Below are 57,671 nucleotides of genomic sequence, written 5' to 3'. Positions count from 1 at the left end.
TCCACCGCCTCGGCCAGCAGCTCGCGCAGGCGCGGCTCGTCACGCGGGACCGCGACGGACAGCCCCGGGACGACCTGAAGGATCGACAGGTCCCACATGCCGTTGTGGCTGGCGCCGTCGTCACCGGTGACGCCCGCCCGGTCGAGCACGACCGTGACCGGCAGCCTGTGCAGGGCGACGTCCATGAGGAGCTGGTCAAAGGCCCGGTTCAGGAAGGTCGCGTAGACCGCCACCACGGGGTGGAGCCCACCGAGCGCCAGACCCGCGGCGCTCGTCAGCGCGTGCTGCTCGGCGATGCCGACGTCGTAGAGACGGTCGGGGTAGGCCTCGGAGAACGGGATCAGACCGGTCGGGCCGAGCATCGCGGCGGTGATCGCCACGATGTCCTGCCGTTCGGCGCCCAGCCGTACGATCTCCTGGCTGAAGACGTTGGTCCAGCCGTGCGGCTTGGGCTTCTCCTCACCGGTCAGCGGGTCGAAGACGCCCGGCGAGTGGAAGCAGTCCTCGTCGTGGTTCTCGGCGAAGGAGTAGCCGAAGCCCTTCTTCGTGAGCACGTGCACGATGACCGGGCGGCGGAAGCCGCGGGCCTTGCGCAGCGCGGCCTCCACCGCCTGCTCATCGTGGCCGTCGACCAGCCCGATGTACTTCAGGCCGAGGTCCTCGAACATGACCTGCGGCGCCAGGACGTCCTTGAGGCCCTTCTTCACGCCGTGCAGCGCGTCGTAGACCGGGGGACCCACCAGCGGCACCCTCGTCAGGTTGTCCTTGACGAACTCCAGGACGTCCTCGTAGCGCTGGGTGGCGCGCAGCGAGGCCAGGTGCGAGGCGAGGCCGCCGATGGTCGGCGAGTAGGAGCGGCCGTTGTCGTTGACCACGATGATCAGCGGCAGGTCCTTGTGCGCGGCGATGTTGTTGAGCGCCTCCCAGGCCATGCCGCCGGTGAGCGCTCCGTCGCCGATCACCGCGACGACCGTGCGATCGGTCTCGCGGCGCAGCTTGTAGGCCTTGGCCAGGCCGTCGGCGTAGGACAGGGCGGTCGAGGCGTGGGAGTTCTCGATGATGTCGTGCTCGGACTCGGCCTGGCTCGGGTAGCCCGACAGGCCGCCCTCCTGGCGGAGCGTCTCGAACTGCCCGGCGCGGCCGGTGAGCATCTTGTGGACGTAGGCCTGGTGACCGGTGTCCCAGAGGATGCGGTCCTGTGGCGAGTCGAAGACCCGGTGCAGAGCGATCGTCAGCTCGACCACCCCGAGATTGGGCCCCAGGTGACCTCCGATGCGGGCCGTGGAACTGATCAGCAGGTCCCGGATCTCAGCGGCGAGCCGGGGTAGATCGTCCGCTCCCAGCAGTTTGAGATCCCGTGGTCCCTTGACCGTCTCCAGAAGACTTCCAAGCCGTCCGGTCCGCTCGCTCACGGAATCATCCCCTCTGGTCCAGTCAGCATCAGGCCGAGTCTAGTTCGCATAGCGGGCGCCGCCCTCCAAGGACGGGGATTCTGCACGGTTTATTCTCACTTGCAATATTCTTTACCCCACCATGAGCACTCTCCCCTTTAGGCAACTATCGTCACTCATCGTCGCTTCCCTGGCTTTTACCCTGGTCACAGGCATGGGGGTCGCGAATGCCGCCGCTCCGTCGACCGCCAAGGCCTCCGTCGTGAAGGAGCAGGCCCCGCCGCTCGGCCGTGCCGCCGCGACGACCAGCCCCCTCTACCGGACCGGCACCCTGCCTGCCGTGCGGTGCACGACCGGACAGATCCGCGCGGGGAGCGCGGCCTCCTACAGAGCCTTCATGACCCGCGTCAACCACTGCCTGAACCTGGCGTGGAAGACCCAGTTCAACAAGGTCAAGCTGCCCTTCTCCCAGCCGGTGCTCCGCTTCACCACCTCCAAGGTCACCAGCCCGTGCGGCCGCTGGCCCGGCGGCGCGGGCGGCTACTACTGCTCCAGTAACCGCACCATCTACATCGGCGTCTTCCGGGATGTACTGAAAAGCCCGTACGCTCCCAACCACGCCCAGTTCATGGCACACGAGTACGCACACCACGTGCAGCATCTCGCCGGCATCATGAACTACTACAGCCAGAGCATCTGGCGGGCCAAGCCCTCCACCAAGCTCGCCTACTCCCGCCGTCTCGAACTGCAGGCCGACTGTCTCGGCTCCGCCTTCCTGCGGCAGATCTCCGGCGACCTGCCGGTCGAACAGGAACAGTGGGACGCGATGATCGATTGGGTCGTCGAGAACGGCCACAAGACCTGGGCGACCAACGACCACGGTAGGGGCCCCAGCCAGGCCTACTGGATGAAGCGTGGTTTCAACGCCGGCTCCCCGTCCGCGTGCAACACCTGGACCGCCCCCTCCCGCACCGTCGCCTGATCCTTTCCCTCCGATCGTTTTCATCGAAAATGCGGCCGTGTTCTCCTCACACGGCCGCATTTCGCTTTACCCGTACTTTAAGCTCCATTAGTGTTCGGGATCATGCGTACCCCCCTTATCGCCATGCTGTCCGGCGTACTCGCGAGCCTGCTGTTCGCCGGTACGGCGAGCGCGGGCATCGTGGAACGATCCGGACCGGCGCCCACCGGCAGGACGGCCCAGACCGGCAACCCGATCTACAAGACCGGGAAACTCGAACTCAAGGAGTGCAAGGAGCAGCGGGTCCTCCCGAACGACCTCGACTCCTCGCGGGTCTACCTCGAGTTCCTGATGGACTGCCTCAACGAGAGCTGGGGGTACCAGTTCGCCAAGGCGAAGCTGCCCTTCTCCAAGCCCAGGTTCGAGACGATCTCCCGCGCCGGCCGGCCGACCGCCTGCGGCAGGTTTCCCAAGGGCGCCCAGGCGCTCTACTGCCCGCTCGACAAGAAGATCACCTTCTTGCTCAACCCGGGCATCCTCTCCGCGTCGACCGAGATCTTCCTGCTCCAGGTGATGGCCCATGAGTACGGCCACCACGTGCAGCAGCTCTCGGGGATCATGGGTATCGTCTACAACAGGAAGTACAGGAGCGAGAAGGCCTTCCTCGCCGACATTCGCAAGGTCGAACTCCAGGCGGAGTGCCTCAGCGGCGCCTTCATCGGCAGCGTCTGGCAGTCCCTGGGCCGCCCCCAGTCCGACTTCACCTACGTCCTGGGCGCCGCCCGCAGCACCGCCTCCCACGGCAGGGCCGTCAACATCGCCTACTGGCTGAAGCGCGGCTTCGACCAGGAGGGCCCCGGCGCCTGCGACACCTTCTCCGCGCCGGCGTCCAAGGTCTCCTGACAGCGCCCTCCCGGCAAAGGTTCAGGAGCCGGCCCGGACGAGGACGTCGAGGGGGTCGGCGAGGACCTGGGCGAAGGCGAGTTCGGCGGCGCCGACGAGGGTGGCGTCATCGCCGAGGGCCGAGGTGCGCAGCCGGAGGGCTCCGCGCGACGGGGGGAGGGCGTCGACGGCGACGCGGCTGCGGACCTGGGCGGCGGAGCCGAGGTAGACCTCGCGGAGCATTCCGCCGAAGATGACCATCTCGGGGTTGAAGATGTTGACGAGGTTGGCGACGCCCAGGCCGAGCCAGTCGCCGACCCGGCTCAGCGCCGCCTGCGCGACGACGTCGCCGCGGTCGGCGGCGTCGACCACGGCACGGACGGCGTCACGGCCCATCTCGGGACCGAGACGGCCTGCGGTCTCCAGCACGGCCCGCTCCCCCGCCTCGGCCTCCAGGCAGCCGAGCGAACCGCACCCGCAGGGACGGCCCCTGGGGTTGACGACCATGTGCCCGACCTCGCCGCCGAAACCCTGGTGGCCGCCGAGCAGCTGGCCGTTGACGATCACGCCGCCGCCGATGCCGACGTCGCCGTGGAGGTATATGAGGTCGCGGCAGCCGACGCCGACGCCCCGGGTGTGCTCGGCGAGGGCGGCGAGGTTGGCGTCGTTCCCCACCTTCACCGGCAGGCCCAGCGCCAGCCTGCGGGTCATCTCCTCGGCGAACGGCACGTCCGTCGAACCCATGTTGGGCCCGAACCTGATGATCCCGTCGCCTCGGCCCACCCCACCCGAGAAGGCCGCGGCCACTCCGACGCACACCGTGTCAGGCCTGGTCCTGCGGTGCATCTGCCGGGCGAACCCGGCGAGCGGCCCGACGATCTCGTCCAGGGAGAAGGGGCCGCGCGGCCGTACCGTCTCGCGCCGGTCGAGGATCGTGCCGCCCAGCCCGACGCGGGCGGCGACCAGCCGGTCGACGCCCACGTCGAGGGCGAACACGTAGACCCTCGCCGACTCCGGGCGGACCACGAGAGACGGGCGCCCGGCCCTGCCCGTCTCCCTGGGGAGTTCCTCCCGGACCAGGCCTGCGGCCGTCAGGTCGGCGGTGAGGGCCATGATGGTGCTGCGGTTGAGCCCCATCCGGCTGGTGAGCTCCGCGCGGGAGGTCGGGCCGCCGAGGTGCACATGCCGGAGCAGGGCGCCGAGGTTGTGGCGCCTGATCTCCTCCTGGGAGGGGCCAGCCCGCATCGCTTGGGTTTCCTTCGGAGGGTGAGGGTCGCTGATCACCTTAAACCAGTGGCGGCCGCCCGCTTGCGGGACAGTGCGTCCACTCCGGCCGCCAGCAGCAGGACCGAACCGGTGACCATGTACTTCACGCCGGCGCTGTAGCCCATCAGGCCCATGCCGTTCTCGATGACCGCGACCACAGTACCGCCGAGGATCGCGTCCAGCACCCGCCCCTTGCCGCCGAACAGGCTGGTACCGCCGATGACGGCGGCGCCCACCGCGTACAGCAGCACGTTGCTGCCGCCGGTGTTGGGGTCGACCGAGCTGGCCCGGGAGGCCGCGATGATGCCGCCGACGGCGGCCATGGAGGAGCAGATCACGAAAGCGCTGATCTTCATCCGGTCGACGTTGATCCCCGCCCGGCGCGCGGCCTCGGCGTTGCCGCCGACGGCGTAGAGGTGGCGTCCGAACGCGGTACGGCGGAGCACGAACGTCCAGATCAGCAGGAGCACCACGATGACCGGCACCACGATCGGCACACCTACGAGAGAGACGATCGCCACGTTACGGCTGCGTTCCACGTTGAGGAAGTAGACGGCGAGCCCGCCGAGCAGCGCGAGGGCGCCCACCCGGACCGCGATCAGCGAGATCGGGTCGGCGGTAAGACCGCGGACGCCCCGCTTGCGCGCCCTCAGCAGCTGCAGCGCGGCGTAGGCGACGACTCCGGCGACCAGCAGCCCCCAGCCCAGCGCGGGCGGAAGGTTCTTGTTGGCGATCGCGAGGATCGTCTCGTCGCGGATGGAGATGTTGGTGCCGCCCTTGACCAGCAGCAGGACGAGCCCCTGGAAGGCCAGGAAGGCGGCCAGGGTCACCACGAAGGACGGGATGCCCAGCTTGGCGACGATGGAGCCGAGCGTGGCGCCGATCGCCATGCCGGTCAGGATGGCCGCCCCCGCCGCGACGTACCAGGGAAGGCCCTGGTTGGTGAGCAGAATCGCGAGCACGGCCGCGCAGACACCGCTGGCGAAGCCCGCCGACAGGTCGATCTCGCCGAGGAGCAGCACGAAGACCAGGCCCATGGCGATCACCGTGACCGCGGCGCCCTGGGTGAGCAGGTTGGCGAAGTTGCCCGCGGTGAGGAAGGAGGGACGCAGGACGGCGAAGACCGTGCAGAGCACGGCGAGGCCGAAGACGGCGGGCAGCGCACCCATGTCACCGCCGCGCACCCGCTCGGCGTAGCCGCGGACGTTGGTGCTGATGGAGGGTGCCTCGGGCACGCGTTCCGGGGAAACCGTGGCGGTCATACCGTGACTCCGTTGGTGAGGCCGAGGTCCCCGCTCCGGCCAGAGGTGATCAGTTCGACGATCTGCGCGTGGGTGACGTCGGAGGACTTCACCTGGGCCGCCATCCGGCCGAGGTAGAGCGCGGCGATCCGGTCGGACACGGCGAACACGTCGTTCATGTTGTGCGAGATCAGCACGACGGCCAGGCCCTGGTCGGCGAGGCGGCGGACCAGCTCCAGCACCTGCGCCGTCTGGGCGACGCCGAGCGCGGCGGTCGGCTCGTCGAGGATGACGACCTTGCTGTTCCAGAGCACGGCCTTGGCGATGGCCACGGTCTGCCGCTGGCCGCCGGAGAGGCTGGCGACGTGCTGGCGGATGGACTTGACGGTCCTGACCGACAGGCTCTCCAGGGTCCTGGCCGCCATCTCCTCCATCGTGTCCTCGTCGAGCACGATGCCTCGCCTGTGCTCGCGACCCAGGAACATGTTCTGGACGATGTCGAGGTTGTCGCACAGGGCGAGGTCCTGGTAGACGATCTCGATGCCCAGCTCGCCCGCGTCACGCGGGCTGTTGACCTGGACGGGCCTGCCGTCGAAGAGGTACTCACCCGAGTCGATCGCGTGGATGCCGCCGACACACTTGACGAGGGTGGACTTGCCGGCGCCGTTGTCACCGACCAGGGCGGTCACCTCTCCGGGATAGACGGAGAGGTCGACGTCGTGCAGGACCTGTACGGGACCGAAGCTCTTGTCGATCCCACGGAGTTCCAGAACAGGGGACATGCGGGGCTCCTCGGATACGGGGGCACGGCCGGCGGAGGACCGCCGGCCGTGCCCCCGGCGCGTTACTGGATTCCGGCCTCGGTGCACTTGGCGGCGAACTCGCCGACGCACAGCTCGTCCTTGGTCACGAACCCGTCGGCCACGACCTCCTTGACGTTGTCCAGGAAGATGGCCTGCGGGTCGAGCAGGACCGCGGGTACATCCGCCCCGCTCTCGGTGTCCTTCACCGAGCCGGTCGCCGCGGGCTTCTCCCCCTTGGCCAGCGCGATGGCGAGCGCGGCGGCCGCGTCGGCCTCCTTCTTGATCGCCTTGTAGACCGTCATGCACTGGTCACCGGCGAGGATGTTCTGCAGGCCCTGCACGGTGGCGTCCTGGCCGGTGACCGGGACCTTGCCGTTGAGGCTGTTCTTCTTCAGCACGGCGATGGCGGCGTTGCCCAGGCCGTCGTTGGCGGCCAGGACACCGGCGATCTTCGGCTGCTCGGTGAGCATCTGCTCGAAGAGCGTGCCCGCCTGGGCGTTGTCCCAGTCCGGCACCGACTGGTCCGGGCCCTTGACGTACTCCTTGGCGTCGTACTTGGGCGTGAGCACGCTGTCGTAGCCGTTCTTGAACAGCGTGGCGTTGTTGTCGGTGGGCGAGCCGTTGAGCTCGGCCACGATCGGGTTGTCGGCCTTCTTGTCGGTCAGGCACTTCACCAGGCCCTCCCCCTGCAGGGTGCCGACCTTGGTGTTGTCGAAGCTGACGTAGTAGGCGGCGCCGCCGTTCAGGGTCAGCCGGTCGTAGTCGATCGTGGCCACGCCCTGGGACTTGGCCTTGTCGAGTACGGCCTTGCCGGTTCCGCTGTCCAGGTTGACGATCATCAACACGGTCGCGCCGTTGGTCATCATCTGGTCGGCGATGGTCTGGAACTGGGTCTTGTCACCCTGGGCGTTCTGGATGTCGTAGGCGATGCCCGCGGCCTTGAACGCCTCCTCCAGGTACTTGCGGTCGGCGGTCTCCCATCGGGCGGAGGACTTGCTGTCCGGCAGAATGACGCCGACCTTGCCGGCGGCCTGGCTCTCGGCGGGAGCGGCACCGTCCTGGGCGGTGGTGGTGTCGCTCTCACCCCCGCAGGCCGTGAGACCGAGGGTCATGGCCGCGGCGGCGGCGGTCAGGCTGAGGATCCCCTTGCGCATGGTGCACGGGTCCTTTCTTCGGAGAGTGGGGGGTGGACGTGGGGGGGTGGGCTCCGGAGGGGGGCATGCCAAGATCGCGGGTACAGCCGTCCGGTTTCCGGCTCACCGTTCCGTTGAATGTTGTTTGCCGCAACGTATTCCGCCGTTGGCCAGGAACGCCAGATCTTGAACGGGTAAAGTTTGTTGTGGCCGGTAACAATCCAGAAACACGGACTCAGCCGAGCGTGCTCTGCGCGATCAAGGAAGCGGCCGACACCGCGGCCAGCGCGAGGACAGCGGCCCTGGCCCTGCCGCCGTCCAGGAAACGGCGGAGCGGACCGGACACCAGAAAGCCGGCGACCAGGAACGGGACCAGCGTCGCCCCGAAGGTCAGCGCCTGGGCCGGAAGCCTGTCAAGGACCGTCAGAACGATCAGCGACTGGGTGGCGCTGAGAAGGAAGAACATCGCGAGGGTGGCTCTGATCTGAGGCCCCTTGGCGTTCTGGTAGACCAGGGCCATCGGCGGACCGCCGATGCCGGTCGCGGTGCCGGTGACGCCCGACAGGAAACCCGCCCCCGTGATGGTCGCCCCGTTGCGGGGCACGGACACCGCCCAGGTGGTGAGAGCCACCGCGGCCAGCACCATCGTCCCGACGAGGAATCCCAGGGCCTGGGTGGAGATCTGGACGACGACCAGGCCCCCCAGAAGGCTTCCCGGCAACCTGCCAAGGACCGCGAACCCCAGCCCGCGCCAGTCCACCCTGCGCCACTCGGCCGCCAGGGTGAACAGCGGCAACGTCGCGTTCACCACCTGGATGGCACCGGGCATCAGTGAGGGATCGAGCATCGTGATCACCGGTGCGGCCACCAGTCCCAGCCCGAAGCCGATCGCCCCCTGTACGACCGCCCCGGCGAAAACCGCCGTCCCCGCCAGGACAAGAAGAAACGCCTCATCACTCATGGGCAGACCGTAGAGCCCGCCCCTCCCTGCCGGGCAAGCGGATATCCGCCGGCCGGCGCCCACCGGGCAGGCGTGTGCCGCCTCCCGTGCGGACGGGCCGCCGCGCGGTGACACGCCGACGGAACGGGACGTCGCCCCGCTCCCGGGCCGCCGGGGGACGGCCGTCTTGTGGCGGGACATGGAACCGCCCGGCGGGATGATGTCCCGCCGGGCGGCTCTCGTTCGGGGCGTTCCCCCTCTGCGGGCGGGGCTTACGTGCCGCCCCGCCCCCCTGACTCAGCTCTTGGCGAGCAGGGAGCGCAGGACGTACTGCATGATGCCGCCGTGGCGGTAGTAGTCCGCCTCTCCGGGGGTGTCGATGCGCACGACCGCCTGGAATTCCTTGTCACCGGCCCTGACCGTCACGGTCTGCGGGACGCCGCCCTCGTTGAGCGCCTCGACCCCGGCGATGTCGAAGGTCTCCTCACCGGTCAGGCCCAGCGACTCCGCCGTCTCGCCCTCGGGGAACTGCAGCGGCAGCACGCCCATGCCGATCAGGTTGGAGCGGTGGATGCGCTCGTAGGACTCGGCGATCACCGCGCGGACGCCGAGCAGCGCGGTGCCCTTGGCCGCCCAGTCGCGCGAGGAGCCGGAGCCGTACTCCTTGCCCGCCAGGACGACGAGCGGGATGCCCGCGGCCTGGTAGTTGGCGGAGGCGTCGTAGATGAAGGACTGCGGGCCGCCCTCAAGGGTGAAGTCGCGGGTGTAGCCGCCCTCCACACCGTCGAGCAGCAGGTTCCTCAGCCTGATGTTGGCGAAGGTGCCGCGGATCATGACCTCGTGGTTGCCCCGGCGGGAGCCGTAGGAGTTGAAGTCCTTGACCGCGACGCCGTTCTCGCGCAGGTACTCCGCGGCCGGGGTGCCGACCTTGATGGCACCCGCCGGGGAGATGTGGTCGGTGGTGACCGAGTCACCCAGCTTGGCCAGAACCCGCGCGCCGGAGATGTCCGTCACCGGCTCCGGAGAGGCCGGCATGCCGTCGAAGTAGGGGGCCTTGCGGACGTAGGTCGAGGCCGGGTCCCACTCGAAGGTGTCGCCGGTCGGGATCGGCAGCGAGCGCCAGGTCTCGTCGCCCTTGAAGACGTCGGCGTAGTCCTTGAGGAACATGTCCTGGTCGATGGAGGAGGCGACGACCGCCGAGATCTCCTCCGGCGAGGGCCAGATGTCGGCGAGGAAGACCGGCTCGCCGTCCGAGCCGACACCCAGCGGCTCGGTGTTGAGGTCGATGTCCATGGTGCCCGCGAGGGCGTAGGCGACGACCAGCGGCGGCGAGGCCAGGTAGTTCATCTTGACGTCGGGGTTGATCCGGCCCTCGAAGTTGCGGTTGCCGGACAGCACGGCGGTGACCGCGAGGTCGTTGGCCTGGATCGCGGCGGAGATCTCCTCCTGCAGCGGGCCGGAGTTGCCGATGCAGGTGGTGCAGCCGTACCCGACCAGGTTGAAGCCGATCTTGTCGAGGTAGGGCTGGAGGCCGGAGCGCTCGAAGTAGCCGGTGACGACCTGCGAGCCCGGGGCCAGGGAGGTCTTGACCCACGGCTTGCGGGTCAGGCCCTTGTCCACCGCGTTCCTGGCGAGCAGCGCGGCGCCCATCATGACGTACGGGTTGGAGGTGTTGGTGCAGCTGGTGATGGCCGCGATGGTCACCACGCCGTGGTCGATCTCAAAGCTCGTGCCGTCGGCCAGGGTGACCTGGACCGGCTTGCGCGGGCGGTCGCCATTGAGGTGGGCGGGGTGGGGCCCGTCGCCGATGCCGCCGTGAGAGATCGCCGGGGAGTCGGAGGCCGGGAAGGACTCGTCGGAGGACTCGTCGACCGGGCCCAGGACGGTCGGGGCGTAGTCCTTGACGGCCGCGCGCCAAGCGCTCTTGGCCTCCGACAGCGCGATGCGGTCCTGCGGGCGCTTGGGGCCGGCGATGGACGGGACGACCGTGGCCAGGTCCAGCTCGATGTACTCGGAGAAGACCGGCTCCTCGGCCGACGGGTCCAGCCACAGGCCCTGGGCCTTGGCGTAGGCCTCGACCAGCGCGACCTGCTCGGCGGAGCGGCCGGTCAGCGTGAGGTAGTCGATCGTCTGGCCGTCGATCGGGAAGATCGCGCAGGTGGAGCCGAACTCGGGGCTCATGTTGCCGATCGTGGCCCGGTTGGCCAGCGGCACGCTGGAGACGCCCTCGCCGTAGAACTCGACGAACTTGCCGACGACGCCGTGCTTGCGCAGCATCTCGGTGATCGTGAGCACCAGGTCGGTCGCGGTGGCGCCGGCGGGGAGCTTGCCGGTCAGCTTGAAGCCGACCACGCGCGGGATCAGCATGGAGATCGGCTGGCCGAGCATCGCGGCCTCGGCCTCGATGCCACCTACGCCCCAGCCGAGAACGCCGATGCCGTTCTCCATGGTGGTGTGGGAGTCGGTGCCGACGCAGGTGTCGGGGTATGCCTTGCCGTCGCGGATCATGACGACGCGGGCCAGGTGCTCGATGTTGACCTGGTGCACGATGCCGGTGCCCGGCGGGACGACCTTGAACTCGTCGAAGGCGGTCTGGCCCCAGCGCAGGAACTGGTAGCGCTCGCGGTTGCGCTCGTACTCCCGCTCGACGTTGCGCTGGAAGGAGTCCTGGCCGCCGAAGAAGTCGACGATGACGGAGTGGTCGATGACCATCTCGGCCGGCGCGAGCGGGTTGATCCTGGCGGGGTCGCCGCCGAGGTCGCGGACGGCCTCACGCATGGTGGCCAGGTCCACGACGCAGGGGACGCCGGTGAAGTCCTGCATGATCACACGGGCCGGAGTGAACTGGATCTCCACACTCGGCGCGGCGGTGGGATCCCACTGGGCGAGCGCACGGATGTGGTCGGCGGTGATGTTCGCGCCGTCCTCAGTGCGGAGCAGGTTCTCCAGAAGGATCTTCAGGCTGTACGGGAGGCGTCCCGCCCCCTCGACGGCGTCCAGCCGGTAGATCTCGTATCCCGCGTCACCGACGCGGAGCGTGTCACGGCTGCCGAAGCTGTTCGCGGACACGATCTGCCTCCCTCATCAACCAGTTGTCTGGCGCGCCCACCATAAAAAAGGCGCATCTGAATCCTGCCGCACCGTCGAAGTGCCCATGTCAGTCAGGTATGCCTAACCAGGTTCTCACGGCCGCGACAGATGTCTCGACATCAAGATATCCCCAGAGATATCTCGACATCAAGTTACCTGCTAGTACATTCAGATGGGGGCGAGCCGGAGGTACAGCAGCCCGAGGACGACGACGGAGAGGACCGGGGCGAGGAACTTCTGCTCGAAGGCACGGCCCGTCTTGATCCCGATCTTCCACGGCAGCACCCAGCGCTGCCTCAGCGGCCACAGCACCGGACAGCCCTTCTCCGTGCAGCAGTCCCCTATGACGTGCGTCAGGCACCCGACCGCGACCGCCAGCCCCAGCCAGGCGTAGCCCACATGGTCACTGCGGAACACCGCGAACAGCCCGACCGTCAGGCCGATGTTGACCATCGCGGAGGCGAACTTCTTGCCCGGGATGCCGATCCCGATGGCCCGCAGCGCCAGGCCGATGAGCAGCACGACCATGATGTCGCGGCCGATCGGATAGGTGTTGGCCAGGTAGTGGGCGCCGAATCCGGCGCCGGCCGCGAAGAGCAGCGAGTGGGTGGCGTGACGGTGACCGCCGCTCAGCCACGCGACGGCCTTGCTCAGGCCCCAGGTGACCGGGCCGAAGGTATGGGCGATCGTCGCACCGGGGTGATCCAGATCCGGCAGCATGGCGGCTCCGGAACAGATCAGCGCCCCGGCGACGAACTCGGCCGGGGTGAGCGCGTTCACCATGACGCCGGTCTCGATGAACCGGGAGGACTCGGTGAGGATCGGCAGGGCGGCCAGCGTCGGCGCGATCCCCAGCCAGGCTATCGCCCCTGTCAGCGCGTGCGTATGCCCCATCATCCGCCGAACACCCCCATCAAGATCACCTCAGGAGACTGTACGGCAAAGTCCGCGTCAAGCGGAGGACCGTGCCACTTTGCGTCATCGGCGCGCCGAGGCGGTGAGATCAATCCGGGAAGAGGTGACTTCCGGACCGCGGGGCGGGGTCCGCGTCGCCGGATGGCCGCGAGGTCCCCAGTGGGCGCCGCCCCTCCTGCGCACAGGGAACGGACGGGGAAGGCGATGGGTGCCGTCGAGCGGAGAACGTCGCGGGACACAGGCGATCCGCCGGGAAAACTTCCCGGCGGATCGCCCGCATGTCCCGGAAACGACAGACGGGACCGTTCCGCACCGAAAGCACCCCCCAGCCCTTCCGGCACGGAACGAATCCCGTCTACGTCCTTTGTAACGTGCAGGTCTCAGTGCTTGTTCCAAAATCAGCTGAGAATTGCGTGATCTATCTCACTTTTTCGTTCCGCGATCATGATCTCACGTTCGGTCACCGCCATCAGGAACGGCACGACGGGCAGGACGGCCAGCACGGCGAAGACCGCGAACGCCCCCGTCAGCCCGACCGCCTCGGCCAGCAGCCCGGCCAGGCCCGCGCCGACCGGAAGAGTTCCCCAGCTCAGCAGCCGGGCGGCCGCACCGTAGCGGCCGAGGAGCCGGTCCGGGACGACCAACTGGGCCAGGGTGCGGCTGTTCACCGTCCAGAGAGTGCCGCCCACCCCTCCGAGGAACGCGGCCACGCCGACCGCCCAGGCCTGGGGGAACACCGCCGGGACGACCATCATGACGATGGTGCAGACGAGATCGGCGAAGAGCACCCAGCGCACGCCCAGCAGGCGGTTGGCCGCGGTGACGAGCACGGCGCCGAGCAGCCCTCCCACGCCGATCGAGCTGAGCAGCAGGCCGTACCCGGCCGGGTCGAGGTGGAGCACCTGGACGGCGTAGGAGGGCAGGAGCGCCAGCCACGCGCTCCAGCAGGCCACCAGCACCGCGATGGTCAGGGACATGGTGCGGAGCAGCCGGTGGCGCCAGAGGAAGGCCAGCCCTTCGACCATCTCCACCCTGAGCCGTCCCGGCTCGCCTCCAGCTCCGGGGCCGCGCTCCGGCGGAGCGGCCGCGCGGAACCGGCCGCCGAGAAACAGGAGCAGCACCGCTCCGAAAGCGAAGGCCGCAGCCGACGAGCCCAGGGCCAGCGCGGCGCCGACGCCGACCAGCAGGCCGCCGACGGCCGGGCCGGCGAACTCGTTGGCGACGGTCTCGGCACCGGCGATCCAGGCGTTGACCCGGCTGAGCCGCTCCCTCGGCACGGCCGCCGGGACCAGGGCGCCGACTGCGGAGTTCGCCACCACCTCGGCCAGGCCGATGGACACGCCCGCCAGATAGAGCAGCGGCAGCGAGAGCGCCCCGGCGGCGACGGTCGCCAGCAGGCCCAGCGCGACCACGAGCCTGACCAGGTTGGCCGCGGCGGCCAGCCGCCTGCGGTCGTTGCGGTCGACGAACACCCCCACGTGGAGCGAGGCCAGCAGCCAGGGCAGCGTCAAGGTGAGACCGACCCCGGCGACCAAGCCGGGTGAGTCGGTGAGCCCGACCGCGAGCAGGGGAAGTGTGATCTTGGCGACCCCGTCGGCGAGGTTGGTCGCCACGGTGAACCCGACCAGCACCGTCTCGTTCCGCCGCACTGTTCCCTCACCCGTTCCGCATAGACGACCATGGTGTAACCACCTATAAGCCTTAGATGGTTACACCATAATCGCTCAACCGACCCGGCGGAAGGCGGGAACGACCTTCTCCCCGCACCCCGCAAGGACTGAGTCACCCAAAGACCCCATATCGCCCATAGGCTTGTCGTTAGAATGTTCTCGATATATCTTTGAAGCATCGAGAACGATCGAAAGACGATCGCGATCCGAGGAGGAATCATGACGTCCGCACATGCGATGGGCGGCCGGTGGGCGGGTGTCATTCCCGCCGAGATCCGGCACGAGATGAAGCGCGCCGCCAGGGAGACCTGGCGGACCATGGCCGCCGGCTGGCAGCAGGGTGGCCCCCACCACGGCGAGCCCGGCCCGCACGGGTGGGGCCCTCACGAGCACCGGCAGCGGGGGCACCGCGGCCCCTTCCCCGGCGGTGCCTTCCCGTGGGACTTCGGCAGGGGCGGCCCACGGCACGGCGGCCCGTTCGGCGGGCGGCCACCGTTCGGCCGGGGGCGTAAGGCGAAGCGGGGTGACGTCCGCGCCGCCATCCTCGCGCTGCTCTCCGAGGAGCCGCGTAACGGCTACCAGATCATCCAGGAGATCGACCGGCGCAGCGAGGGAGGCTGGAAGCCCAGTCCCGGCGCGGTCTACCCGGCGCTGCAGCAGCTCACCGACGAGGGCCTGGTCCTGTCGGAGGAGAGCGACGGTCGCAAGTCCTTCCGGCTCACCGAGGCGGGCCGGGACTACGTGGCCGAGCACACCGACGAGGTCCGCGCCCCGTGGGAGGAGATGACGCCCGACGTCGACGACAGCACCTGGGAGCTGATGAACCTGGCCCGCCAGTCTGGATTCGCCATGCTGCAGATCCTGCAGACCGGCAGCGACGCGCAGGTCCGTCAGGCCAGGCAGATCCTGGTCGAGACGCGCCGCAAGCTCTACCAGGTCCTGGCGGACGGCGACGACCCCGGTGAGGAGTGAGACCTCTGTGACGTCCCGGGACGATCTCCGTATCGGAGACGCCGAGCGCGATGCGGCCATGACGGCCCTGCGCGAGCACTACGCGCAGGGCCGTCTGACCCATCAGGAGCTCGACGAACGCCTCGAACTGACCCTGTCCGCGCGCACCGGTCGCGACCTGGCCCTGGTCTCCGCCGACCTACCCGAGCTGCCCGGTTCCCGTCCCAAGGGTGACGGCGCCGCACACGGCCAGGGCTGGACGCCCCCTCACCCCGCGGCCTGGCACCGCCACGGGATGGGCCGCCGGGGCGGCCCGCCGATCATCCTGCTGGTCTTCCTGGCCGTGGCCGCCGCGGCTGCGATCACCGGGTTCGGAATGCTCAAGTTCGTCTTCCTCGCCTGGCTGGTGGTGGGGATGATGGGCATGCTCCACCGCAGGCGGTGGCACCACCGCGGTCAGTGGCACCATCGCAGGTACAGGCGCTAGAAAAAGGCACCGCCGGCCTGGAGACCAGGGCGTGAACCTAGCCCATGTCCTCCAGCTTGCGTCCCTCGGCCTCCCTGATCTTCCACCACACGGAGACGGAGGACAGCGCGGCGAAGAAGGCGTACCCGACATAGGCACCGGCCAGACTCCACGCCGCCAGGGACGGAGAGGAGACGGTGATCAGCCAGTTGGCCACCCACTGGGCGGAGGCGGCCACTTCCCTACCAGCGCAGGATCGCGGCTACCCCGTCGAGATCGGCGAGGACCTCGGAGGCCTGCTGGTCCAGCACGATCACCTCGGCGTCGATGTCCAGAGCCCGCTCGATCATGCGCTCCCCCATCCGGGGCTCCCGGACGTGTGTCTGCGCCGGCTCCCCCTGCGGGATCTGGTCAGGCGGGCAGAGCCGCCCGTCGGCCGTACGGCTGCCGCTCCACTCGCGGGACTCGGCCAGCAACAGCTGCGCCACCCGGCTCTCGTTCAGCGCGTTGAGCGTGTCCGCCAGGCCGACGGCGCCGCGCCCACCGGACAGGGCGGCGTCCCTGGCCCGGCCGGCCAGCGCGGTGGCGAACCGGGTGCGGGCGGCCAGCAACTGCGGTTCCGCGTACTCGGCGATCTTCGCCGGGGGCAGCGCGTCCACCACCGCGTCGATCTGGATGACGTCGCCGGTCAGCTCCGCCGCCACGATCTCGGTCAGCTGGACATCACCGATCAGCACGACCGCCGTCCAGCCCCGGCTCGCGGCCTGCTCGGTGATGCCCGGCCCGGTGGCGCGCAGCAGCCTGGCGAGGTTCTCCTCGGCCCGGCGTTCGAACTTGTCCCGTGGCGTCACGATCTGCTGGGCCGGCTCCGAGGAGGCGGCGCCACGCGTCTGCCGCCGTTCCTCGGTACCGGCCTCGAAGGATGTCCTGCCGACCTCCTCGGCCAGGCCGTACCGGTAGTCGATCATGCGCAGCCCATCCCGGGAGACGAGCGCGATCCCGGCGGGCGGTGCGGTCTCGACCGTGTTGACCAGCGGCCGCACGTAGGCCGTCGACTCCAGCACGATCTGGTCGGCGACCGGTAGCTGGAAGGAGAAGATCCACGCCTTGTCACTGCTGACCGGGGCGAACAGCACCCGCCCCAGCCCGGACTCGTTCGGGTTGAGCAGCAGCCCGAGCTCCGTTTCCAGCCCCTCCAACCGCTTGAGGACGGCCATCCGCCGCGACCGGTCCCCATCGGCGGTGACCTCCTTCCGCAGTTCGGCGAGCCGGTTACCGAAACGGATCCGCCATGCGGGCCGGGCCGCCGCCTCCTCCCGGGGGTCGGCGGTCACATAGAACGACAGCACCCCCTGGTCGTCGTGGATGGCGACGACCTCACGCAGAGCCGCACGATCGAACTTCACGACGATCCTCCCTGATGGCCCGGCCTCCAACGATATGGACCCGTATACGGGGAGCCACCGTCCCTCTCGGGGAAATGCCGCCCTTCTTCACTTGTCTTTACCCGGAGATCACAAACGCGGGTCCACCGGCTCGGACTCCAGCGCCAGAACGGCGAAGACCGCCTCGTGCACGCGCCACAGCGGCTCGCCCTCGGCCAGCCTGGACCGTTGGGGAGGTGCCTGCTCATATATGCTCCCAAGGCGGTTGGTTCTCCCGATGCCGTCCTGGTGCCGGGAGTCGTAAGAGGGAACCCGGTGTGAATCCGGGACTGCCCCGCAGCGGTGAGTGGGAACGAAAGCCGTCACACGCACTGGACGACATATTTCTCGTCTGGGAAGCGACGGCCGGTAGGAGAGAGTAAGGCGCCCATGAGTCCGAAGACCTGCCTGCCGCCCGCGCGCCGCCCGGCGCGTGGTGGTCCATGGTCTCGCGGGAGGACCTGGGATGCGTCCTTCGCATGCCTTCCGCACGGCCGTGGACCGACATGGCATGAGCCGAGGGAAGGACGCCATGAGCCAGGTCACCACGACCATCCAGGGTTACCCCCGCATCGGAGCCCACCGCGAGCTGAAGCGGGCGACCGAGGACTACTGGGCGGGACGGATCGACTCCGATCGCCTGCGAGAGACCGCCGCCGAACTGCGGAGCCAGACGTGGCGGGAGCTGTCGGCCGCCGGGCTGGACGCCATCCCGTCCAACACCTTCTCCCTGTACGACCACGTGCTGGACACAGTCATGCTGGTCGGCGCGGTGCCCGAGCGGTTCACCGGCACCGCCGACCCGTATTTCGCGATGGCCCGCGGCGCCGAAGGGGTCGCGCCGCTGGAGATGACCAAGTGGTTCGACACCAACTACCACTATCTGGTCCCCGAGCTCGGCCCGGACACCCGGTTCCGGCTGGACTGGAGCAAACCGCTGGCCGAGTACACCGAAGCACGGAAGCTGGGCGTCCAGACCCGGCCCGTTCTGGTGGGGCCGCTGTCATTCCTGCTGCTGGCCAAATCCACCGTTTCCGGCTTCGCGCCGCTGGGGTTGCTGGACGCCCTGGCGGAGGTCTACACCGAGCTGCTGGAGCGGCTGGCCGCCGCCGGGGTGGCCGAGGTGCAGCTGGATGAGCCGACACTGGCCGCCGACCGCACCGATGAGGAGCTGGCCGCGCTGCGCCGCGTCTACCAGCGGCTGGGCTCGCTGAGCTCCCGCCCTCGGTTGCTGGTGGCGACCTACTTCGGCGAGATCGGGCCCGCGCTGGAGATCCTGGCCGCGACCAGGGTGGAGTCGATCGGCCTGGACTTCGTCGCCGGGCCTGGCAACCTTGAGGCACTGGGCGCCATCGGCGGGCTGCCCGGCAAGACTCTGGTCGCCGGAGTCGTGGACGGCCGCAACGTGTGGCGGACCGACCCGGCACGCGCGCTGGCGACCTGCGCCACGCTGCTGGGCCTGACCGACCGGCTGGTGGTGAGTACCTCCTGCTCGCTGCTGCACGTCCCGCTCGACCTCTCGGCCGAGACCTCGCTGGATCCCCGGCTGCGCGAGCGGCTGGCGTTTGCCAGGCAGAAGGTGACCGAGGTCGTGCGGATCGGCCAGGCGCTGAACGGCGAGGTCGTCATCCCCGAGGAGATCGGAGTCGACAGGTTCCTCGATGCCCGTGTACGGGCCAGGCTGGAAGCCCTGGGCGAGGGAACCCCGCGCGCGCCGCACGCCGAACGGCTCGCCCTGCAGAACGCCGGCCTGGGCCTGCCACCGCTGGCCACCACCACCATCGGCTCCTTCCCGCAGACCGAGCAGGTACGCCAGGCCCGCGCCGCGCTCCGAGCAGGCCACATCGACCAGGCCGAATACGACAGGCGGATGAAGGCCGAGATCGACCGGGTCATCGCGCTGCAGGAGGACCTGGGGCTGGATGTGCTGGTGCACGGCGAGCCCGAGCGCAACGACATGGTGCAGTACTTCGCCGAACTGCTGGAGGGGTATGCCGCCACCGAGCACGGCTGGGTGCAGTCTTACGGCACCCGCTGCGTCCGGCCGCCGATCCTGTTCGGCGACGTCTCCCGTCCCCAGCCGATGACGGTGCGGTGGGCCACCTACGCTCAGTCCCAGACAGCCAAGCCGGTCAAGGGCATGCTGACCGGGCCTGTCACCATGCTGGCCTGGTCTTTCGTCCGCGACGACCAGCCACCTGGCGAAACCGCGCGACAGGTGGCACTGGCGCTGCGCGACGAGATCCATGACCTGGAGGCCGCGGGCATCCGCATCATCCAGGTAGATGAGCCCGCGCTGCGCGAGCTGCTGCCGCTGCGACGGGCGGACCGCGAGGGATACCTGGGGTGGGCGGTCGCCGCGTTCCGGCTGGCCACCGGCGGAGTGGCCGACACCACACAGATCCACACCCACATGTGCTATTCGGAGTTCGGCGAGATCATCGGCGCCATCGGCGACCTGGACGCCGACGTGACCAGCGTCGAGGCGGCCCGCTCGAAAATGGAATTGCTGGACGACCTGCGTACCGCCGGCTACCGGCGCGGCATCGGACCTGGCGTGTGGGACATCCACTCACCCAGCGCGCCCTCGACCGAGGAGATACAGACCGCCCTGCGCAGAGCTGTGGCCTCGGTGGACCCGGCCCTGCTCTGGGTCAACCCCGACTGCGGCCTGAAGACCCGCGACTATCGCGAAACCGAGGTCGGCCTCGGCAACATGGTCCAGGCGGCCCTGCGCGTCCGCGCCGAAACCGTCTGACCCATGATGACGTGGGAGGTTCCAGCTCTTCCGGATAAACCGCCCGAAAGAGCGGAAATAGCCTGAAAGAGGTAGCTAGTGGCACGAGGCCCTCAGCGCAGGTTCAGCCAGGAGTTCACGGACGGAGCCGTCCGCATGGTCCTGGACGGCCCCTCCAGGGCCGCGCTGATGGGCCCGCTACGGCGACTGACCCGCGAGCACGCCCTCGCCGCCGACGGCCTCCACCGGGCGCCGCTGGAACGGGCCCTGGCTCGGCAGGGGTGGAAGACCGTGGCCGAAGGATCCGCCGACCTGGCCGTGGAGTGGACCGGCGACGGCTACCACGCCGCGTTCGACGGCGCGGAACACTGGTTCGCCTCCCTTCCCGAGCTCACCACCTGGGCCCGCCGCGTAACCGCAAAGCTCACCCCGGACAGGCCCAGGCCGGGCCTGCTGCCCGCCGAACCCCGCCTGGCCACCGGGGCCCTGGCCGAGATGTCCGCCATCAGCGCCTACTTCGAAATCGCCACAGACCCGGCCGAGCACGCCGAGCCGGCATGGCGGCCGCTCACCGACCTGTTCACCGACCGGAAAGCACTGTCGGCCATGATCGCCGACGTCGGGCATCGCCTGGGCACGAGCGAGACCCGGGTCGCCGCCTCCATCCTGTTCCAAGGCCTGACCGCACGGCTGTGGTCACCGGTCGTCGGCGCGATCCTCATCCACGACCTGCTCGTCGACCTGGCTCCGATCCGCGTGCACTGGCGGCCCGCGCCGACCGGGCCGCTCCCGCTGTGGGCCCCACGCCCGGTGGCCTGGGAGATCACAGACCCCCGCCGGGTCGCCGAACCGCTGTACCGCAACGTGGTCTCCGAGCTCATGGAACCACTGGCCCGAGCCGTACAGGAGATCACGGAGATCGCACCGGGACTGCTGTGGGGCAACGCCGCCTCCGCCCTGGCTGGGACGCTCTGGACGGTCACCCGGCAGCGGCCCGAACTGGCGGCCCGTGCGATCCCGCTGGGCCATGAGCTGCTCTCCCGCGGAGTGCTGCGGGGCAGGGGCGAGCTGGCCGAGCCCGCCCCCGGGCACCTCTTCTTCATCCGGCACAGCTGCTGCCTCTACTACCGCCTGCCCGGCGGCGGCAAATGCGGTGACTGCGCCCTGTTGAACCCCCGAACCCGCCACGAGCAGTGGGCGCACGCCGTACAGAACAGCCAAGGAGCGTCATGACCGGCCACACCGTGGCCGAGGAACACGGAAACGGCGCCCTGCGCGTATGGGCGCCTCCCACCGACGGACAGACCCTTCCCGCCCTGATCTCCGGTATCTTCGCGCACGGCTGAGCGGTCGGGCCGTTCCCCGGTCCGGACCACCCCCTCGCCCCGGAGTCACCTCCTGCAATCGATGGTTACCCGGACGTGGTGGCACGGACCGGGGCGGAGGGCCTACACGTGGGTCAGCACCTCGGCGGCGATGAGCTCCAGGTGATCCAGATCCGACAGGTCCATCACCTGGAGGTAGATCCGGTCGGCGCCCAGCCCGGCGAACTTGCCGATCTTGTCGACCACCTCGGCGGGGGTGCCCGCCAGGCCGGTCGCGCGGAGCGTGGCCAGATCGTGCCCGGCGGCCTCGGCCCGGCGCGCGATCTCGGCGCCGTCGGCGCCGACGGCGACGGTCTGGACTACCGAGAGCACGATCTGCGAACGCCCCTCCGCCTCGCACGCCTTGCGGACCCGGTCGAAGGCGAGCTCGGTGTCGTCCAGCGTACGGAACCCCAGGTTGTACTCGTCGGCGAACCGCGCGGCCAGCCGAGGGGTCCGCTTGGCGCCGGCCCCGCCGATGATGATGGGCGGCCTGGGGCGCTGCGCGGGCTTGGGCAGCGCGGGCGAGTCCGCCAGCCGGTAGTAGGCGCCCTCGAACGAGAACGTCTCCCCCTCGGGCGTGGTCCAGAGCCCGGTGAGGATCTCCAGCTGCTCCTCGAACCGGCCGAAGCGCTCCCCGACCGGTGGGAACGGGATCCCGTACGCGGTGTGCTCGGCGTCGAACCAGCCGGTGCCCAGCCCCAGCTCGACCCGGCCCCCGCTCATCTGGTCCACCTGGGCCACGCTGATCGCCAGCGGGCCCGGCAGCCGGAAGGTCGCCGGGGTGACCAGGGTGCCGAGCCTGATCGTGGAGGTCTCCCTGGCCAGACCCGCGAGGGTCACCCAGGCGTCGGTGGAACCGGGGCCGGGGTCGCCCGCCCCGATCCGCATGTAGTGATCGGAACGGAAGAAGGCGTCGAAACCCAGACGCTCGGCGATCCGCGCGACCGCCAGCAGCTCGTCGTAGGTGGCGCCCTGCTGTGGCTCAGTGAAGATCCTCAACTTCATGAACCCCATTATCCGGGCACACCGGACGTCATCCATAGAAAGACCACGCGGTGAAGGGGACGCTTGCTAGCGTTCTGGCTTCCGGTCCGTTCGGTAACGGATTGAAGACTCAGCGCGACCGCCCGATGTCGTCCAGAAGGTGAATCTTATGTCGGTGGCGACAGACCGCTCCGCCGCTCGCCGGCCTCGCGAGCCGGGCACCCCGCCCCGGTCCCTGGTCGTGCTCGCGTCAGCCGCGCTCGTCACCGGGACCGGTTTCGCGATCTGGCTCCTGCCTGCCGAGACCGACGGCTGGGCGGGAGCGGCCCGTGCACCCCGCGCCGGGGTCGAGCCGCCTCGCCTGACCACCCGGACCGCGGCCGCCCAGAGGCCCGAGCCGGTCCTTCCCCCGCCCGTCACCGTCCGCCCCTCGGGTTTCGTGCCGTTCGTGGACCCCGGCCACGACCCGCACTTCAACCTGCCCAGGGCCGCCCGGGAGAACCATGTCCGGTGGTTCACCCTCGGCCATCTCACCGCAGGGCAGAACGGCTGCACCCCCGTGTGGGCCGGCCGGCGGGAGCAGGACGACAGTCCGATCCCCTCCGGTCTGGGCCGTCTGCGCGCGGCCGGTGGCGACGCCGGCCTGGCCTTCGGCGGCCGGGCCGGCAGCGAGCTAGCTGTCGCCTGCGCCGATGTCGGCCATCTCACCGCCGCCTACCGTCAGGCGGTCGGCGCCTTCGGTGTCACCTACATCGACTTCGAGGTGCGGGAGCCGGACGACGACGGGACCGTCCTGCGCCGCGCGGGCGCGATCACGGCACTCCAGCGTGAGGCCGCCGCGAAGGGACGTCCGCTCACCGTGAGCTTCACCCTGCCGGTGACCGGTGCCGGCCTGACCCTCCGCGACCAGGCGATGCTCCGATCCACCCGGGAGGCGGGTGTCGAGATCGCCGCCGTCAACCTCCTCGCCCCGATCCGGCGCACCCTCACCGGCCGGGCGGACCTGCACGCCGTCGCCGTGGCCGTCCGCGCCGCCCAGCCGCAGATCGCCCGTTCCCTGGGCGAGGCCGCCTCCTGGCACCGGATCGCCCTCACCCCCGTCCTGTCCGGGCCTCAGGACCTCACCGCGGCCGACGCCCGCAAGCTCACCGCCTTCACCACCCGCAACGGGCTGGCGTGGCTCTCCACCCGGGGCGCGGCGCCCTCCCCCGAGGTGGCCCGGCTCCTCACCGCTCTTTCCCGCTAGACAGGCGCCTCTCGTGGGGCGCGGTCCTGGCTCCGGTCAGCCGGCGGTCAGCAGGGCCACGCACTCCACGTGGTGGGTCATCGGGAAGGCGTCGAAGGCGCGCAGGTCGGCCAGGCGGTAGCCGCGCTCGCCGAACAGCGCGATGTCACGGGCGAGGGTGGCCGGGTCGCAGGAGACGTAGACGATCCGGGTGGCCTGGAGGGTGGCGACGCGGTCGACGACCTCACGGCCCAGGCCGGCCCGGGGCGGGTCGACGACCACCAGATCCGCGCGTTCGATGGCGAAACGGTCGAGGGCGTTCTCCACGCGGCCCCGGGCGAAGCGGGCCTGGGGCAGGTCCCGGAGGTTGCGTTCGGCGTCGCGCACGGCCACGGACTCGGATTCGACGCCGAACACGGCGCCTTCGGGGCCGACGGCCTCGGCCAGGCCGACGGCGAACAGGCCGACGCCGCAGTAGAGGTCGAGGGCCCACTCCCCCGGCTGCGGGTCGGCGAACTCCAGGACCGTGGCGAGCAGCGTGGCGGCGGCACCGGGGTGGACCTGCCAGAAGCCGCTCCCGGTGACCTGGAAGTCACGGTCACCGACGCGCTCGGTCAGGTGGTTGCGGCCGTGGACCACGCGGGTACGGCCCTTGCCCTCGTCCACGAACACGGCCACGCTCGCGTCAAGATCGGGGATGGCCACCGTACGGCGGGGCTTGGGGGCGACCACGACGGCCTGGTCTCCCCGGTTGGAGGCGATGACCTCGACCGAGGAGGCGTTGCGCCAGTTCATGACCTCGGCGCCGACGTTCTCCACCTCGGGGTGGGCGATCAGGCAGGCGTCCACCGGCTCGATGTCGTGGGAGCGGTGGCGGCGCAGGCCCACGACGCCGTCGCGGTCGACGGCGAACTGGACACGGGTGCGCCAGCCGAGGCCGTCGGGGGCACCGGGCACCTCCTCGACGATGCCCTTCCAGTCGATGCCCGCCAGCCGCTTGAGCTGCTCGGCGACCACCTCGGTCTTCAGCAGGCGCTGGGCGTCGAGGGAGGCGTGCTGCCAGTCGCAGCCCCCGCAGCGGCCGGGGCCGGCGAACGGGCACGGCGGAGTCACCCGGTCGGCGGAGGGCTCCAGGATCTCGACCGCGTCGGCCCGCAGGAACCGGCTGGTCTCCTCGGTGACCTCCGCGAGGACGCGCTCGCCGGGGAGCGCGTGCCGCACGAAGACCACCCGGCCGTCATGGCGGGCGACGCACCAGCCGCCGTGCGCGACCGGTCCGATCGTCAGTTCAATCGCCACGTCATGCCTCCAGAGTCCTTCGTGCTCAATCCTCCCTACGTCAGGAGTACATACAGAAGGTTATGCCTTGCCGTCCTCGCCTCGGGCCACCTCGTCATCGGCCACCACGTTCCGGACGGCGGCGTCGTGGCGCTCCTGGTTGCCGACCGTCTCGCGCCGCCGGCTGCGGACGGCGGTGGGAGCGTAGCGCTCAGGACGGCCTCTGAGGCGGTCGGAGGAGTGAAGCTGCCAGGGCACACTGGTGACCATCACGCCGGGCTGGAAGAGCAGGCGGCCCTTGAGCCGCAGCGCGCTCTGGTTGTGCAGGAGATGCTCCCACCAGTGGCCGACGACGTACTCCGGGATGTAGACGGTCACCACGTCGCGGGGCGAGCGGCGGCGCAGCGACTTGACGTACTCCAGGATCGGCCGGGTGATCTCGCGGTAGGGCGAGTCGAGCGTCTTCAGCGGCACCGGGATGCCCCGCTGTTCCCACTCCTCCTGCAGTGCCCGGGCCTCCGCACCCTCCACCCCCACGCTGATCGCCTCCAGCGTGGAGGGCCGGGTGGCGCGGGCGTAGGCGAGGGCGCGCAGGGTCGGCTTGTGAATCTTGGAGACCAGGACGATCGCGTGGTTGCGCGCGGGCAGTATCGACTCGTCCATCGGAGAGTCCTCGGGCAGGGCTAGTTCCTCTGCCACGTTCTCGTAGTGGCGGCGGATGGCCTTCATCACCAGGAACAGCACCGGCATGGCCACGCAGACGATCCACGCGCCGTGGATGAACTTGGTGAGCAGCACGACCACCAGCACCACGCCGGTCATGACGCCGCCGAAGAAGTTGATGACCCGCGAACGCTGCATCTGCGCCCGGACCGCAGGGGCGCTCTCGGTTCTCAGATGCCGGGTCCAGTGCCGGACCATACCGATCTGGCTCAGCGTGAACGACACGAAGACGCCCACGATGTAGAGGTTGAGCAGGCGGCTGACATCGGCCTGGAAGCCCCACAGCAGCAGGCAGGCGGCGGCGGCCAGGATGACGATGCCGTTGGAGAAGGCCAGCCGGTCGCCCCGGGTGTGCAGCTGGCGGGGCAGGAAACGGTCCTGGGCCAGGATGGAGCCGAGCACCGGGAAACCGTTGAAGGCGGTGTTGGCCGCGAGGAACAGGATCAGCGCGGTGACCGCGGCGATGACGAGGAAGAACAGGGACCCGTTGCCGAAGACCGCTTCGGAGATCTGGGCGATGATCGGCGGCTGGTAGTAGCCGGGCCCGGCCGGGTGGCCGTTGATGAGCACGTCGCGGGCGGCGAGGGCGGGATCGGCGAGCTTGACGCCGGAGGCCAGGCCGAGCGTGATGATGCCGGCGAACATCGTCACCGAGATCAGGCCCATCATCAGCAGCGTGTTAGCGGCGTTCTTGCTCTTGGGCTTGCGGAAGGCGGGCACGCCGTTACTGATCGCCTCGACGCCGGTGAGCGCGGCGCAGCCGGAGGAGAACGCCCGCAGGATCAGGAAGGCCGCCGCGAAGGACGCCAGGTTGGTCTGCTCGGTGACGATCTCGTAGCCGGCGGTGGGCGCGCGCAGTTCGTCGCCCAGCACGAGCAGCCGGAAGCCGCCCCACAGGATCATGCCGATGACCGCGAACATGAACGCGTAGGTGGGGATCGCGAAGGCCGCGCCGGATTCGCGGATGCCCCGGAGGTTGACCAGCATCAGCAGCACGACGATGGTGATCGCGACCAGCGGCTTGTGCTGGGCGACATAGGGGATCGTGGCGCCCACGTAGTCGACACCGTTGGCCACCGACACCGCGACGGTGAGGACGTAGTCGACCATGAGGGCGCTGGCGACGGTGAGACCGGCGCTCTGGCCCAGGTTGACCGTGGCCACCTCGTAGTCGCCGCCGCCGCTGGGATAGGCGTGCACGTTCTGCCGGTAGGACGCCACGACTGTGAGCATCACCACGATGACGCCGACCGCGACCCACGGCGCGAAGCCGTAGAACGAGACCCCGGCTATGGAGAGAATGACGAGGATCTCCTGCGGCGCGTAGGCCACCGAGGAGAGCGCGTCGCTCGCGAAGACGGGCAGGGCGATCCGCTTGGAGAGCAGTTGTTCGTGCAACTGCGTACTGCGCAGCGCACGCCCGATGAACAGGCGCTTGACGAGGTCCGTCACCTTTGACACGTCTGCCGATGCTAGTCCCCTCGACGCATCCCGCTGACATGGCACTCCCAGTGCGGGCCATACTGGCTAAGTACGTAGAGAACAAGATCCGCCTCAACGCGACCGGCGGGGGAGCATGCATATCGTGATCATGGGGTGTGGCCGGGTTGGTTCGACCCTGGCGCACATCCTGGAGGACAGCGGCCACTCGGTCGCGATCATCGACCGGGATCCGCAGGCGTTCCGCCGTCTGCGGGCCGGTTTCCGAGGTCGCCGGGTGACCGGGGTCGGCTTCGATCGGGACGTCCTAGAGGAGGCCGGCATCGAGTCGGCCAGCGCCTACGTGGCGGTGAGCAGCGGCGACAATTCCAACATCATCTCCGCCCGGGTCGCCCGCGAGACGTTCGGCGTCGACAACGTGGTGGCCCGCATCTACGACTCCCGGCGCGCCGAGGTCTACCAGAGACTGGGCATCCCCACCGTGGCCACGGTCCGCTGGACCGCCGACCAGATTCTGCGCCGGGTGCTGCCCGAGGGCACCGAGCCGCTGTGGCGCGACCCGACGGGATCCGTCGTGCTGGCCGAGGTGGCCTACCACGCCCGATGGATCGGCACCAGGATCAAGGACCTGGAGGAGGCCGCGGGCACGCGCGTGGCGTTCGTCAACCGTCTGGGCGAGACCCTGCTGCCCAAGAACGACTCCGTGGTGCAGGAAGGCGACGTCCTGCATGTCATGGCGGTCGAAAGTGACATGGACCGCATCAACAAGGTGCTGTCCGGTGCGCCGGAGGAGGGTCACTGATGCGCGTCACCATCGCGGGGGCCGGAGCGGTCGGCCGGTCCATCGCCGCCGAACTCCTGGAGAACGGCCACGAGGTCCTGCTCGTCGACATCGACCCCAGAGCCATCAAGATTGACACGGTGCCCCGGGCGGAGTGGCTGCTCGCCGACGCCTGCGAGATCTCCTCCCTGGACGAGGCGGGCCTGGCCGACTGCCACGTGGTCGTCGCCGCCAGCGGCGACGACAAGGTCAACCTCGTCGTGTCACTGCTGGCCAAGACGGAGTACGGCGTGCCGCGTGTGGTCGCCAGGATCAACCACCCCAAGAACGAGTGGCTGTTCAACGAGTCGTGGGGCGTGGACGTGGCCGTCTCGACCCCCCGTCTGCTGAGCGCCCTGGTCGAGGAGGCGGTGAGCGTCGGCGACCTGGTCCGGCTGATGACCTTCCGTCAGGGGCAGGCCAACCTGGTCGAGCTCACCCTGCCCGAGGACGCTCCGGTCGTCGGGCAGCGCGCCGGGTCGGTGCCGTGGCCGACCGACACCGCCCTGGTCGCGATCCTCCGCGAGGGGCGGGTGCTGGTGCCCACCGCGGACGATCCGCTGGAGGCCGGGGACGAGCTGATGTTCGTGGCCAGCCAGGAGGTCGAGGAGGAGCTGGCGCAGCTCCTGTCCGCGCACCGCTCCATCAGCTGACGGCGTGGCGGTCCCGTACGGCCTGCCTTACGAGACCGCCACGCCGTCAGACCCCCTGTGGTCTCAGGGCAGGGCGGCCGGCCGGATCGGGGTCCGCCCCCTGGCCAGCAGCCACACCATGGCGGCGAGGGCCGCGACCTGCAGCGGCCAGCCCATCACGATCTTGAGAATGCCCAGCTCGGCGACCGCGTCGTTACCGCCGATCAGATAGACGGGCAGCTGTACGGCCACCCGGACCACGCACGGGATCATCAGCATCCAGGTGAGCCGGGAACAGAGTCTCACCACCGCGGGGTCCGTGCGCCAGCCCGTCGGGTCACCGGTGACGGAACCGATCAGGAAGCCCACCACCGGCCACCGGGTGACGATCGACAGCAGCATCGCCGCCGAGTAGCCGGCGTTGTAGAGGATGCCGGGCAGGTAGACGTCCCGGGCATCGCCGGTACGGGAGGCGAAGAACGCGCCGATGCCGATGCCGATCAGGCTGTTGATGACGAACTGTGGCGTCGAGCGCTGCAGCAGCCGCACGGCCAGCAGCAGCACGGCGGCCGAGATGCTGACGATCAGGGACGTCTTCAGGTCTGAGGTGACGATCCACATCGCGGTGAAGACGATCGTGGGCACGGCGGCCTCAATGATGCCGCGCACCCCTCCGAAGGCCTTGGCGAGCTGGACGCGCATCGCCGCCTCCACCGTGTCGTGCGCGGCGGTCTCATCGGTGGTGGTCATGTTCTCGCTCACCGCTCTGTGGTCGTCCATCACTCACGCACCGCCCGCCGGCCGGAGTTCGTACCGGGGATTGAACATCACCTTGCGCCCGTCCTGCACGCTGACGAGGCCCTCGGCGAGCACCATCCGGCCCGGCTCGATTCCAGCGATCTTGCGGCGGCCCAGCCAGATCAGCTCGATCACATCCGAACCGTCGTAGAGCTCCGCTTCGAGCGCGGGGGCACCCCCGCGAGGCCTCAAGGTCACGGTCCGTAGCGTACCGGTAACACAGAACCGGCGGCGCCCGGCGCACGAGACGATGGGAGTGGCGCCGTGACGATCGAGGTCCTGCTGGAGTTCGGTGGCCTCCATCTCGGCCCGACTCGTCGTCAGCCGCTGGAAGAAGCCCCGAAATCCGCCCTGTTTATGCGGTTCCTGAGAACCCACGACCTCTCCTTCACATACGTGTCGAATCAGCGTACGCGATCCATCACGTCAGCGAATCTCCGCTATCTCCGGACCGCGCTGGAACGGGTTGAGGTCGGGCACGTCGCCTTCGGGCGCCTGCTGTTCCATCGCCTGTCTGGCCTCCGGCGGGAGCCGCAGTTCGATCGCCTCCTTGGGCGCCATCGGCTCGTCCCCTCGGACCACGACGATGTCACGGATGACGCTCTCCAGGGTCGCGGCGGCCCCGGCGTCCCGTGCGGCACGCCCGCTGATCACCGCACGGAGGAACCAGCGCGGGCCGTCGACACCGATGTAACGGACGGGCTGGGCAACGCCGTCGGCCGGGACCTCGGCGGCCAGCTCGACACCGAACGGCCCCTCCCGCTCCTCTGCGGTACCACCTGCGCTCTTGACCCCTTCGGCGAGCTCGTCGCGCACCTCGGCCCAGATGCCGTTGCGCTTGGGCGCCGCGAACGCGTGCACCTGAAGTGCGCTCTCGTCCGCCATGACCACCGCACCGACGATCTGGTCACCGGCCAGGTTGAGCTGCACCTCGAAACCGGGGTCGACCGGCAGGCGCATGCCACCGAGGTCGACCCGCTCCCGCTCGGAATACGGTTCGCCGGAGTCCCAGGGGCCGGACTCGCGTGCCGGGACCCGCTCGGCCTGCCCGGCCTGCTCGATCTCCTCGGCCTGCTCGATCTCCTCGGCTCTTGCCGGGGACTCCTCGCGACGGCGACGTCCGAACATTTTCCTCACGCTCCTTGAATTTTCGCTGGTCACTCACCGCTCCTGTCAACGGCCGGTGGAGCCGAACCCGCCGGCGCCTCGCGCCGATCCGGGCAACCGGTCCACCTCGTAGAACGCGGCTCTCTCCACCCGCTGGATCACGAGCTGCGCGATGCGATCCCCTCTGCGCAGCCGTAGCGCGTCCTTGGTGTCGGTGTTGAGCAGCGTCACTCTGATCTCGCCCCGGTAGCCCGCGTCAACGGTGCCGGGCGCGTTCACGATCGTCACCCCGTGCTTGGTGGCCAGACCAGAACGCGGGTGGACGAACGCGGCATACCCATCGGGCAGGGCGATCGCCACACCGGTGCCCACCATGACCCGCTCCCCGGGGAGCAGTTCGACGTCCTCGGCGGCGTAGAGGTCCGCGCCCGCGTCCCCCGGGTGGGCGTAGGACGGTAGCGGCAGCTCGGCGTCGAGCCGGTGGATCAGCACCTCAACGGGGTTGGTCACGGGTTCACCTCGTACTCGTGATGTTCGTCGATGATGGCCTGGGCATCCCCGTGCTTGGCGAAGTGCTCCATGCCTACCTCGATGAAGAGGGCGGCGGCCCGCACGGCGACCGGGCCGTCCGGGGAGCCGATCCGCCCCTCAGCCTCAAGGTACGCCTTCCGGCCGGATACTCCGGTACACCAGGCCCGCAGGTGAAGGGCCGTGCCGACCGGAACAGGCGCGAGATAGTCGGTCTCCAGCCGCCCGGTGACGTAGGGGCGCTGGAAAAGCCAGATGGACATGCCGATGACCTCGTCCATCGCCGCGGCCAGCACACCGCCGTGCGCGAGGCCCGGTGCGCCCTGGTGCGCCTCCCCCACGGTGAACTCGGCGGCCACTGTGATCCCGTCGGGGGTGGTGGCCTTCAGGTGCAGGCCGGTCAGGTGCTGGTCCCCGCAGCCGAAGCAGCGGCTGTAGTGAGAGCCGAGCGGGGTGCCGGGGGCGGGCGCACCGGGAAGCGGCTGCGGCCGGACCGCTCCCGGCGGAGGGGTTGTCACAGTGGAACGGGTCACGGAGCAGAACGTTACCCCGTGGGCTGCGATGATCCCTCATCCACCGGCTCATCGGGCTCGGGCCGCCCGGGCCGTTCGGACCCAGGCCTGGGCACCGGTCCGGACTGTTCGGACCCAGGCTCGGGCACCGGTCCGGACTGTTCGGACCCAGGCTCGGGCACCGGTCCGGGCCGTTCGGGCACCGGGAGAAGGGCGGGCCGGTCGCCTCTGAGCTCGGGCAGCGCCCGGTAGATCACGGCGGCCACCGGCACCGCCACCGCGGCCCCGGCGATGCCGGCCAGGATGCCTCCCACGGCCAGCACCAGAATGATCGCCAGCGGGTGGAAATTCAGCGCCCGGCCGACGATCATCGGCTGGAGCACGTGGTTCTCCAACTGCTGCTCCACCACCAGGATGCCGAGGAAGATCAGCGCGTAGATCGGGCCCTTGGCGCCGAGGGTGACCAGGGTGGCGACCGCGCCGGCGAAGAAGATGCCGACGAGGGGGATGAAGCTCGCCATGAAGATCAACACCGCCAGCGGCGCCCAGAGTGGCACCCCCATCCCGGCAAGCACGATGCCCATGATCACGCCGTGCACGGCGGCCACCGCCACGGTGCCCTGCACGTAGTGCGAGAGCGTCACCCAGGCGGCCCGCCCGGCCCGGTCGACGCGGGGCGCGGCCCCCCCGAATGCCTGCAGGAACCACGACCAGATCCGGTCACCATCCTTGAGCAGGAAGAACGTGATGAAGAACAGCAGCACGATCGAGGCCAGCACCTCCAGCGCCACCGTGGCGCCGGTGAGAACGGTCTGGGTGATCTGGTTACGCTGCGCGGTGACCTGCTTGGTGACCTCGTCGACCCACGCGGTGATCTGGTTCGGCTGCAGGTGCAGCGGCCCGGTGTAGAGCCAGTTCTCGATGGTCTTCGCGGTCGTCCGCACCTGCTCGACCAGCCGGGGGAACTCGTCGTTGGCCCGCAGCCCGATGAAGGAGCCGATACCCCCCAGCACTGCGAGCGCGATCAGCATGGTGGCCCAGGTGGCGTAGATCGGCCGCATGCCCCGGCTCCGCAGCCACCTCGTGACCGGGAACAGCAGCGCGGTCAGCAGCAGCGCGACGGCCACCGGCAGGACCACGATGTGGAGCATGGCGATGAACTGCGCGAAGTAGAAGACGGCCCAGCCGATGATGATCAGGCACAGGCTCCACGCGGCCACGCGGAGCAATGTGCGAGGGACCAGATGCGTCAGACGTTCCCGATCAGAGAGCACATTGTCAAGACTGTCACGCCGCGCCTGGGAGTGCGCATGGTTATCGGCCGGATGCCAGAAGGAGGGGTCCTGCCGGACCCCTCCTCCGGTGCTTCACGCGGTCCGGATCAGCGCTCCTGCGGCGGCCGGGAGATCACCCTGTCGTCGAGGTAGCAGCTGCAGCTACCGCAGCCTGGAGTCATGCCCTGTCCTCCCCTCACCTGTCGTGTTCCGACCGTACGGCAGGATCGCCCGACCGGGAGGACAGACTTATGTGCGGGTTGGCTTCCCCCACGACTGAAGCCGGGGGGCTCCGATCAGGCGAGGGCGACCTCCACCAGCAAGTCGCCCTCGCCGGGCTGGAGCACGAACTCCTCGATGACGCCCGCCCCGCACAGGTCGTCCTGCGCCTGCCGTACGAGATCGGCCTGGGCGCCGATGACGGTCAGCCGGGAGACCTCGCCGCGCATCGAGAGCCTGGCGTCGGACTTGGCCTTGCGCACCCGGCCGAGGACCGTGGCCACCACCGGGAGCAGCTCCGCCTCCCCGTCACGCCCGGAGGCCGTGGGCCAGGGCACCCGGTGCACCGAACCCTCGCGCCACCAGGACCAGACCTCTTCGGTGACGAACGGCAGAAACGGGGCGAACAGCCGGAGCATGACGTCCAGAGCCTCACGCAGCGCCGCGTGGGCCGAGCGCGCGGCCGCGCCGTCGCCGTAGGCCCTGGCCTTGACCAGCTCCAGGTAGTCGTCGCAGAACTCCCAGAAGAAACGCTCGGTCCGCTCCAGCGCGCGGGTGTAGTCGTAGGCCTCGAACGCCTCGGTGGCCTCGCGGACCACCTGCGACAGCCGGGCCAGCATCGACAGGTCGATCGGCTCGGTGACCTCACCGCCCTCCTCGCCCAGGCCCAGGACGAACCGGGAGGCGTTCAAGATCTTGATCGCCAGGCGGCGGCCGACCTTGATCTGGCCGGTGTCGAACGCGGTGTCGGTGCCCGGGCGGCCGTTGGCCGCCCAGTAGCGGACCGCGTCCGAGCCGTACTGTTCCAGCAGGCCGAGCGGGGTGACCACGTTCCCCACGGACTTGGACATCTTCTTGCGGTCCGGGTCGAGGATCCACCCGGAGATGGCGGCGTTGCGCCAGGGCAGGGTGCCCCGCTCCAGGTGCGCCCGTACCACGGTCGAGAACAGCCAGGTCCGGATGATCTCGTGGGCCTGCGGGCGCAGGTCCATCGGGAAGACCCGCTCGAACAGGTCCTCGTCCTGCTCCCAGCCTCCCGCGATCTGCGGGCTCAGCGAGGAGGTGGCCCAGGTGTCCATGACGTCCGGGTCGCCGGCGAAGCCTCCCGGCTTGCCACGCTGGTCCTCGGTGTAGCCGGGCGGCACGTCGGTGGAGGGGTCCATGGGCAGTGTCGACTCGTCCGGCAGGATCGGCGAGGAGCGGTCGGGCTCGCCCGCGCCGTCCAGCGGATACCACACCGGGATCGGCACGCCGAAGAACCGTTGCCGGGAGATCAGCCAGTCGCCCGCCAGGCCCTCCACCCAGTTGTCGTAGCGGACCTTCATGTGGGGCGGGTGCCAGGACAGCTCCTCACCGCGTGCCAGGAGCGCGTCCCTGAGCCGGCGGTCCCGTCCGCCGTTGCGGATGTACCACTGGCGGGTGGTGACGATCTCCAGGGGCCGATCGCCCTTCTCGTAGAACTTCACCGCGCGCTTCACCGGCCGCGGATCGCCTTCCAGGTCACCGGAACCGCGCAGCAGCTCCACGATCCGCTCACGGGCACCGTGCACGGTCCTGCCCGCCAGCTCGGCGTACGGCTCCGCGGGGACGCCCGCGGGCGCCTCGGGGAGCATCCGGCCGTCCCGGCCGATGACCGCCCGGGTGGGCAGGTCCAGTTCGCGCCACCAGGTGACGTCGGTGATGTCGCCGAAGGTACAGATCATCGCGATGCCGGAGCCCTTGTCCGGCTCCGCCAGGTGGTGGGCCAGCACCGGCACCTCGACACCGAACAGCGGCGTCCTGACCGTGGTGCCGAACAGCGGCTGGTAGCGCTCGTCGTCGGGGTGGGCGACCAGCGCCACGCAGGCGGGCACCAGTTCGGGACGGGTCGTCTCGATCCAGACTCGGTCGCCGAATCCCCTGGCCCGCTGCTCGGCCGAGAGCGTGAATCCGAGCCGGTGGAAGACGCCGGGCCATTCCCGGTCCTCCAGCTCGGCCTGGGCGACGGCCGTACGGAAGGTGACGTCCCACAGCGTGGGCGCCTCCGACACGTAGGCCTCGCCACGGGCCAGGTTGCGCAGGAACGCGCGCTGGGAGGCGGCGCGCGCGCCGCCGTCGATGGTGGCGTAGGTCAGCGACCAGTCCACCGACAGGCCCAGGCGGCGCCACAGCTCCTCGAACGCCTTCTCGTCCTCGATGGTGAGCCGCTCGCACAGCTCGATGAAGTTACGGCGGGAGATCGGTACCTGCCGCGGATCACCCCCGCGACCGCGGGGACGATGCTGTGCGGGCGGCTCGAATTGTGGATCGTAGGGGATGGAGGGATCGCAGCGCACGCCGAAGTGGTTCTGCACCCGGCGCTCGGTGGGCAGGCCGTTGTCGTCCCAGCCCATGGGGTAGAAGACCTCGCGTCCGCGCATGCGCTGGAACCGGGCGATCGTGTCGGTGTGGGTGTAGGAGAAGACATGGCCGACGTGCAGGGATCCGGAGACGGTCGGCGGCGGGGTGTCTATCGAGTAGATCTCGTCCCGTGTGCGCGACCTGTCGAAACGGTAGGTGCCCTCGGCCTCCCAGCGGGCTACCCATACGGCTTCCAGCCCGTCGAGAGTCGGTTTCTCGGGCAGGGGCGCATGGCGCGGTCGCTGTTGTGTCATGCCTCCCTATGGTATGGCTTCACGCGATGTCACGCTGGAGAGGACTAGTGTTCTGGTGCGGAGTAAAAAAGGGAGGACCCATATGGCCCACAAGACCGAGAAACAGGACATGGCCTGGCGGGCCATCGGGGGCATGGCGGGACTGGTCACGGCCTGGGCCACCAAGAAGGTCATCGGGTTCGCCTGGGAGAAGACGACCGGCAGGAAGCCGCCGGAGGACAACGAGTCGCTGGAAATCAGCCTCGGTGAGGCGATCGGCTACGCCGTGGTGATGGGAGTGGGCATGCAGGTCGCGCAGATCGTGGTTGCCCGCACCGCCCGGAAGCGTTACAACGCCTGGAAGGCCCTGAAGAGCTCTGCCGGGGACGCTCCTTCCTGACGGTGGGGCGTGGCCGTGCCGCCGGGAGTCAGGCCTCAAGAGCAGCGAGGAAGCCCTTCGCCCAGCGGTCCACGTCGTAGGTCGCCACCCGCCGGCGCAACGAGCGCATCCGGCGGGACAGATCGTGCGGCGTGGCCCGCATCGCGGTCAGCATCATCCGTTTGAGCCCGTCGATGTCGTAGGGGTTCACCATGAACGCCTGGCGCAGCTCGTCGGCCGCCCCGGCGAACTCGCTGAGCACCAGCGCGCCACGCAGGTCGTTGTGGCAGGCGATGTACTCCTTGGCGACCAGGTTCATCCCGTCGCGCAGCGGGGTCACCACCATCACGTCCGCGGCCAGGTAGAGCGAGGCCAGCTCTTCCCTGCCGTAGGACTGGTGCATGTACTGCACCGGCTGCAGGCCGAATTCGCCCTGCTCGCCGTTTATCCGGCCGACCTGCCGGTCGATCGAGTCGCGCAGCCGCCCGTATTCCTCGACCCGCTCCCGGCTCGGCGGCGCGATCTGCACGAACGCCGCCTCCCCTGCCTTGATCGAGCCTTCGCAGAGCAGTTCCTCGAACGCCTTCAGCCGCTGGGCGATGCCCTTGGTGTAGTCGAGGCGGTCCACGCCGAGCAGCATGCACTCGGGGTCGCCCAGCTCCGCGCGGATCTCCTTGGCCCGCTCGATGATGTGCGGCTCGCGGACCAGGGAGTCCAGCTCGCCGAAGTCCACCGAGATGGGGAACGCCCCGGCCCGGACGACCCGGCCATCCAAGTGGATCTCGTGCTTCTGATGCTGCAGGCCCAGTAGGAGGCGGCAGAGCCGGACGAAGTTGGACGCGCCGCCGGGGCGCTGGAACCCGACGAGGTCGGCGCCCAGGAGGCCCTCCACGATCTCCCTGCGCCAGGGGAGCTGCGAGAACAGCTCCACGGGCGGGAAGGGGATGTGCAGGAAGAAGCCGATCCGCAGGTCGGGGCGGAGTTTGCGCAGCATGGCCGGGACCAGCTGAAGCTGGTAGTCCTGGATCCACACGACCGCGTTCTCCGCGGCCGACTCGGCGGTGGCGCGGGCGAAGCGTTCGTTGACCGTCCGATAGGCCTCCCAGGTGACCCGCGAGTAGACGGGTGGGGCGACCACGTCATGGTAAAGGGGCCAGAGCGTGGCGTTGGAGAAGCCCTCGTAGTAAAGCTCCACCTCCGAGTCCGACAACGGCACGGGAATGAGGTGCATGCCGTCGTGGTCGAAGGGTTCGAGCCGCTCGTCGGGGGCGCCGTGCCAGCCGATCCAGGCGCCTTCCCTGCGCTGGAGGACGGGGGCGATCGCCGTGACCAGGCCTCCGGGGCTACGCCGCCAGGTGCCCTCCTCCGCCCGGTCGACGGGAAGGCGGTTAGCCACGATCAGAAACGGACTGCGGCCCTGCACAGATTCCTCCAGATAGTCGTCTTACCCGTAACGACTACCCAATCTGGGTGTTTCTATGACTTTCCAGGTGGAAGTGCCCTGTTAATCCTCAGGTCTGCCCGGATGAGGCCGGCGAGCTTCCGGGTGGCGATCCGGTTGAGCACCCCACCGGCCACAGCGCCGGTGAGGAAGGGACCGAGCGTGGTCATATTGCGCCCGAGAGTGCGCATCAGCCGGTTGCGCAGCGCGGTCTTGGTGGCGGTGCCCAGGGCGACGGTGACCGTGGCGGGGGACATGGGGTCGACCCCACGCTGCTTGGACCAGGCGGAGACGAAGGCCACGGCGCGCTGGGAGCCGGTGCCGGGCACCGGTATGCCGTAGACCTCGTGAAGCTCGGCGATGAGCTTGACCTCGATCGCGGCGACCACGATGGTCTCGGCCACGAGCTGGGCCGGGGCGGACAGCAGGAGGGGCGGGGCGGCGAACTCGGCCGCCGCGAGTGCTCCGCCGATGGCACCGACCGTCATGGTCGCCTTGGACGCGGTGCGCACCAGGTCGTCGGCCAGCGCCTCGGAGGTGAGATCGTTATGGTGGGCGGAGATGGTGGCGAGGTCCCGGATGGGGATTCGGGGAGCCACGGCCATGAACATGTCGGCCAGCCACCGGCCCCGGCCGATCCTGGAGTCCCTGGCCTTTCTGGCCCCGGCGGCCAGCTCCGTCGTCAGGCGGCCGAGCAGCCGTCGCCGCTCGGCGCCATCCATGTCCTCAGGCTCAGCGAGCCTGCCAACGATCTCAGCCATTTCCTGCTCCGGTGTGCCGGCCGCCCCCTTGGCCATGGAGCCGTCCGGCTGGACACCGGTCTTCTCGTTCTCTGACGGCATTGTCTCGGAACCTCCTCAAGGCTTGTCCTCGGGGCCCTACCCTTCCATCGGAGGGCACACCTCGGACAGGCCATCGGAACGATCGTCAGGCCGCGCACTCCCGACAGATCTGCTGGCCGTTCCTTTCAACGGCGAGCTGACTGCGGTGATGCACCAAGAAGCAACGCGCGCAGGTGAACTCGTCGGCCTGACGAGGAATCACCCGGAGCGAGAGCTCCTCGTTGGACAGGTCCGCACCCGGCAGTTCGAGCGACTCGGCGAGATCCGTCTCGTCGATGTCGATGCTGCCCGAGGACTTGTCGGTACGGCGGGCCTGCAGTTCCTGAAGACTGTCCTCGTTGAGGTCGTCATCGGTCTTGCGTGGGCTGTCGTAATCGGTAGCCATCGGTCTGCTCCATCCCCCTCATCTATCTGTCTGCGCCGGCTCGCGCGTGTGTAACGTCCGAGAGGCCCAACTTGTGCCCAATCCGACAGAGAGATTCCTGCTTCGGTACCCTGCCGGAATGGTTGCTGAACCTCCCCACACGTGAGGGACCCGCCGCCAATAGGCATGGTTAGCCAAATATGGCGTAAACCACAGCATTGGCGACATGAACCACCGTGTTCGACGGCACATCCAACCACATGTACGGCGTGAACGAGACGCCCCCCGCCGGATCAACGTGATCGGAGTCTCACCGTCACCACGAGACCTCCGCCGTCCCTGGGGATGGCGGACACATTGCCCCCGTGAGCGCGCACGACCGCACGGACGATGGACAGCCCGAGACCCGCCCCCTTGGCCGATTCGACCCGGTCGGCGTTGAGCCGCCGAAACGGCTCGAACAGGCTGTTCACCTCGTACGCGGGCACGTGCGGCCCCGTGTTGGCCACCTGAACAACCAAGGCCCCCTCCACCATTCCCGTGCGCACCCACAGACGTCCGGATTCGGGGAGGTTGTGCTTTATCGCGTTCTCCACGAGGTTGGCCACGCAGCGCTCCAGCAGGACGGGATCGCCTTCTGTTTCGGCACTCTGGAGTTCGGTGATCATGGTGACCCCGGCCTCCTCGGCACGCGAGGCGAGCTGGTCGACAGCGGTCTCGGCGACGTCCTTCATGTCCACCGGTTTGCGCACACTCAGCTCGCGCTCGCTGCGGGCGAGCAGCAGCAGACCCTCGATAAGCTGCTCGTTACGGGCGTTGACCTCCAGGAGGGTACGGCCCAGCGCCTTGAGATCCGCCGACGCCTCGGGGTCTCCCAGGGCGATCTCCAGGACCGTCCGATTGATCGTCAAAGGGGTCCGGAGCTCGTGTGAGGCGTTGGCCACGAATCTTCGCTGTGTGTCGAACGCCACATTGAGCCTGGTCAACATGGCGTCGAAGGTGTCGGCCAGCTCTTTGAGCTCGTCGTTGGGCCCCTTGAGGTCGATCCGCTCGTGGGCGAGCGTGGTACCGGAGAGCTTGCGGGCCGTCGTGGTCATCTGCTGGATCGGCTTGAGCGCCCGGTCGGCGACGAGGTAGCCGATGATTATCGCCAGGATGCCCACACCCGCCAGCGCCAGCAGCGAGCGGCTGAGCAGGGCGTTACGCGCCCCGTCTATCGCGAGATGCCGGAACCAGATCCACTCCTCCTGGAACTTCTGCTGGTAGGCGATCGGCGCGTCCGTCAGCGTGACAGACGGCCATGCCCCGTTGATGGCCGAATCGATGATCATGTAGATCACGAACAGGAGCAGCATTCCGGCGATGAAGAACAGCACGCCGTAGGTGATGGTGAGCCGCCACCGGATGCTGACCCGGTCGAGGGTCGCCTTCACCCGGTCGAGGACCGTGAACTGCACCGGAGGGGCGACCATCGGAGGTGGGCCATCCCATACCGGCGGCCCGGTCGGCGGAGGCTGGGCCGCCCCCGGCGGGGAGGCGAAAACGGGCCTCTCGCCCTTCCTGGCCTCCCTGTCGGAGCGCGGGCTGGTCATGGGGTGGGTGGGCACGGACCCGCGCGACTCACCCGCCGGAACGGCGCCGCGCCGTTCCTCTCCCCCGTTCTCTGGAACACTCACAACTTGTATCCGACCCCGGGCACTGTCTCGATCACCTGAGGCTCGCCCAGCTTCTTCCTCAGGGTCATCATGGTGACGCGCACCACGTTGGTGAACGGGTCGATGTTCTCGTCCCATGCCTTGTCCAGCAGGTCCTCCTGGCTGACGACGGCGCCCTCGGCCCGCATCAGCTCCTCAAGGACCGCGAACTCCTTCTTGGTGAGCGCGATCTCCTGGCCGTCCCTGGTGACCAGCCGCTTGCCCGGGTCGAGGCGGACCCCGGCCCGCTCCAGCACCGGCGGCAGCGCCGGGGCCGAGCGGCGCCCGAGCGCCCGTACCCTCGCGACAAGCTCGATGAACACGAAGGGCTTGGCCAGGTAGTCGTCGGCACCCAGCCCCAGCCCCTCCACCTTGTCGTCGACGTCACCGGACGCGGTCAACATCAGGATCCGCGACGCGGTCCGGTCGGCCACCAGGCGGCGGCAGACCTCGTCCCCGTGGACCTTGGGCAGGTCACGGTCCAGGACGATCACGTCGTAGTCGATGTAGCCGGTCCGTTCCAGCGCGCTGGCACCGTCGTAGGCCACGTCCACAGCCATGGCCTCACGCCGGAGCCCGGTCGCGATCGCATCGGCGAGCACCCGCTCGTCCTCAACCACAAGCACCCGCACGGCCTCTGATACCTCCTGTGGAATATGGAAAGATCCGCTGAACGGCTAATCATTGTCGGCACACTCCCCGTAAGCCGGCGGTAAGGCCGGTGTCACGATCGCCACAGTCCGTGATGTGCGACACATACAGGTTTAGCCGATAGGCGTTCCTGGGTACAGCCGGTCCCAGCCCCAGTCAGCCATACCTTCAGTCCCCGTTAGAAAGAAGGTGAGATGGGCGAGTTCACCACCACGATCGAACACCGCCTCGACCAGGCATACAAGAACCTGCAGGAGGCCAGGTCCAGCGGCGATGACTACCTCGCCGACACCTTCACCGCCGAGATCGAGGATCTCCGCCGTCTGGCCACAGACAACGGCGTCCCCATCTAGCGTCGATGTGAAAGAGCCCCCCGGTGACCCACCGGGGGGCTTTTCATGTGTCAGGCGTGATGACGCCCCAGGCCCGCGATGCGGGCGTGCCACTCTTCAGCTGTCGCGCCTCAGCTCTTCAGCTGCTGCGCCTCAGGCGTCGCGCTCCGGGTTCAACGGCACCAGAAGCTCGTGCAACTCCTCGAACAGGCCCGGCGCCGCGCAGAGCGTGAACTCCGGGTTGGGCGGCCTGCCGTTCAGGCCGCCGATCCTGGCCCCGGCCTCGGTGGCGACGAGACCACCTGCCGCGTAGTCCCAGGGCTGCGGGCCCCGCTCGTAGTAGCCGTCCACCCGGCCGGCCGCCACCGAACACAGGTCCGCCGCCGCCGAACCGGCCCGGCGGATGTCACGCACGCGCGGCACCACGTGGGTGAGCACCTCCGCCTGGACCTTCCGCCGCCCGACCTCGTAGCCGAACCCGGTGGCGATCAGTGCCCGGTTCAGCGGCACGCCGGTGTTGCAGCGCAGCCGCTCCCCGGCCAGCCACGCGCCCTCGCCCCTGGCCGCGGTGAAGACCTCGCCGCGGGGCACCACGTTGACCACGCCCGCGACCACCTCGCCGTCGACTTCGACCGCGATGCTGACCGCCCAGTCGGGCAGGCCGTACAGGAAGTTGACCGTCCCGTCGATCGGGTCCACGATCCAGCGGATCCGGCCGCCGCCGGTCGAGCCACCCTCCTCACCGAGGATCGCGTCGTCCGGTCTGACCGCCTTGATCCTGGCGCGGATCAGCTCCTCCGACGCCTTGTCCAGCGCGGTCACCACGTCGGTGGGGCTGGACTTGGTGGCCAGCACCTCGGGCCGGGCCGGCCGTTTGGCCAGGAGCATCTCCCCGGCCTCCCGGGCGATCTCCTCAGCCAGCCGGGCGAAGGTCCCCGCACTCTCCGCTGTCACGGTCCCCCTTCCCTTTCTCATCGTTTCACAGGTCGCTCCGGTGGCCCTGCCGGGTTCACTGGAAAGGTGTCCGGCCCGGCTCAGGAGAGCGACTCCGGCCGCTTCCACTCCCGCCCGAGAACGTGCTGGGCCAGGAAGGCCAGAACCGTCTCGTACCAGACGACGACGTTGCCCGGCTTGAGCACCCAGTGGTTCTCGTCCGGGAAGTACAGGAACTTCGACTCCACGCCCGAACGCTGCAGGTCCCACCAGAGACGCAGCCCCTCGCCGATCGGCACCCGGTAGTCCTTGTCCCCGTGGATGACCAGCATCGGCGTGGAGATCTCCGACAGTGACAGGTGCGGGGAGAGCGTGCTGTACAGCTCGCCGCCGACCGGGCCGAACTCGCGCTGCCAGTACATCGGCGCGTCGGTGGTGCCGGCGAACTGGTCCATGTGCCAGAGCGAGGCGTGGGTGACGATCGCCTTGAACCGGTCGGTGTGCCCGGCGATCCAGTTGGCCATGTAGCCGCCGAACGAGCCGCCCATGGCCGCGGTCCTGGTGGCGTCGACCTCGGGCAGCTCCAGCGCGGCATCGGTGATCGACATCAGGTCGGCGTGGGTGCGCGGGCCCCAGTCGGCCCATCCCCGCCGGATCATCTCTGGCCCGTAACCGGTGGACAGGCACGGGTCGGGCATCAGTACGGCGTAGCCCTGCTGGGCCATGATCCACGGGTTCCACCGCCAGGACCAGTCGTTCCAGCTCGACAGCGGGCCGCCGTGGATCCAGAGCAGGAACGGCGCCGGGTTCTCCGCCGAGGCCCCCTCGGGCAGCACCAGCCAGCCCCGGACCGTCACGCCGTCGTCGGTGGTCGCGGTGACCTCGGTCAGGGTGCCGGGCAGCTCCAGCTCGGGCGCCGGAGAGGCCAGCGCCTCGACCGTGCCATCGCCGGTGACTCGGACCGGTCCCGCGGGGCTGTCGACGGCGCTGCGCAGCGCGTAGACGGTGCCGCCGGGCGCGACGTTGAGCGAGAGGTAGGCGGCGTCGTCGGGGGTGAGCCGTACCGGCTCGGAGCCGTCAGCCGGGACCTGGAAGATCGGACGGCGTCCGTGGTGGTCGGCGACCACGTACAGCGACCGCGAGTCGGGCGCCCAGGCGATGTCCGCCGGCCACAGCTCGCCGCCGGCGGCGTGCCCCTCGCCGGTGGTCAGGTCCACGATCCACAGGGTGGGCTCGGGGATGCTGTCGACGGTGGCCTGGTTGCCGCGCACGCACGCGACCAGGCGCCCGTCGGGAGAGATCTTCACCGGGCCGTCGAAGTCGTAGCCGTCCTGCTCGGCCAGGACCCGCTGGGCTCCGGCATCGGCCGTCTCGATCGCCACCAGCCGGTAGCGGAGGTCACCGGCCGGCAACGGCACCGCCCAGGTCGTCACGACCGTCCCCCCGTCGGGGGTCACGTCGTAGGAGGCCTCGGTCAGCGCCTTGCCCGGCTGCGGGGTGAGGTCCCTGACCTCGGTCAGCCGGTCGTCGCCGAGGGTCCCGGCGAACAGCCGGGGCTCACCGGGGCCGAGGTCGTGGTCCCAGTAGCGCACCAGGGAGCTCTCGTGCAGGATCGCGCTGATCCCGCCCTCCTTGCGGGCCTTGCGCCGCTCGTTCTCGGTGGCCTCGTCACCGGGCAGGACGTCGGAGCCGAAGACCACGCTCCGGCCGCCGGTCGCGAACCCCGCCACGCCACCCGGCCTGGAGGCGATCTGCCTGGCCTCGCCGCCGGCCGCGGGCAGCAGCCAGAGCGCCGGGACCTCCTCGTCGGCGTCCTTGACGGTCGGATCAGGCCGTCGCGAGCCGAAGAGCAGGTCGCCCTCGGCGGTGAACTCCGCCCCGGCCTCACCCTTGACGGAGCGGGTCAGCCGGTACGGCCGGCCTCCGTCGAGAGGGATCTCCCACAGGGAGGTTCCGTAGGACTTGCCGTCGGGGTTCAGCGCCTGCACCACGCTGACCAGACGGGTTCCGTCAGGGGAGAGACGCAGGGACGCCACTCGCGGCAGGCCGACATAGTCACGAATGTCGTTGAAAGGGGTCATGATCCGAACCTACATCGGACATCGTCGCCAGTCTCATGTCCAATCGGAAGCCTCCAGCGAAAATCATCTGTGCCTTGCTCGGAGACGTCCCGGCATGCGGTTTGATGAATGCCATGGGGACTTACGACGCGTTGCTCGTCGTCTCGTTCGGGGGGCCGGAGAAGCCTGACGACGTGATGCCGTTTCTGGAGAACGTCGTGCGGGGCCGGGAGATCCCGCGTGAGCGGCTGCTGGAGGTCGAGGCGCACTACCAGCGCTTCGGCGGGATGAGCCCGATCAACCAGCAGTGCCGTGACCTGATCGCGGCGGTCCGGCCGACCGTCGACCTGCCGGTCTACTGGGGGAACCGCAACTGGCACCCCTACCTGGAGGACACGCTCCGCCAGATGGCCGCCGACGGAGTGCGCAGAGCGGCGGCCTTCGTCACCGCCGCCTACAGCTCCTACTCGGCCTGCCGGCAGTACATCGACGACATCGTGCTGGCCAGAGTCGCGGTGGAGGGTGCCCCGGAGGTCGTCAAACTCCGGCACTACTTCGACCACCCCGGCTTCGTCGCGGCCATGGTGGACCACACCCGCCAGGCCCTGGCGGAACTACCGGCCGAGCACAGGGACGCCGCGCGCCTGGTCTTCACCGCGCACAGCATCCCGGTCTCGATGGCCGACACCGCCGGGCCGCGCGGCGGAGCGTACGAGGCGCAGCTGCGCCGGGCGGCCTCGCTGGTCACCGCCGAGCTGGGCGGCGACCGGCGGTGGGACCTGGTCTGGCAGAGCCGCAGCGGCGCCCCGCACATCCCCTGGCTGGAGCCCGACGTCTGCGACCACCTGCGGGAGATCGACGCCTCCGCGGTGGTGCTGGTGCCGATCGGATTCGTCTCCGACCACATGGAGGTCGTCTACGACCTCGACGTGGAGGCCGCGGAGGTGGCCAGGGAGATCGGCCTGCCGCTGGCCAGGGCCGCCACCGCGGGCACCCACCCCCGGTTCGTCTCGATGATCGGCGAGTTGCTGGCCGAACCGGAGCCGGTCGCCTGCGAGGCCACCTGCTGCCCCGCCCCTCCCCGCCGCCCGGCCCGGCCGTCAGGGGCGAGCCGTCACGGGTAGGCCCGGGCGTAGGCCTGGGCGATGGACATGACCTTGCTGACATACGACCAGGAGTGGTTGTAGAACCAGATGGCCTTCTCCAGCTTCTTGCCGCCCTGCCCCGCACCGTTGGCGCACAGGTAGGTGGCCGCCGAGGGGACGGCGTCGTACGGGCTCCAGATGTCAGCGACGCCATCACCGTCTCCGTCCACGCCATAGGCCTTCCAGGTGGCGGGCATGAACTGCATCGGCCCCTGGGCGCCCGCCGAGGACGGCCCGTTGTTCCGCCCGTGCGAGCTCTCCACCTGGCCGATCGCGGCCAGCACCGTCCAGGACAGGCCCGGGCAGGCCACCGCGGACCTGCGGTACAGCTCCAGGTAGCTGCCGGGCCGCCCGACCGCCACCTGCCGAACCGCACGCGTCTCCTTACCGGTGACGGTCCCGTCGGTGGCCGGATTCCCGGTGGCGGCCTCGTTGACGGTCGGCTTCTTCACGGCGGCGCCAGCCGTACGGCCCGCGCCCACCGTGACCACCTGGGCGCCCGAGCTCAGCAGCTTGCGTACCCGGGCGTTCAGGGCCGCCACGGCCTTCTCCGGCCCGTTCACCAGCAGCGCCACGCCCGGCCGCAGCCCGAGCCGCCGCCCGGTCTCCGTGCTCACCAGGCCGTCCACGCCGGGCAGGCCGAACGAGGCGGAGGCCGCGACCCGGAGCCGGGGGCCGCCGTCGACCTGGTAGTCCGAGCCGAGGACCAGCCCGAAGCGGCGCACCGCCGAACTATCGGCGACGAACCCCCCGTCGGCCAGCGCGCTCCAGACACCGGGCTGCTCGGCCACGGCCTTCGGCGCCCAGGCGCGGAACCGGGCCGGATCGACCGCGAGCAGGTTGAGCCCGACCCCGGACACCCTGACCGAACCTCCGTCGAAGGAGTCGATCTTCTCCACATATTTGAGCCGGGAGATGTCCTCCTTGGTCTGCTCGGGCAGCGTCGCCTGGGCGACGACCAGCAGCCGGGGCGGGGTGAGGGTGATCTCGGGGCCGCCGGTGTTCAGGGGCGCCGGGGCCGGTCCGGCAGCCGGAGGGCCGGACCTCGGGGTGAGCGCGGCCAGGTCCCGGACGTCAGCCTCGGCGGCGGCCGTGAGGGAGCCGGTGGGGCGGGTGGCGACGAACACCGCGCCGACGACGAGCGCGAGCGCGGCCACGACGACAAGGATCGTGACAAAAGCCCACAACCGGGGAAGAGGCGACACCGCGCTCACGTTAGCTCCAACAGGTCACGGTGTGTGCCGTTGCCGGGAAAACAGCTTGCCGAGCAGCAGTTTGATACGAAATCGTCGGTACGATCTGCACCTGGAACGCGCGAGGGGGGGACTGCCGGTGGTCGGGCCGTACCGGGGGCTGTTCAGCATGCCCGGCGTCAAGGCTTTCGTCATCGCCGGATTCATCGGACGGATGCCGATGTCGATGCTCGGCATCGGCATCATCCTGCTCATCGAGACCCTTACCGGCTCCTACGCCATGGCAGGCGCGGTCGCGGCCACCGTCAACATTTCCTACGCCGTCGCCGCTCCCCTGACGGGGCGTCTGGTGGACAGGTTCGGCCAGGCCAGGGTAATCGTCCCGCTCACCCTGACGCAGGGCGCCGCGCTGACGGGCCTGATGCTCTGCGCGGAGTTCCGGGCGCCCGTGTGGGCCCTGTTCGCCACCGGCGTCGCGACCGGCGCGAGCGCGGTGTCGCTCGGCTCGCTCGTGCGGGCCCGCTGGTCACATCTGCTGGCCGGATCGGCCAAGCTACACGCGGCGTTCTCCTTCGAGTCGGTCGCCGACGAGGTCGTCTTCGTCGCCGGGCCCGCGCTGGTCACCGCTCTGGCCACCATGGTCAACCCCTACGCCGGCCTGATCGTCGCCCTGGTCTGCACGGTCTCGGGCACCCTCGCCTTCGCGATGCAACGCGGAACCGAACCACCGGTCCGCCGGAGTGACAGGCACTCCGGCAGCCCGATCACCATCCCCGGCGTCGCCCTGCTGTCGTGCGTCTTCCTGGCGATGGGTGCGGTCTTCGGCTCGCTGGATCTGATCACGGTGGCATTCGCCGACGAGCACGGCACCAAGGCCGCCGCCGGGCTGCTGCTCGCCGCCGTCGCGAGCGGGAGCCTGGTCTCCGGTCTCTGGTACGGCGCGCGACAGTGGAAGATCTCGCTGCGCAGCCGGTTCGTCCGCGCCCTCGGGGTGTTCGCGGCCGGGCTGATCCCGATCACCCTGATCGGCGACGTCAGGGTGATGGCCCCGGCGCTGTTCCTCGCCGGGCTGGCCATCTCCCCGACGATCATCACCGGTTACACGCTGATCGAGCGGCTGGTCCCGGCCCACCTGCTCAACGAGGGCATGTCATGGGTCTCCACCGCGATCGGGTTCGGCGTGGCGCTCGGCGCCTGGGCGGGCGGCCGCCTCACCGACACGTTCGGCGCCTCCAACGCCTACGGGTTCTCCGTCGCCTGCGCCATGATCGCCGTGGTCATCGGTGTCGGTGGTTCCGCCTGGCTGCGGACCCCTGTTCTCCAGCAACAATCATGAGTATCGTTCACACTCGCGGACGGAGCGAGGGTGAGTATGAGCGAGGTCTTCCGCAACTGGGCCGGGAACCAGTCCGCCACTCCGGCGGAGGTCCGCACGCCCTCCTCGACGGAGGAGGTGGCGCGGGCCGTACGGGATGTCGGCGCCTCGGGACGCCGGGTGCGCATGGTCGGCACCGGGCACTCCTTCACCGGGATCGCGCTGACCGACGGCCTGCTGCTGCGGCCGGACGCGCTGACGGGGATCCTCGAAACGGGTGACGGCTGGGTGACGGCGGCGGCCGGGACACCCCTCGACGTGCTCAACGAGGAACTCGGCCGGATGGGTCTGGCCCTGGCGAACATGGGCGACATCGCCACCCAGACGCTGGCCGGAGCCATCCAGACCGGCACCCACGGCACCGGAGGAAAGGTCGGCGGACTGGCCGACCAGGTGATCGGGCTGGAGCTGGTGCTCGCCGACGGCGAAGTCGTCACGGTGTCCGGTGACGGCACGGGGAACATCCGCGAGGGGGTGAGTGAGCGGGACCTGTTCGACGCGGCCCGCGTCGGCCTGGGCGCCCTCGGCGTGGTGACCGCCGTGACCCTCCGGGTGGAGCCGGCGTTCCTGCTGCGCAGCACCCGGCAGCCCATGACGCTGAGCGGGATCCTCGACTCGCTCGACGAGCTCACCGCCGGCAACGAGCACCTGGACTTCTTCTGGCTGCCGCACACCGACACCTGCCTGACCAAGCGGAACAACCGGAGCGCCGGACCGGCCGACCCCCCGAGCCCGTTCCGGCACTGGCTGGACAACAGGTTTCTGGAGAACACCCTTTTCGGCGCGGTGTGCGAGGTCGGCCGACGATTCCCGGGCGCCATCCCCCGGCTCAGTTCGATCTCCGCGGCGGCGCTGTCGACCTCCACCCACACCGACACCTCCTACAAGATCTTCACGACCGTGCGGGACGTGCGGTTCCTGGAGATGGAGTACGCCGTCCCGCGCGAGCACCTCGGCCAGGCCCTCCGCGAGACCCGCGACCTCGTGGAACGGCGGGGCTGGAAGATCAGCTTCCCAGTCGAGGTGCGGGTCACCCCGGCGAGCGGCGCGTGGCTGTCCACCGCCTACGGCAGGGACTCGGCCTACGTCGCCTGCCACACCTACCGGCCGACGCCGAACCCGGCCTACTTCGAGGGCGTCGAGGAGATCATGACCAGACTGGGCGGGCGCCCGCACTGGGGCAAGCTCCACACCCGCGACGCGGCCTACCTGGCCACGGTCTATCCCCGGTTCGCCGACTTCCAGGCACTGCGGGACCGGCTGGACCCGCGGCGGATGTTCGCCAACGACTATCTGGACACCGTCCTGGGCTGACCCGCCCTCCGGTCTTCACCGCTTCCCTGAATCGGCTCCTGGTCACAAGGTTCCGGTAAAGGGGTGAGCAAAGCCTCCCACGGAGAAAGACACGTCGGCGTGTCTGCCGTTGCTGTGACGTGCGCGGCAGGCAGATTCGCAGACGCCCCGCGCCGCTCAACCCCGAGGGAGTCCGCCGGAGATGACCTTCTCCCGCCGTTCAGACCCGCCGCCACTCCGCCCGGAGACCGGCAGGCCGATCTCATCGCCGTCTTTCGGCTCTTGGCCCAAGTCCACAACGGCGCCCGGAGTTATTCGGGAGAATCCGTCGAGGACCCTGAACGTGCTGCTCCATACCGGTGCCCGATAACAGATGAATGGAGCAAATGTGACCGGCGTCACATCGCTGCGAGCCCCATCCAGGAAGGCGATGTTCGGACATGCCGGGTACGGTGCTGGCAGGCAACCGGCACACGCGAGAGACTCAAGGGTCCGGGGGAAGATTGAGCACGACGACGAAGGGACTCGCATGCAGGAGCTCCGACTCGTCGCGGTGAGTGAGGACGGGACCTATCTCGTGCTGGCGACAGCCGGCCGGGGGACCCGGTTCACGCTGCCCGTCGACGACCGGCTCCGTGCTGCCGTCCGCGGCAACTTCTCCCGTCTCGGCCAGTACGAGATCGAAGTGGAGAGTCCGTTGCGCCCCAAGGAGATCCAGGCCCGGATCCGTGCCGGCGAGACCGCGGAGGAGATCGCCGCCACGGCGGGCATCCCGGTCGAGCGGGTGCGGTGGTTCGAGGGCCCCGTGCTCCAGGAACGTGAGTACATGGCTCAGCAGGCGCAGCGCTGCGCCGTGCGGCTGCCGGGCGACTCCGCTCCCGGTCCCACCCTCGGCGACCTGGTCGCCGAGCGGCTGACCCGTCGCGGCGTGCCCGCCGACGAGATCGACTGGGATTCCGCCAAACGGGACGACAACCTGTGGCGGATCAAGCTCGGTTTCGTCTGGAACGGTCACAGCCGCAACGCCGAGTGGATCTTCGATCCGCGCCGGCGCCACATCACGCCCCACGACGATGAGGCCATGCGCCTGTCCGCCGGCGAATACGTCGAGCCGGTCGAGGACTCCATCGTCACGCCCTTCGTGCCGCGCGTGACCAAGCTCGCTCCGGTGCCGCCGCTGGTGTCCGAGCCGCTGAACCAGCCGCCGGTGTCGTTCCCCTCGGTGGTACGCAGCGAGCCGCCACCCCCGGCGGCCCCGCCCAAGCCCGCCTACGCCCAGCCCGAGCCCCCGGCGGCCTACGCCCGGCCCGAAGCTCCGGCCGCCTACGAGCAGCCGCCGATGCCGCCGCTCCCACCTGGATACGAGCCGCCGAGGTCCTCGGTGCCGCCGCTGCGCGCCCCGGACCAGCCCGGATATGGGCCGGTCAGGACACCCGAGCCGGTCAGGACACCCGAGCCCGCACCCGCCGCCGTCATCGCGTGGGAGCCGGTCAGCGCACCCGAGCCCGCACCCGTCACCGCGGAGGAACCGGCCGAAGCCGTCATCACCGGCCCCGCACCCGGACCCGCCGCACCCGGACCCGTCACCGCGGAGGAGCCGGCCGAAGCCGTCATCACCGAATCCGGACCCACCGCCGTCACCCAGGTCGCCGAGACTCCAGAGGCACCCGAGACCGCTCCCGCCGCCGAGGCCACGCCTGAGCCGACCGGACCCGAGCCCGTCCGGGAGCAGCCACCCGCTTCCGGGCCGGAGTCCACACGCGAGGTACAGGAGCCCCCCGCCCCCGGACCCGTGGTCGAGGCGGCACCGGCCCAGGATGCCTCGATAGCCGTGCCCGCGGCACGTGTCAGCGGGGACGAGCGGGCTCCCGCGGCCGAACCGGTCAAGGAGAGCACGCGGCAGGCGGACACGGCGGCGGTACGGAAGGCGGACGTCGACAAGCCTCCGGCGGAGAAACCCGCGGAGCCGCCGAAACCGGCACCGGCACGGCCCGCGAAGAAGGCCCGGGGACGGCGCGCCTCGGTGCCGACCTGGGATGAGATCATGTTCGGCGCTCGCCGCCAGGACTGACCGCACACCCCGGCGGAGCGGGGGCGACCGGGAGACACCGGTCGCCCCCGCTCCGCCGTACAGAGCCGGAGATCAGGGCCGTCCGGCGGAGTGGGGCGCGACGAACGGGGCCAGCCAGCCGGGGGTCACCTCGGCGGCGAAGGCCACCCCCTCGGCCTCGCCGACGTCGATCGCCTCGTAACCGCCGGTGCCCGCGCCCACCCCGACGACCACGGTCAGCAGACCGGCACGCCGCTGGAACCAGGTCTGTCTCAGAGTCCAGCCGACCACGGCCCGCTCCTCCACCACGGCCTGAGAGCGGCGCAGCGATCCCGACCGGACCGACAGTCGGGCCCCGTCGTAGGTGTGGCCGAGAGACCGGTAGCGGTCCAGGCCGAGCGGGACGCCCAGCACCGCGAGGAGCAGAGCCGGCACCGCGAGCCCCCACCAGAGCGGTGACCAGGCCGTGGCCGCCGCCACGGCGCAGACGGTGGTCACCAGCCACGGGAAGACCGCCCGGAACAGCCGGCGCCTGCGCGCTGCCATCGGGTGCGCGCGCAGCCCGGTGGCGATCGGGCCGATCGCCTCACCCACCACGTCGAGCACGATGGCGCGGGGCGCCACGGGCATCAGCTGGCCCCGGGTCTCGGAGTCGCCAAGACCCGTCACGATCGCCCACGCGCGGGCGAACCCCGCACCGCGCTCGGCCGGCCCTTCGACCAGTTCGAACCCGCGCACCCTGCGACGCTCCAGCGACACGCTCCGGCGCGTGATCAGACCCCGCTCCGCGACAAGGTAGCCCTCCCTGCCACGCAGGGTGAAGTCCCAGTTGAACACGGCATACATGATCATTCCGACGACCGGCATGGCGAGCACCAGCAGCACCAGTGCGACGACGAGGAGGGCCGGGTGCCCCCAGAGCCACTCCCCCGCGCTCACCACGGTCCGTCTGTCGGCACCGAACTCCGAGCCCCACTGGAACAGCAGGCCCACGGCACCGGCCACCAGCGCGAACGGGGTCAGCAGGTAGGCCCCCGACAGGGGGCCGTAGGCAAGCCACCTGCGCGGCGCCACGGAGAACACCCGCTCAGGGGTCGTCTCGCCGATCTCGTGGCGGACCACCGGAGGAGCCGCGGTTCCCGCCGGCGCGCCGGAGGCGGCGGGCGGATCGGCGGACGGGCCGCCCACCGGCACCGTGGGACCCGGCGCACCTGCCGCCTCCTGCGCCTGGGCGCGCCGGGCTGTCCGGGCCCGGGCATGCCAGAGCAGCACGGCCTTGAGCCGTTCCGCCTCCTCGACGGTCACCCCGTCGAGCTCGCCCTCCTGCTTGTCGCCGGCCGCCCCGGTGTCGATCCTGAGCACGGCGATGCCGAGCACCCGGTGCAGAGGCGGGTTGTTGACGTCGACGCCGCGGATACGCTCCAGCGGAATCGTCCGCACCGACCTGCTGACCAGCGCTCTGGTGAGCTCCAGCCTGTCGCCGACGATCTTGTAGGTGAAGGTGGCCCAGCGGATCGCGGAGTAGAGGACCGAGCCGACCAGACCGAAGGCCGCCCACCCGAACGAACTCGGCGAGAACCCACCGAGGAACAGAACACCGGCCAGCGGGAGCAGGAGCGAGGGCATCATCCGGATCGGATCCGTCAGCAGCACTTTGGGGCTGAGCCGCAACGCCGGGCTGAATGGCGGCGGCCCATACCCCTGACCGTCGGGCACGGCCTGGGAGGGTTCGGTCACGTCGCGTCGTCCCTCAGCTCTTCGGCCCGCCAGGCGAGCTCCTCGGCCAGGGCCGCGGCGACCCCGTAATCGAGACCCTTGATCGTGGACGATCCCGCGTGAGAGGCGGTGCGGATCTCGACCGTGGCCAGCCCCAGCGCCCGCTCCAGCGTGCCCTGCGCCTTGTCCACCGTCTGGATCCGGCTGACCGGGACGAACGTCCACTGCCTGTCGATCCATCCGGAACGCGCGTAGACGACGTCGCCGCTGAGCTCCCACCGATGTACGGCGTAGCGCCAGAACGGCTCAACGATCGCGGCCGGCACGGTGAGCACCCCCACGAGGACCGGCAGCCACCAGATGTGGTCCACCGCCCAGACGGGCAGCCAGGGCCACCGGTCGCCGTCGATCCACCGGGCCAGGGAGAAGGAGCCGCCGACCAGGATGACCGACCAGAACGCCCCTTCCAGCAGCCACAGCATGACCGCCCTGCGGGACACCGGATTGGCGGGGGGACGCAGCGGGACGTGATCCCGGCGAGGGGACCGCCCGCCGCGCTCGCTCACGCGAGCCGCCACCGCGGTCCCGTCCGTGACCTCGCTGCGCTCCTCGGCTTGATCGCTCACATTGTCAGCCTAAGGGGTCATGTCCGGGCGGGCGGACCCTCATGTCAGCCATCTGTCAGCGGACCCTCCGCCGTGTCAGCCGCCGATCAGGAAAATGTCGGTGGGCCGGTGCACTCTGTTGACGGAATCACTAAGGAGAGGCACTGATCATGCGATATGCCATCCAGGCAGAGGGTCTGGTGAAGCGTTACGGGGAGACCCACGCGCTCGACGGGGTCGATCTCGCCGTGCCTCAGGGGCGCCTGCTCGGCGTGCTGGGTCCGAACGGGGCGGGCAAGACCACCGCCGTACGGATCCTGGCGACGCTGCTCCGCCCCGACGAGGGCACGGCGTCGGTCGGCGGGTTCGACGTGACCGGCCAAGCCCACCAGGTGCGGTCGCTGATCGGCCTCACGGGGCAGTACGCCGGAGTCGACGAGATGCTCACCGGGGTGGAGAACCTGGTGATGATCGGCCGTCTCCTCGGCCTGCCGAGAGCCGAGGCCAGAGCGCGGGCGGCCGAGCTGCTGGAACGGTTCGCCCTCTCGGACGCCGGCGGCCGGGCGGCCAAGACATATTCGGGCGGTATGCGCCGCCGCCTGGACCTGGCGGCGAGCCTGGTCGGGCGGCCACAGGTGCTGTTCCTCGACGAGCCGACCACCGGTCTCGACCCGCGGAGCCGCACCGAGCTGTGGGGCGTCGTGCGCGGCCTGATGGCCGACGGGGTGACGGTCCTGCTCACCACCCAATATCTGGAGGAGGCCGACCAACTCGCCGACGACATCGTGGTGTTCGACCACGGCAGGGTAATCGCCTCGGGCACCTCCGACGAGCTGAAGGCGACCACGGGGGCGCAGGTCCTGGAGGTCCGGCCGCTCCAGGCGGACCACCTCGACCTGGTCGCCCGGGTCGTCACCGACATCACCGGCGAGACCCCCGATCTGACCGGCGGGAAGGCCGTGGCATCCGTGCACGACCCCGCGGTCGTGGCCGCCGTCGTGCGACGGCTCGACGACCTCGGCGTCGTCGCGACCGAGCTGGCGCTGCGCAAGTCCAGCCTCGACGAGGTGTTCCTGGCCATCACCGGCCACCGGGCCGAGGACGAGTCCACCGCGGAGAAGGAAGAGGCGTTCGCATGACGACGATGACAACGGCGATGCCGGTCGTCGCCCGGCGCGTCAGCCCCCTGGCCACGCTGAAGCAGACGATGACCCTGGCCTGGCGCAGCCTGGTCCAGATCAAGCACAACCCGTGGGAGCTCCTCGACCTGAGCATCCAGCCCATCATGTTCCTGCTGCTGTTCACCTACGTGTTCGGCGGCGCGATCTCCGGGTCGACGGGCGAATATCTGCAGTTCGCGCTGCCGGGCCTCCTCGTGCAGAACGCCCTGTTCTACACGCTGTCCACGGCGATCGGCCTGAACACCGACATCACCAAGGGAGTCTTCGACCGGCTCCGGAGCCTGCCCATCGCCCGGACCGCACCGCTGTCGGGGCGGATCATCGCCGACACCGTCAAGCAGGTGTGGGCGTTCGTCCTGCTCGTCGGCTTCGGCATGGTCCTGGGTTTCCGGGTGGAGACCAGCGTGCTCGGCGTGCTGGGCGCGCTGGCGCTGCTGGTGGTGGTCGCCCTGGCCATGTCCTGGATGTCCGTGCTGATCGGGCTCAAGGCATCCAGCCCGGAGAAGGTGCAGATGATCGCCTTTTCGACGATGATGCCGCTGACGTTCACCAGCAGCGCGCTGGTGGATCCGGCCACCTTCCCCGGCTGGCTGAAGACCTGGTCCGACCTCAATCCCGTCAGCCATCTGGCCAACGCCATCCGCGGGCTGCTGGTCGGTGGTGAGGTGTCCGGGTCCGCGCTCATCTCGTTGCTCTGGGCGGCCGGGTTCACCGTGGTCTTCGCCCCGCTGGCGATCCGCGCCTTCCGCGGCCGCGTCTGACCTGTCCGGCCACGGCGCGGCCGGATCCGGCCGTGGAGGAGGCCCTACCGGGAACCGAACGGGGAGTGGGGGTCTCCTCCCCCGCCCGCGACGGCGATGATCTCCTCGCGGGACAGGAGACGGCCGCGCTCGTAACACCGGGAGTATTCCTCCCGGCCGAGCGCGGCCATCGTGCGCTCGGTGATCCGCACGTGGTCGAAGTCGACCACCGCGTCGATGCCCCGGACCGTCGCGGCACCCCCGAGGAGCAGGGCCGCCGTGGCCGGGGCGCCCTCCGACAGCACCAGCCCCGCGGAGCCGATCAGCACGAGGCCGAGCACGGCCACCTCCGCCGACTCCGCCGCCTGCTCCAGCGCGGCGCCGAGCAGCCGTCGGCTGCGGACAAGATCACCCTCCTGCTCTGCCAGCAGGCCCAGCGCCACGTTGACCGAGGCGCGGATCGGCAGCGGAATGCTGGGCGTCTCCTCGACCACCCGCATGGCCTCGGCATAGTAGTGCCTGGCCTCGTTGAGCCTGCCGTCCTCGCGGGCGAAGTCTCCCCGGGCGCTGAGCAGGCTCAGCACGGCGATCCTGTCCCCGTTCCCGATGGCCCTGTTGAGGGTGTCCTCCAAGATCTCCTCCGCCGCCACCCGGTCCCCCGCGAGGTAGAGCCCGAGCGCCAGGCGGGCGCGCATGTAGGCGACCTCGTCGACCGCACCGATCTCCTCCATCAGGGCGATGGCCTCGCGGAGCGTCTCCAGCGCCCGTACGGGCTCGCCGTGGAGGAAGTCCAGCTCCGCCAGCACGGCGAGCGCGTTGGCGATGCCCCAGCGGTCCCCGATCTCCCGGAAACCGCGCAGGGCGGCCGACAGCTCGGCCCTGCCCTCGGCGATACGCCCCGTGAAGAAATGGCCGTGCCCCTCGAACAGCCGCGCCGAGGCGATCACCCACGGGTCGGGATGGGCGAGCATGTCGTCGAGGCAGCGGTCATTGTCCGTGAACACGCCCGTGAACAGCGCGATGACCGGTCCCGCCATCACGACCAGGGGATGCCAGGGCCGGGGCAGTCCCTCACGCGCCAGCCGTACCACCTCGGCCAGCTCTGCCCGCGCGGTGTCGAGCTCGATCCCGGCACCCGTCGCATTGGCCCCGTAGGAGGCGCGGGCCAGGACGAGCGACGCGAGGTCGGCACCGTCTCCCGCCAGTCCGAGCACCTCACGCGCGCGCCGGGCGCCCTCGATCCGGTAGCCGCGCAGCCACCAGTACCACCCCAGGGCGCCGACCATCCGCAGTGCCAGGTCGGGCCTGGCCACCTCGACGGTCCAGCGGAGCGCCGCCGACAGGTTGTCGTGCTCGGCGGCCATCGCGGCGATGACGACGAGTTGCCCGCCACCGCGGAGGCCGGGGTCGGACCTCTCGGCCAGTTCCGTGAAGAACACCGCGTGCGCCAGCCGTACGCGGTCGTGCTCGCCCGCCTCGACCAGCTGTTCAGCCGCGTAGGCGCGGATGGTCTCCAGCATCCGGTAGCGGACGACGGTGTCGTGGCTGTGGGCCACCACCAGCGACTTGTCCACCAGCCGGGCCAGCACGTCGAGCACGTCGGCCCGTTCGAGTCCCTGCCCCGAGCAGATCGCCTCGGCGCAGTCAAGAACGGCGCCTCCCGCGAAGACGGACAGGCGGCGGGCCAGCACCCGCTCCTGCTCGTCCAGCAGGTCCCAGCTCCACCCGACCACCGCGCGGAGCGTCTGGTGGCGGGGCAACGCCGTACGGCTGCCACCGTTCAGCAGGCGGAAACGGTCGTCGAGCCGGTGCGCGATCTGCTCGGCGGAGAGCGAGCGGAGACGGGCGGCCGCGAGCTCGATGGCGAGGGGCATGCCGTCGAGCTCGCGACAGATCCGCACCACCGCGGCGGCCTCCGCCCCGGGCTGGTAACCAGGGCGGACGGCCGCGGCGCGCTCGGTGAACAGGCGCACGGCCGGGTATCCGAGGGCCTCGCCCGGATCGCCGCCATCGGGCGGGAGATCGAGCGGAGGCACCGGCCAGGTCATCTCGCCGGTGATGCCGAGCGGTTCGCGGCTGGTGGCCAGGACGCGCACCCCGGGACACCTCGACAGGATCTGGTCGGCGAGTGCCGCCGCCGCCTCGACCACATGCTCGCAGTTGTCCAGGACGATCAGGAGCCGTTTCCCGGCGAGGCCCGCGACAAGGCGGTCCAGGGGATCACGGGCGGCGGGCACGGGGATCGCCGAGGCCGGGGAGGCCGCAGGAGACGGATCGCGTAGTTCCAG

Annotated in this window: 49 protein-coding genes, 1 pseudogene and 1 riboswitch (2 of these 51 cut by a window edge); of the genes and pseudogenes, 17 read left to right on the top strand and 33 right to left on the bottom strand. The window is 69.9% G+C overall.

The features are described 5' to 3' along the window. Positions 1-1,412 carry the 5' portion of a 1-deoxy-D-xylulose-5-phosphate synthase gene (gene dxs, locus ACIN94_RS09385; protein WP_400702004.1) on the bottom strand. 508 nt of this gene lie to the left of the window's left edge, so the window shows 1,412 of its 1,920 coding nt (coding positions 1-1,412); its start codon is at positions 1,410-1,412; its stop codon lies beyond the left edge, outside the window. A 193-nt stretch (positions 1,413-1,605) separates the two neighbouring features. Between dxs and ACIN94_RS09380 the strand changes: the two genes are divergently transcribed. Together ACIN94_RS09380 and ACIN94_RS09375 are read left to right on the top strand one after the other, a co-directional pair. Beyond that, entirely contained in the window at positions 1,606-2,373 is a 768-nt protein-coding gene (locus ACIN94_RS09380) for a neutral zinc metallopeptidase (protein WP_400702001.1), read from the top strand. Between the two features lie 102 nt (positions 2,374-2,475). Next, complete coding sequence (locus ACIN94_RS09375; protein WP_400701998.1) at positions 2,476-3,255, top strand: neutral zinc metallopeptidase; 780 nt, start codon at positions 2,476-2,478, stop codon at positions 3,253-3,255. Between the two features lie 21 nt (positions 3,256-3,276). Here the strand turns inward: ACIN94_RS09375 and ACIN94_RS09370 are convergent, their stop codons facing one another. From ACIN94_RS09370 to ACIN94_RS09335, 8 genes are all read right to left on the bottom strand, one after another. Next, positions 3,277-4,479: an ROK family protein gene (locus ACIN94_RS09370; protein ID WP_400701995.1), complete on the bottom strand. Its 1,203-nt coding sequence runs from the start codon at positions 4,477-4,479 to the stop codon at positions 3,277-3,279. A 35-nt stretch (positions 4,480-4,514) separates the two neighbouring features. Next, positions 4,515-5,762 (bottom strand): sugar ABC transporter permease, encoded by a 1,248-nt coding sequence (locus ACIN94_RS09365; RefSeq protein ID WP_400701992.1) that lies wholly within the window; start codon positions 5,760-5,762, stop codon positions 4,515-4,517. Further along, positions 5,759-6,523, bottom strand: coding sequence for an ATP-binding cassette domain-containing protein (locus ACIN94_RS09360; RefSeq protein WP_400701989.1), 765 nt, complete (start codon positions 6,521-6,523; stop codon positions 5,759-5,761). The genes ACIN94_RS09365 and ACIN94_RS09360 overlap by 4 nt, the downstream gene beginning before the upstream one ends. Before the next feature lie 62 nt (positions 6,524-6,585). Beyond that, a complete protein-coding gene (locus tag ACIN94_RS09355) occupies positions 6,586-7,698 on the bottom strand; it encodes a sugar ABC transporter substrate-binding protein (protein WP_400701986.1) in 1,113 nt (370 codons plus the stop codon). Between the two features lie 214 nt (positions 7,699-7,912). Further along, complete coding sequence (locus ACIN94_RS09350; RefSeq protein ID WP_400701983.1) at positions 7,913-8,638, bottom strand: sulfite exporter TauE/SafE family protein; 726 nt, start codon at positions 8,636-8,638, stop codon at positions 7,913-7,915. A gap of 276 nt (positions 8,639-8,914) precedes the next feature. Then, on the bottom strand, positions 8,915-11,686 hold the full coding sequence (acnA, locus tag ACIN94_RS09345) for an aconitate hydratase AcnA (RefSeq protein ID WP_400701980.1): 2,772 nt from the start codon (positions 11,684-11,686) through the stop codon (positions 8,915-8,917). A 189-nt stretch (positions 11,687-11,875) separates the two neighbouring features. Further along, the gene (locus ACIN94_RS09340) at positions 11,876-12,604 is read right to left on the bottom strand and encodes a metal-dependent hydrolase (protein WP_400701977.1); all 729 of its coding nucleotides are present in this window, start codon (positions 12,602-12,604) and stop codon (positions 11,876-11,878) included. A gap of 416 nt (positions 12,605-13,020) precedes the next feature. Next, a complete protein-coding gene (locus ACIN94_RS09335; RefSeq protein ID WP_400701974.1) occupies positions 13,021-14,271 on the bottom strand; it encodes an MFS transporter in 1,251 nt (416 codons plus the stop codon). Positions 14,272-14,511: 240 nt separating this feature from the next. Here ACIN94_RS09335 and ACIN94_RS09330 point away from each other — a divergent pair, with 240 nt between their 5' ends. Then, positions 14,512-15,264, top strand: coding sequence for a PadR family transcriptional regulator (locus ACIN94_RS09330; RefSeq protein ID WP_400701971.1), 753 nt, complete (start codon positions 14,512-14,514; stop codon positions 15,262-15,264). Between the two features lie 7 nt (positions 15,265-15,271). After that, entirely contained in the window at positions 15,272-15,730 is a 459-nt protein-coding gene (locus ACIN94_RS09325; protein ID WP_400701968.1) for a DUF1707 domain-containing protein, read from the top strand. Positions 15,731-15,767: 37 nt separating this feature from the next. Here the strand turns inward: ACIN94_RS09325 and ACIN94_RS09320 are convergent, their stop codons facing one another. The 3 genes and pseudogenes from ACIN94_RS09320 to ACIN94_RS09310 all read right to left on the bottom strand — a co-directional run. After that, complete coding sequence (locus ACIN94_RS09320; protein ID WP_400701965.1) at positions 15,768-15,947, bottom strand: hypothetical protein; 180 nt, start codon at positions 15,945-15,947, stop codon at positions 15,768-15,770. Positions 15,948-15,951: 4 nt separating this feature from the next. Then, a complete protein-coding gene (locus ACIN94_RS09315) occupies positions 15,952-17,115 on the bottom strand; it encodes a VLRF1 family aeRF1-type release factor (protein ID WP_400701962.1) in 1,164 nt (387 codons plus the stop codon). A 108-nt stretch (positions 17,116-17,223) separates the two neighbouring features. Further along, positions 17,224-17,319 (bottom strand): annotated as a pseudogene (locus ACIN94_RS09310) (hypothetical protein); the annotation flags it as partial. 24 nt (positions 17,320-17,343) lie between these two features. Further along, positions 17,344-17,560: riboswitch (cobalamin riboswitch) on the top strand. 105 nt (positions 17,561-17,665) lie between these two features. On the opposite strand from ACIN94_RS09310, the gene metE reads away from it, so the two are divergent. Both metE and ACIN94_RS09300 read left to right on the top strand, forming a co-directional pair. Continuing rightward, positions 17,666-19,891, top strand: a complete 2,226-nt coding sequence (gene metE / locus ACIN94_RS09305) for a 5-methyltetrahydropteroyltriglutamate--homocysteine S-methyltransferase (RefSeq protein WP_400701959.1) — start codon at positions 17,666-17,668, stop codon at positions 19,889-19,891. Positions 19,892-19,969: 78 nt separating this feature from the next. Further along, positions 19,970-21,103 (top strand): (2Fe-2S)-binding protein, encoded by a 1,134-nt coding sequence (locus ACIN94_RS09300; protein WP_400701956.1) that lies wholly within the window; start codon positions 19,970-19,972, stop codon positions 21,101-21,103. A gap of 215 nt (positions 21,104-21,318) precedes the next feature. Here the strand turns inward: ACIN94_RS09300 and ACIN94_RS09295 are convergent, their stop codons facing one another. Then, on the bottom strand, positions 21,319-22,242 hold the full coding sequence (locus ACIN94_RS09295; protein WP_400701953.1) for an LLM class F420-dependent oxidoreductase: 924 nt from the start codon (positions 22,240-22,242) through the stop codon (positions 21,319-21,321). Positions 22,243-22,390: 148 nt separating this feature from the next. On the opposite strand from ACIN94_RS09295, the gene ACIN94_RS09290 reads away from it, so the two are divergent. After that, entirely contained in the window at positions 22,391-23,467 is a 1,077-nt protein-coding gene (locus ACIN94_RS09290) for a hypothetical protein (RefSeq protein ID WP_400701950.1), read from the top strand. Positions 23,468-23,503: 36 nt separating this feature from the next. Here ACIN94_RS09290 and ACIN94_RS09285 read toward each other — a convergent pair whose 3' ends face one another. Continuing rightward, a complete protein-coding gene (locus ACIN94_RS09285) occupies positions 23,504-24,745 on the bottom strand; it encodes a class I SAM-dependent RNA methyltransferase (protein ID WP_400701947.1) in 1,242 nt (413 codons plus the stop codon). 60 nt (positions 24,746-24,805) lie between these two features. Next, positions 24,806-26,908 carry an APC family permease gene (locus ACIN94_RS09280; RefSeq protein WP_400701944.1) on the bottom strand — a complete coding sequence of 701 codons (2,103 nt, stop codon included), beginning with the start codon at positions 26,906-26,908 and terminating at the stop codon, positions 24,806-24,808. A 115-nt stretch (positions 26,909-27,023) separates the two neighbouring features. Between ACIN94_RS09280 and ACIN94_RS09275 the strand changes: the two genes are divergently transcribed. Both ACIN94_RS09275 and ACIN94_RS09270 read left to right on the top strand, forming a co-directional pair. Further along, positions 27,024-27,689: a potassium channel family protein gene (locus tag ACIN94_RS09275; RefSeq protein WP_400701941.1), complete on the top strand. Its 666-nt coding sequence runs from the start codon at positions 27,024-27,026 to the stop codon at positions 27,687-27,689. Beyond that, entirely contained in the window at positions 27,689-28,360 is a 672-nt protein-coding gene (locus ACIN94_RS09270; RefSeq protein WP_400701938.1) for a potassium channel family protein, read from the top strand. The genes ACIN94_RS09275 and ACIN94_RS09270 overlap by 1 nt, the downstream gene beginning before the upstream one ends. A gap of 63 nt (positions 28,361-28,423) precedes the next feature. Here ACIN94_RS09270 and ACIN94_RS09265 read toward each other — a convergent pair whose 3' ends face one another. From ACIN94_RS09265 to valS, 7 genes are all read right to left on the bottom strand, one after another. Next, positions 28,424-29,119 carry a DUF3159 domain-containing protein gene (locus ACIN94_RS09265; protein ID WP_400701935.1) on the bottom strand — a complete coding sequence of 232 codons (696 nt, stop codon included), beginning with the start codon at positions 29,117-29,119 and terminating at the stop codon, positions 28,424-28,426. Between the two features lie 3 nt (positions 29,120-29,122). Continuing rightward, the gene (locus ACIN94_RS09260; protein WP_221465571.1) at positions 29,123-29,440 is read right to left on the bottom strand and encodes an OB-fold nucleic acid binding domain-containing protein; all 318 of its coding nucleotides are present in this window, start codon (positions 29,438-29,440) and stop codon (positions 29,123-29,125) included. A gap of 123 nt (positions 29,441-29,563) precedes the next feature. Continuing rightward, positions 29,564-30,265, bottom strand: coding sequence for a DUF3710 domain-containing protein (locus tag ACIN94_RS09255; protein WP_400701932.1), 702 nt, complete (start codon positions 30,263-30,265; stop codon positions 29,564-29,566). 45 nt (positions 30,266-30,310) lie between these two features. Then, positions 30,311-30,754, bottom strand: a complete 444-nt coding sequence (dut, locus tag ACIN94_RS09250; protein WP_400701929.1) for a dUTP diphosphatase — start codon at positions 30,752-30,754, stop codon at positions 30,311-30,313. Beyond that, complete coding sequence (locus tag ACIN94_RS09245) at positions 30,751-31,305, bottom strand: PaaI family thioesterase (RefSeq protein WP_400701926.1); 555 nt, start codon at positions 31,303-31,305, stop codon at positions 30,751-30,753. The genes dut and ACIN94_RS09245 overlap by 4 nt, the downstream gene beginning before the upstream one ends. Positions 31,306-31,316: 11 nt before the next feature. Then, on the bottom strand, positions 31,317-32,504 hold the full coding sequence (locus ACIN94_RS09240) for an AI-2E family transporter (protein WP_400701923.1): 1,188 nt from the start codon (positions 32,502-32,504) through the stop codon (positions 31,317-31,319). A 350-nt stretch (positions 32,505-32,854) separates the two neighbouring features. Continuing rightward, positions 32,855-35,410: a valine--tRNA ligase gene (valS, locus tag ACIN94_RS09235; protein ID WP_400701920.1), complete on the bottom strand. Its 2,556-nt coding sequence runs from the start codon at positions 35,408-35,410 to the stop codon at positions 32,855-32,857. An 82-nt stretch (positions 35,411-35,492) separates the two neighbouring features. Here valS and ACIN94_RS09230 point away from each other — a divergent pair, with 82 nt between their 5' ends. After that, positions 35,493-35,789, top strand: coding sequence for a DUF4235 domain-containing protein (locus ACIN94_RS09230; protein ID WP_400701917.1), 297 nt, complete (start codon positions 35,493-35,495; stop codon positions 35,787-35,789). A gap of 28 nt (positions 35,790-35,817) precedes the next feature. On the opposite strand, the gene ACIN94_RS09225 is transcribed toward ACIN94_RS09230, so the two are convergent. The 5 genes from ACIN94_RS09225 to ACIN94_RS09205 all read right to left on the bottom strand — a co-directional run bounded on the left by ACIN94_RS09225 (position 35,818) and on the right by ACIN94_RS09205 (position 40,741). Then, the gene (locus tag ACIN94_RS09225) at positions 35,818-37,191 is read right to left on the bottom strand and encodes a trehalose-6-phosphate synthase (protein WP_400701914.1); all 1,374 of its coding nucleotides are present in this window, start codon (positions 37,189-37,191) and stop codon (positions 35,818-35,820) included. 53 nt (positions 37,192-37,244) lie between these two features. Further along, positions 37,245-38,051 (bottom strand): hypothetical protein, encoded by an 807-nt coding sequence (locus ACIN94_RS09220; protein ID WP_400701911.1) that lies wholly within the window; start codon positions 38,049-38,051, stop codon positions 37,245-37,247. 85 nt (positions 38,052-38,136) lie between these two features. Beyond that, the gene (locus ACIN94_RS09215) at positions 38,137-38,436 is read right to left on the bottom strand and encodes a DUF4193 domain-containing protein (RefSeq protein WP_012893211.1); all 300 of its coding nucleotides are present in this window, start codon (positions 38,434-38,436) and stop codon (positions 38,137-38,139) included. A gap of 272 nt (positions 38,437-38,708) precedes the next feature. Further along, positions 38,709-40,007, bottom strand: a complete 1,299-nt coding sequence (locus tag ACIN94_RS09210; RefSeq protein WP_400703029.1) for a sensor histidine kinase — start codon at positions 40,005-40,007, stop codon at positions 38,709-38,711. Positions 40,008-40,087: 80 nt separating this feature from the next. Then, positions 40,088-40,741 carry a response regulator transcription factor gene (locus ACIN94_RS09205; protein WP_400701907.1) on the bottom strand — a complete coding sequence of 218 codons (654 nt, stop codon included), beginning with the start codon at positions 40,739-40,741 and terminating at the stop codon, positions 40,088-40,090. A gap of 213 nt (positions 40,742-40,954) precedes the next feature. On the opposite strand from ACIN94_RS09205, the gene ACIN94_RS09200 reads away from it, so the two are divergent. After that, a complete protein-coding gene (locus ACIN94_RS09200) occupies positions 40,955-41,113 on the top strand; it encodes a hypothetical protein (RefSeq protein ID WP_400701904.1) in 159 nt (52 codons plus the stop codon). Positions 41,114-41,245: 132 nt separating this feature from the next. Here the strand turns inward: ACIN94_RS09200 and ACIN94_RS09195 are convergent, their stop codons facing one another. Beyond that, complete coding sequence (locus ACIN94_RS09195; RefSeq protein WP_400701901.1) at positions 41,246-42,067, bottom strand: inositol monophosphatase family protein; 822 nt, start codon at positions 42,065-42,067, stop codon at positions 41,246-41,248. Positions 42,068-42,126: 59 nt separating this feature from the next. Beyond that, a complete protein-coding gene (locus ACIN94_RS09190; RefSeq protein WP_400701898.1) occupies positions 42,127-44,106 on the bottom strand; it encodes a S9 family peptidase in 1,980 nt (659 codons plus the stop codon). A gap of 113 nt (positions 44,107-44,219) precedes the next feature. Between ACIN94_RS09190 and ACIN94_RS09185 the strand changes: the two genes are divergently transcribed. Continuing rightward, the gene (locus ACIN94_RS09185; RefSeq protein WP_400701895.1) at positions 44,220-45,209 is read left to right on the top strand and encodes a ferrochelatase; all 990 of its coding nucleotides are present in this window, start codon (positions 44,220-44,222) and stop codon (positions 45,207-45,209) included. Here ACIN94_RS09185 and ACIN94_RS09180 read toward each other — a convergent pair. Beyond that, positions 45,200-46,435 carry a lytic transglycosylase domain-containing protein gene (locus ACIN94_RS09180; RefSeq protein WP_400701892.1) on the bottom strand — a complete coding sequence of 412 codons (1,236 nt, stop codon included), beginning with the start codon at positions 46,433-46,435 and terminating at the stop codon, positions 45,200-45,202. The two genes, ACIN94_RS09185 and ACIN94_RS09180, sit on opposite strands and share 10 nt — an antisense overlap. 127 nt (positions 46,436-46,562) lie before the next feature. Here ACIN94_RS09180 and ACIN94_RS09175 point away from each other — a divergent pair, with 127 nt between their 5' ends. From ACIN94_RS09175 to sepH, 3 genes are all read left to right on the top strand, one after another. After that, entirely contained in the window at positions 46,563-47,759 is a 1,197-nt protein-coding gene (locus ACIN94_RS09175) for an MFS transporter (RefSeq protein WP_400701889.1), read from the top strand. Positions 47,760-47,795: 36 nt separating this feature from the next. Next, positions 47,796-49,112 (top strand): D-arabinono-1,4-lactone oxidase, encoded by a 1,317-nt coding sequence (locus tag ACIN94_RS09170; RefSeq protein WP_400703026.1) that lies wholly within the window; start codon positions 47,796-47,798, stop codon positions 49,110-49,112. Between the two features lie 508 nt (positions 49,113-49,620). Then, a complete protein-coding gene (gene sepH, locus ACIN94_RS09165) occupies positions 49,621-51,162 on the top strand; it encodes a septation protein SepH (protein ID WP_400701886.1) in 1,542 nt (513 codons plus the stop codon). Between the two features lie 72 nt (positions 51,163-51,234). On the opposite strand, the gene ACIN94_RS09160 is transcribed toward sepH, so the two are convergent. Beyond that, on the bottom strand, positions 51,235-52,878 hold the full coding sequence (locus tag ACIN94_RS09160; protein WP_400701883.1) for a PH domain-containing protein: 1,644 nt from the start codon (positions 52,876-52,878) through the stop codon (positions 51,235-51,237). Beyond that, positions 52,875-53,378, bottom strand: a complete 504-nt coding sequence (locus ACIN94_RS09155; protein WP_400703023.1) for a PH domain-containing protein — start codon at positions 53,376-53,378, stop codon at positions 52,875-52,877. The genes ACIN94_RS09160 and ACIN94_RS09155 overlap by 4 nt, the downstream gene beginning before the upstream one ends. 254 nt (positions 53,379-53,632) lie before the next feature. On the opposite strand from ACIN94_RS09155, the gene ACIN94_RS09150 reads away from it, so the two are divergent. Together ACIN94_RS09150 and ACIN94_RS09145 are read left to right on the top strand one after the other, a co-directional pair. After that, a complete protein-coding gene (locus ACIN94_RS09150) occupies positions 53,633-54,601 on the top strand; it encodes an ATP-binding cassette domain-containing protein (RefSeq protein WP_400701880.1) in 969 nt (322 codons plus the stop codon). Then, complete coding sequence (locus tag ACIN94_RS09145; RefSeq protein WP_400701877.1) at positions 54,598-55,404, top strand: ABC transporter permease; 807 nt, start codon at positions 54,598-54,600, stop codon at positions 55,402-55,404. The genes ACIN94_RS09150 and ACIN94_RS09145 overlap by 4 nt, the downstream gene beginning before the upstream one ends. 44 nt (positions 55,405-55,448) lie before the next feature. On the opposite strand, the gene ACIN94_RS09140 is transcribed toward ACIN94_RS09145, so the two are convergent. After that, a protein-coding gene (locus ACIN94_RS09140; RefSeq protein ID WP_400701874.1) for an AfsR/SARP family transcriptional regulator crosses the window boundary here: on the bottom strand, positions 55,449-57,671 show its 3' portion. Its footprint extends 1,113 nt past the window's final position; the window shows 2,223 of its 3,336 coding nt (coding positions 1,114-3,336); its start codon lies beyond the right edge, outside the window — the gene reads right to left on this strand; the stop codon is at positions 55,449-55,451.

The organism is Streptosporangium sp. NPDC087985, from assembly GCF_044741965.1.
Taxonomy (GTDB): Bacteria; Actinomycetota; Actinomycetes; order Streptosporangiales; family Streptosporangiaceae; genus Streptosporangium.
The sequence above is the reverse complement of the archived record's forward strand: the minus strand, read 5'-3'. Positions and strand labels throughout refer to the sequence as shown.

What these genes read in the sequence shown, in the direction of transcription:
- ACIN94_RS09380 (WP_400702001.1), top strand. Translation starts at nt 1,606, where the DNA reads ATGGGGGTCGCGAATGCCGCCGCTCCGTCGACCGCCAAGGCCTCCGTC.
- ACIN94_RS09375 (WP_400701998.1), top strand. Translation starts at nt 2,476, where the DNA reads ATGCGTACCCCCCTTATCGCCATGCTGTCCGGCGTACTCGCGAGCCTG.
- ACIN94_RS09370 (WP_400701995.1), bottom strand. Translation starts at nt 4,479, where the DNA reads ATGCGGGCTGGCCCCTCCCAGGAGGAGATCAGGCGCCACAACCTCGGC.
- ACIN94_RS09365 (WP_400701992.1), bottom strand. Translation starts at nt 5,762, where the DNA reads ATGACCGCCACGGTTTCCCCGGAACGCGTGCCCGAGGCACCCTCCATC.
- ACIN94_RS09360 (WP_400701989.1), bottom strand. Translation starts at nt 6,523, where the DNA reads ATGTCCCCTGTTCTGGAACTCCGTGGGATCGACAAGAGCTTCGGTCCC.
- ACIN94_RS09355 (WP_400701986.1), bottom strand. Translation starts at nt 7,698, where the DNA reads ATGCGCAAGGGGATCCTCAGCCTGACCGCCGCCGCCGCGGCCATGACC.
- ACIN94_RS09350 (WP_400701983.1), bottom strand. Translation starts at nt 8,638, where the DNA reads ATGAGTGATGAGGCGTTTCTTCTTGTCCTGGCGGGGACGGCGGTTTTC.
- ACIN94_RS09340 (WP_400701977.1), bottom strand. Translation starts at nt 12,604, where the DNA reads ATGATGGGGCATACGCACGCGCTGACAGGGGCGATAGCCTGGCTGGGG.
- ACIN94_RS09330 (WP_400701971.1), top strand. Translation starts at nt 14,512, where the DNA reads ATGACGTCCGCACATGCGATGGGCGGCCGGTGGGCGGGTGTCATTCCC.
- metE (WP_400701959.1), top strand. Translation starts at nt 17,666, where the DNA reads ATGAGCCAGGTCACCACGACCATCCAGGGTTACCCCCGCATCGGAGCC.
- ACIN94_RS09295 (WP_400701953.1), bottom strand. Translation starts at nt 22,242, where the DNA reads ATGAAGTTGAGGATCTTCACTGAGCCACAGCAGGGCGCCACCTACGAC.
- ACIN94_RS09290 (WP_400701950.1), top strand. Translation starts at nt 22,391, where the DNA reads ATGTCGGTGGCGACAGACCGCTCCGCCGCTCGCCGGCCTCGCGAGCCG.
- ACIN94_RS09275 (WP_400701941.1), top strand. Translation starts at nt 27,024, where the DNA reads ATGCATATCGTGATCATGGGGTGTGGCCGGGTTGGTTCGACCCTGGCG.
- ACIN94_RS09270 (WP_400701938.1), top strand. Translation starts at nt 27,689, where the DNA reads ATGCGCGTCACCATCGCGGGGGCCGGAGCGGTCGGCCGGTCCATCGCC.
- ACIN94_RS09265 (WP_400701935.1), bottom strand. Translation starts at nt 29,119, where the DNA reads ATGGACGACCACAGAGCGGTGAGCGAGAACATGACCACCACCGATGAG.
- ACIN94_RS09260 (WP_221465571.1), bottom strand. Translation starts at nt 29,440, where the DNA reads ATGGAGGCCACCGAACTCCAGCAGGACCTCGATCGTCACGGCGCCACT.
- ACIN94_RS09255 (WP_400701932.1), bottom strand. Translation starts at nt 30,265, where the DNA reads ATGTTCGGACGTCGCCGTCGCGAGGAGTCCCCGGCAAGAGCCGAGGAG.
- valS (WP_400701920.1), bottom strand. Translation starts at nt 35,410, where the DNA reads ATGACACAACAGCGACCGCGCCATGCGCCCCTGCCCGAGAAACCGACT.
- ACIN94_RS09230 (WP_400701917.1), top strand. Translation starts at nt 35,493, where the DNA reads ATGGCCCACAAGACCGAGAAACAGGACATGGCCTGGCGGGCCATCGGG.
- ACIN94_RS09220 (WP_400701911.1), bottom strand. Translation starts at nt 38,051, where the DNA reads ATGCCGTCAGAGAACGAGAAGACCGGTGTCCAGCCGGACGGCTCCATG.
- ACIN94_RS09215 (WP_012893211.1), bottom strand. Translation starts at nt 38,436, where the DNA reads ATGGCTACCGATTACGACAGCCCACGCAAGACCGATGACGACCTCAAC.
- ACIN94_RS09210 (WP_400703029.1), bottom strand. Translation starts at nt 40,007, where the DNA reads ATGACCAGCCCGCGCTCCGACAGGGAGGCCAGGAAGGGCGAGAGGCCC.
- ACIN94_RS09200 (WP_400701904.1), top strand. Translation starts at nt 40,955, where the DNA reads ATGGGCGAGTTCACCACCACGATCGAACACCGCCTCGACCAGGCATAC.
- ACIN94_RS09195 (WP_400701901.1), bottom strand. Translation starts at nt 42,067, where the DNA reads ATGAGAAAGGGAAGGGGGACCGTGACAGCGGAGAGTGCGGGGACCTTC.
- ACIN94_RS09190 (WP_400701898.1), bottom strand. Translation starts at nt 44,106, where the DNA reads ATGACCCCTTTCAACGACATTCGTGACTATGTCGGCCTGCCGCGAGTG.
- ACIN94_RS09185 (WP_400701895.1), top strand. Translation starts at nt 44,220, where the DNA reads ATGGGGACTTACGACGCGTTGCTCGTCGTCTCGTTCGGGGGGCCGGAG.
- ACIN94_RS09170 (WP_400703026.1), top strand. Translation starts at nt 47,796, where the DNA reads ATGAGCGAGGTCTTCCGCAACTGGGCCGGGAACCAGTCCGCCACTCCG.
- sepH (WP_400701886.1), top strand. Translation starts at nt 49,621, where the DNA reads ATGCAGGAGCTCCGACTCGTCGCGGTGAGTGAGGACGGGACCTATCTC.
- ACIN94_RS09150 (WP_400701880.1), top strand. Translation starts at nt 53,633, where the DNA reads ATGCGATATGCCATCCAGGCAGAGGGTCTGGTGAAGCGTTACGGGGAG.
- ACIN94_RS09145 (WP_400701877.1), top strand. Translation starts at nt 54,598, where the DNA reads ATGACGACGATGACAACGGCGATGCCGGTCGTCGCCCGGCGCGTCAGC.